Here is a 55870-nt window from a genome sequence, read left to right as displayed (position 1 = left end):
TCATCGCCGAGGGCGAGAAGGTCATCAGACGGGCCAAGGCGGCGGGCTACGAGATGCGCTCCATGCTGCTGTCCGCGAAGTGGGTCGACGTCATGCGGGACGTCATCGACGAACTCCCGGCCCCGGTGTACGCGGTCACCCCCGAGCTGGCCGAGCAGGTCACCGGGTATCACGTGCACCGCGGCGCCCTCGCCTCCATGCAGCGCAAAGCGCTGCCGACGGCGGACGAGCTGCTGGCCACCGCGCGCCGGGTGGTGGTCATGGAGTCGGTCAACGACCACACCAACATCGGCGCGATCTTCCGCTCGGCCGCCGCTCTCGGCATGGACGCGGTCCTGCTGTCGCCCGACTGCGCCGACCCGCTCTACCGCCGCAGCGTCAAGGTCTCCATGGGCGCGGTCTTCTCCGTGCCGTACGCCCGCCTCGAGAGCTGGCCGAGGGACCTGGACACGGTGCGCGGTGCGGGCTTCAACCTGCTCGCGCTCACCCCCGACGAGAAGGCGAAGACGCTCGACGAGGTGACACCGCACAGGATGGACCGGGTCGCGCTGATGCTCGGCGCTGAGGGCGACGGCCTGTCCACCCAGGCGCTGGTCGCGGCCGACGAATGGGTCCGCATCCCCATGGCCCACGGAGTGGACTCCCTCAACGTGGGCGCGGCGGCCGCGGTGGCCTTCTACGCGGTGGCCACCGGCCGACCTCAGCTCTAGCCGGCAGCGAGCAGCCGCTCAGCCGTCCCCGTTCAGCTCGCTCCGGTACTGCTCGGCCATCGACGGCCCGGGCAGGGGAGCGTATGACCGCTCGGTGCGGACGTCCTCGCGTACGCGCCCGTCGTCCAGTCCGCGCGCCGGGCCCTGGCAGCCCTGGGCGGCCGCGATGCCCAGCGCCACCAGCAGCGTCACGACCACGAACACGAACAGCCGCTGCCGCAGCAGCCGGGGGTTGGCCGGGCGGCGGCCGGTCCCGGTGGTGCGGGGCGCCGGCCGTCCGGTCCCGCTGCGCGGTGCGGGCCGGCTGCCGGAGCGGGTCGTGTTGCGCTGCGCGGGCGTCGGGCGGACCCCGGGGCGGGAGCCGTTGCTGCGGGGCGGGGGAGTGCCGGGCCCCTGCGGACGCCGCACGGTGCGCTGCTCGGCGTACTGCTCGGCAAGGCGCCCGGTCGGGCGGTCCGGCTCGCCGCGCTGGGCGGCCGGCCGCACGTCCGTCAGACCCTGGGCCTCCCGGGCCGCGATCTCCTTGAGCCGCAGGGAGAGTTGAAGCGTACTGGGCCGCTCCTCGGGGTCCTTCGCCAGACAGGCGCGGACGAGCGGGGCGAGCGAGTCCGGCACCCCGTGCAGCTGGGGCTCCTCGTGCACCACGCGGTAGAGCATCACCTCGGAACTGCCGTGTCCGAAGGGGGAGTCGCCCGTCGCCGCGTACGCCAGCGTGGCACCCAGCGCGAACACGTCCGTGGCCGGGGTCACCGCGGCCCCGCGCACCTGCTCGGGAGCGAGGAAGCCGGGCGATCCGACGGCCGTGCCGACATGGGTGAGCGTCGAGGCGCCCGTCGCCCACGCGATGCCGAAGTCGATGATCCGCGGGCCCTTGGGGGACAGCAGGATGTTGGACGGCTTGAGATCGCGGTGGACCACCCCGGCCTCGTGCACCGCCACCAGGCCCTCGGACAGGGCGGCTCCCACGGCGGCCGCGTCGGCGGCCGTCAGCGGCCCCTCCTCGGCGACCTTGTCGTGCAGGGACGGGCCGGGCACGTACTGCGTGGCGAACCACGGACGGTCCGCCTCCAGGTCCGCGGCCACCAGGCGCGCCGTGCACCCACCACGAATCCGCCGCGCCGCCGAGACCTCACGCGCGAACCGCGACCGGAACTCCTGATCCTCCGCCAGATCCGGCCGGATCACCTTCAGCGCGACCCGCTGGCCCCGCTTGTCGGAGCCCAGATAGACGACGCCCATCCCGCCCGCGCCGAGCCGCCGGTGAAGTCTGTACGAGCCGACGACACGCGGGTCCTCACGCCTCAGGCGCATCATCGCCATGTCCATCCCCGCTGCCCGGTCCGTCTGACGAGCCACAGCTTACGTTTCCACGGCCATGTCCGCGCAGAGGCCGCGCCCTCTCGCGCCGATCGATTGTCCAAGCGGGGCACGAAAATTGAAGGTCGGTCAGGAAGAATGTGAACGGAGCCGCCGGGCACCACTCATGATCCCAACCGGCTCTCCCCGTACGGGGATTGGACCCGTGAGGGGTGACCGTGCCGGGACGGCGGTGGACGCCGGGGGACCGACGCGCAGCTACGCGCTGGTGACAAGCGGTGTGAATCACCGGGAGGCGGTCACGGTGCGCGGGGGAGGCGCGGAAGTGAGCGAAGTCACCCGGTGAGCGCCGCGAGGGCGTGCAAGCGCAGGGGTGCGCCGGGCTTCCCCTCCGGGATGACCCTGAGAGCTGGGACCGGGTCTCCACCCAGGGGAGTACGCCGCAGTTCATCGCTCATCCTTCGGGAGGCCCGGCAATCGATACGAGGGCATGACGTCCGCGGCGCGCCCGGAGCCTAGATTTGAGGTCAAGCGGCGGGTGGCGCACTCGTCCCCCGAGGTCAGACATCCGCCGCTGCCAACGACAACAGAACCACGGTCAGGGAGAGGGACCATGGCCCACACGGCACCGCGGACGCTGGTCCGCACGCGGGGACGCAGGACATACGCAGCGTTCACCACCCGCCGCACGGGCCGTCGCCACCCACTGGTGGCGACCGCGATGGTCCTCCCCCTGGCGGCCCTGCTCGTGTACGCCTTCGGCGGCTGGGAGGCAGTGGTCACACAAGCGTCGTCCGTGGGCGTGATGCTGGGGCGCTGAGCGGCGCCCCAGGCCCGGAAGAGCGGTCCGGGCGGGGACATCAACCCATGAAACCCCGTGGGGACGGGGGTGCGGCGGACGGCACAGACGCCCGCGCAGCTGGGGAGCTGCGCGGGCGTTGCTTTTTGCGGGGCCCCCGCGCCGGGGGCAGGCCGGGTGAGCGTGGCGGGAGCGGGGCGCCCACCGGAGCACCGGGCCCCCTTCGCCCCGGCCGCCCCCCCGGCCCGTACGCTCCCGGCACAGCACTCCGCACACCCCTGGGGACCCGTGAACGTACTCCTGCCCGCGCTGACCGCGACAGCGCACGCCGCGGCGCATCCCGACGGCGGGACCTGCCGCTGTGCGATCGCGGGCGCGGTCCTGGCCGAGCGTGACGACGACGCGGCCGTCGTCCGCCATGGCGACACCGTCGCCAAGGCCCACACCCCGGGCACCGGGCCCGGTGAGCTCGCCCTCCGGCTCGCCACCGCCGTCCGGCTCCCCGGGGTCCTCCTGGCGCCGCTGCGCCCGGACCCCGTCACCCTCCACGGGCGTCTCGTCACCTTCTGGCCGTACGGCACCCCGGTGGATCCCGGCGCCCCCGAGGCCGCTCCCTGGAAGGCCGCCGCCGCGCTCCTCGCCCGGCTGCACCGGGCCCCCGCGCCCGCCGGACTGCCACCCATGCGCGGCCCCGCCAAGGCCGCGCGCGCCGTCGAGCGTCTGCGCGCGGCCGGCCCCCATCCCGCCACCGAGCCCGTACTGCGGGCCTGGGCCGCGCTTCCGGCCTGGGCCCGGGCGGAGGCTCCCGCGCCGTCCGCGCGGACCCTGTGCCATGGCGATCTCCACCTCGGCCAGCTCGTCCGCCACCCCGCGGACACCGGCGGGTGGCTGCTCATCGACGTGGACGACCTCGGCGCGGGCGACCCCGCCTGGGATCTGGCCCGCCCGGCCGCCTGGTACGCCTGCGGTCTGCTCCCGCCCGACGAGTGGTCCCGTTTCCTCTCCGCGTACCGGGAGGAGGGCGGCCCGGCCGTCCCCTCCACCGGCGATCCCTGGCCGGTGCTCGACGTCCCCGCACGTGCCCTCACCGTGCAGACCGCGGCCCTGGCCGTCGCCAAGTCCGTCGCGGCGGAGCGCCCCTTGGACGAGGTGGAGCAGGCGGTCGTCGACGCCTGTGTCCGAATGGGGGCGATTCCGCCGGAATTTGCGCACGAAGGTGCCCAGTAGGCTGCAACCGACCGGCTTCGATCGGAGTCCCTATCTGGCGAAGCGGTACCGAAGTACGAGGAGTTGAGCAGAGCATGCAGTGTCCGAAGTGTCATGCGCCGATGCACACCTACAACCGCAACGGCGTCCAGATCGAGCAGTGCAGCGGCTGCCGGGGCATCTTCCTCGACTACGGTGAGCTGGAGGCGCTGACCCGTCTGGAGTCCCAGTGGACGCAGCCGGCTCCGCCGCCGCCCGCCCCGGGCGGCTACCCCGCGGCCCCCGCTCCGGGCGGCTACCCGGCGGCCCCCGCCTGGGGTGCCCCGCACGGCGGCCACGGCGGCCATGGCGGGCACGGTCACTACGGCCACCACCGCCACAAGAGCTTCGGCCACATGCTGTTCTCCAGCTGAGACCACGAAGAAGCCCCCGGCCGCGGGGCCGGGGGCTTCGGTGTGTGGACGATACTGGGATTGAACCAGTGACCTCTTCCGTGTCAGGGAAGCGCTCTCCCGCTGAGCTAATCGTCCTCGGGACCGCGACCGCTCCGGGGAGACGATCGGGGGTGCTGCGTGCGCGATACTGGGATTGAACCAGTGACCTCTTCCGTGTCAGGGAAGCGCTCTCCCGCTGAGCTAATCGCGCTGGTCGGACGCCTGTTGCCAGGGTCCAGTGGACGATACTGGGATTGAACCAGTGACCTCTTCCGTGTCAGGGAAGCGCTCTCCCGCTGAGCTAATCGTCCTTGGAGGTGGAGACGGGATTTGAACCCGTGTAGACGGCTTTGCAGGCCGTTGCCTCGCCTCTCGGCCACTCCACCAGGAGTGCAGGGGGCCGGGAAGATCCCCTGGTTCCTTCGAGCGGACGACGAGGCTCGAACTCGCGACCTCAACCTTGGCAAGGTTGCGCTCTACCAACTGAGCTACGTCCGCTTGTCTTTTCGGTCCGCTTGCGCGGCCCGGCGACGTGTTGAACTCTAGCGGATTCCCGGGCCAGTACAAAAACGCGTTTGCGCAGCGTGCTGCGGTACACCTGGGCGCGGACATGGTCAGGGCCCCGCGAGGACATCCGCGAGCCACCTTCGGGACACCCGCCATAGACTCTGCTGTGTGTCCGACCTTGCTCCTCTCGCGCGTTTCGGTGACCGCGTCGCCACCGGTCTCCGCGATGTCACCAGTGATCCCGCGGCCCTGGACTCCACCGGATTCTGGGCCGTCTGCGCGGACTACGAGGGGCGGCTGACCTGCGCCCGCTTCACGGACGTACGGCACGAGCCGGTGCCCGCTCCCAGGCCGGGGGGATGGCGGGGTCCGGCGGTCGGTGACTGGACGTCCTCGCTCGACCGCGCCTCGTACACGACCGGGGTGCGCCGGATCCGCGAGCACATCGCGACCGGAGAGGTGTATCAGGTGAATCTCTGCCGTGTGCTCTCCGCGCCGATCGCGCCCGACGCCGATGTGGACGCGCTGACCTCCGTGCTGTCCCGGGGCAACCCGGCACCGTATGCAGGAACGATTCGCCTGCCGCGTCACGGAGTGGAGACGGCCACGGCCTCGCCCGAGCTGTTTCTGCGCCGCGAGGGCCGCTCCGTGTCCTCCGGCCCGATCAAGGGCACCGCGCGGACGGAGGCGGAACTCCTGGACAAGGACTACGCCGAGAACGTGATGATCGTGGACCTGGTGCGCAACGACCTCGGGCGCGTCTGCACCACGGGCAGCGTCACCGTCCCCGATCTGTGCGCCGTCGAGAAGCATCCCGGCCTGGTCCATCTCGTCTCCACCGTCCGCGGTGAGCTGCGCGCGGACGCGGGCTGGCCGGAACTGCTCGCCGCCACGTTCCCGGCCGGGTCGATCACCGGCGCCCCCAAGTCCAGTGCCCTGCGGATCATCGACGCCCTGGAGACCGCCCCCCGCGGCCCCTACTGCGGCGGCATCGGCTGGGTCGACGCGGACCGGGGCGTGGGCGAGCTCGCCGTCGGCATCCGTACCTTCTGGATCGACCGGACCGCCGGGGACGCCCCCGTGCTGCGCTTCGGCGCGGGCGCGGGCATCACCTGGGGCTCCGACCCCGAGGGGGAGTGGCACGAGACCGAACTGAAGGCCGCCAGGCTGCTCGCGGTAGCGTCGGGGCACTACGAGGACACGGGACCGGCATGAGCCGGCTCCAGTGCCGTGCCCATCCGGGGGACGGCACTTCCGTGCGCGGCGTGGTCGTGGGCCGGACACCCGGCCGCCCCCGAGCGTCACAGGACGCTTCCGTCACCATCTTGCGAGGTAAAGACCAGTGAAGCTCTGGCTCGACGGCGGGCTGCAGGACATCGACGCCGCCCGCGTCTCCGTCTTCGACCACGGACTGACCGTCGGCGACGGCATCTTCGAGACCGTCAAGGCCGCCGACGGCCGGCCGTTCGCCCTGACCCGCCACCTCGACCGGCTCACCCGGTCGGCCCGCGGGCTCGGCCTTCCCGACCCCGACGTCGACGAGGTCCGCCGCGCCTGCGCCGCCGTCCTCGAGGCCAACCCGATGCCGCTCGGGCGTCTGCGCATCACCTACACCGGCGGTCACGGCCCGCTCGGCTCCGACCGCGGCGACCGGGGTCCGACCCTCGTCGTCGCCCTCGGCGAGAGCACCCGGCGTCCCGACTCCACCGCCGTGATCACCGTGCCGTGGACCCGCAACGAACGCGGCGCGGTGGCCGGTCTCAAGACCACCTCGTACGCCGAGAACGTCGTCGCCCTCGCCCGGGCCTCCGAACAGGGCGCCTCCGAGGCGCTGTTCGCCAACACCGTCGGACAGCTCTGCGAGGGCACCGGGTCGAACGTCTTCGTCGTCCTCGACGGCGAGATCCACACCCCGCCGCTCGCCTCGGGCTGCCTCGCGGGCATCACCCGCGCGCTCACCGTCGAGTGGGTCGGCGCCAAGGAGACCGAACTGCCGCTGGACGTGCTGGAGCGCGCGGACGAGATCTTCCTGACCTCCACGCTGCGGGACATCCAGGCCGTGCACCGGGTGGACGGCCGCGCACTGCCGGGCGCGCCGGGACCGGTGACCGCCAAGGCCATGCGGATCTTCACCGAGCGGTCCGGGGACGACCTGGATCCGTGAGTCCCGGGAAACCGGGCTGACAGGGGTCGCCGTCGCGGGTAGAACAGCCGTGATGACGACGACCCTGCGGCCGGTCGAGCCGCTTCAGCACCGTGCCGACGGGACGCGTTCGCGTCGCTACCAGGTGTGCGTGAACGGCCGCCCCGTCGGCGCGATACACCTCGGCACCTCCCCCTCCCTCGGCGGCTGGCTGGCCCGCATCATCCAGCTGCGGATCGAGGAGCCCGACCGCCGGCGGGGCCGGGGCACCGTGGCCGCGCTCGCCGCGGAGGAGGTGGCGCGCGCCTGGGGCTGCCGGCAGATCGAGACCGTCGTCCCGGCCGGGGCCGAGGCGGCGCTGCGGCTCGCCGGGGTGCTCGGCTACGTCCCGCGCAACCGCGGCATGGAGAAGCGGCTCGGCGCCGCCCCGCCCCCGCTCCCGGCCGGCAGCCGCGCACGCCCCATGACCGAGGCGGAGTTCGCGGCCTGGAACGCGCATGAGTGGGAGCACTACGCCCGCACCTGGATCGAACGGGGCGTGCCCGAGGCCGAGGCGTACGCCAAGGCCCGGCGGGACCACGATCAGCTGCTGCCGCAGGGCATGGGCACCGAGAACATGACGTTCAGCGTGCTGGAGCACGAGGGCACACGCGTGGGCGTCCTGTGGCTGGCGGTGCGGGAGGACAAGGCGTTCGTCTACGACGTCGAGGCCGACGAGGCCCATCGCGGGCGGGGACACGGCCGGACGCTGATGCTCCTGGCGGAGGCTCAGGCGCTCACCGCCGGCCGGCGGGTCCTCGGACTGAACGTGTTCGCGGGCAACACCCCGGCCGAACGCCTCTATGAGTCGCTCGGCTACGAGACGACGCAGTACGCGCTGTACAAGCCCTTGTTGTAGGGCCCGCGCCGCCGGATCAGGCCCCCTGCTCGGCCAGCAGCCGGTCCACGATCTCCTCGATACGCAGGCGCAGCCCCTCCTGGCTCTTGCCGCCGTCCAAGCGCTCGCCGCCGACGACGTAGGTCGGGGTGCCGGTCACACCGATCGCCTTGCCCTCGGCCTGGTCGGCGTCGACGATCAGGATGTGCCGCCCGTCGATCAGAGCGGTGTCGAACTCCTCGGCGTCCAGCCCGAGTTCGCGGGCCACCTCGACGAGGAACTCCTCCCCCTTCCGGTCCAGCTCCTCGACCCGGCCGAGCACGGCCTCGACGTAGGGCCAGCCCTGCCCCTGCTCCAGCGCCTCCTCGGCGGCCTGCGCGGCGGCGAAGGCGTGCCGGTGCTTCTCCAGCGGGAAGTGCCGCAGCCGCAGCTCCAGCCGGTCGCCGTAGCGGGCGCGCAGCGCGCGGAGGTCGTCGAGGGCGCTGCGGCAGTCGGGGCACTGGAGTTCGCACCAGACATCGAGGACGGGTGCGGCGGCGGATTCGGGGAAGGAGTCGCTCATGGTCACCAGTTTCCCAGCCCCGGGGACGGTCCCCAAACGGGACGGCCGGGCCCGGGCCCCGGGCCGGGGTGGAGACGGTGGTGGGGCGCGTGCGGTCAGGGGTGGAGACGCGTCCGCGCCCTGAGGAGGAGCCGACCCGGAGATCTCCCTGAGGTCCGCTCCGACCGTGGCCACGTGGGCACCGGGCGGTGCAGGATGGAAGGGAGGAACCCCACCGAGCTCTGCCTGGAGGACCGGATGATCGCCGAGACAGTCTGTTCCGCCGTCTCTGCGGCCGGCCTGGGCGTCGCAGCCGTCACGGCCTACCGCAAGCGCTTCCTCTCCGCCGCGCGCATCGCCGCCTACTCGCTGGTGCCCGTCGGCCTGGTCATGACGGGACTGGTCGGCTGGCTGGCCCACACCGCGTTCAGCCCCGTGGCCTGGGCCGGATTCGTCGTCCTCGGCGTCGCCTGGCTCCTCTTCCTGACGACCCGCGCCGTGGAGCGACGCGGCGGTGGGCACAAGGAGCGCAGGGCGGCCCGGGGCGCGCGGCGCGAGGCGGTCGCCCCCTCCTCCTCCGAGCCCGCCCTCGGCCCCGGGACCCGCCCGGCGGCCCGGCCCGCGAACGGCCCCCGGAGGAGCGACTCCGCCGACGACTTCAGCGACATCGAGGACATCCTCAAGAAGCACGGCATCTGAGGGATTGAAACGACACAGTGGTCGGACGGTGAGCCCTCGACGATCACGAGGGACCATGTGGAGATCAACTTCGGTCCCGTGTCGCAGAAATTGGCGAACTCACTGACATTGCGAGCGTGTTGATCGCGAAGCGCGCGTGGGCTGCGTCATCATCGCCGCGAGATGCTGGACAGAACCCAGAGCGACACCGGCGTGCCTTCCGAGGAACGCCGGGGTTGTCTCTTCGCGCTTTCCCAGCCACCGCTGATGATCTTCCTAGCGGTGATCGGCTGCCTGCTGCTCATGGCATCGCTGCACGACCTGCTGCTGCTCTGAGCCGTATGCGGAGCCCCTGGCGCCACCCGCCGAGGGCTCCGTCAGCCCGCCGCGGGGACGCGCCGAAGGGGTCCGGGTTCAGCCATGTCCGCGCTCACGGAACGTAGCGGAGTGGGCCGGGCCTCGACTCAGCCCGCAGCCTCCTTGCGGCGCGCCCGGTAGGCCGCCACGTGGAGGCGGTTTCCGCAGGTGCGGCTGTCGCAGTAGCGGCGGGAGCGGTTGCGGGAGAGGTCGACGAAGGCGCGCCGGCAGTCGGGCGCCTCGCAGTGGCGCAGCCGCTCCTGCTCCCCGGCCACCACGAAGAACGCCAGCGCCATCCCGCAGTCCGCGGCGATGTGGTCGGCGACGGAGGCACCGGGCGCGAAGTAGTGCACATGCCAGTCGTAGTGGTCGTGATCGGTGAGCTGGGGCGTGGTGCCGGCGGACGCCACCAGTTCGTTGATCAGTCCGGCCGCGGTCCGGGCGTCGGGCGCGGCGAAGATCGTGGCGAGCCGCCCGCGGATCCGGCGCACCGCCGCGAGGTCGAAGTCCGACAGCACCCCGACATCGCTCAGATCGTGCTCGCGCGCGAAGCGGTCGAGGGTGGCGACATCCGGAAGCCCCTCCGGCTCGTCGCCCTCGGGTGTGGTGTTCACCAGATCCACCACAAGGTCGAGCGCGCACCGGGTGTCGTGGGTGATCAGCACGAGTCGCTCCCTGGCCTGAAGGTCGGGCGGACGCCCGCCGATGCTGGCCGAGCCTAGCGGCTCAGAGCCGCCGTGGGGCTGTCACGCACCAAGCCATGACGCCGGTCGAACACCTTGACGCTCCGCGGGGCGGGTGCGCCACGGTGCAGAGCCGGATGCTCACTTTGTGTGCACACGCCTGGGCGCCGCCTCCGCGAGGGCTCGCGGTGACGGCGCCCAGGTGTGCCGTATGCGGTTGTCCCGGCCCGAGCCGTCTCCCCGAGTGGACGGCGCCGGGCGACTACGGGTGGTGCGCTAGCTCTCCGCCAGGATGTGGGAGAGCTCGGTGTCGAGATCGAAGTGGCGGTGCTCCGTGCCCGGCGGCACGGCTGCGTCCGTCCGCTTCAGGAACGACTCCAGGGCCCGCGCCGGGGCCTCGAGCAGAGCCTCACCCTCCGGGGAGCTCAGGGCGATGCATACGACGCCCTGACCGTGGCTACGGGACGGCCAGACGCGGACGTCGCCGGTCCCGGTGGGCCGGTGCAGGCCCTCAGCGAGGAGGTCGCGGGCGAACACCCACTCGACGGTCTCCTCGGCTCCGGTATGGAAGGTGGCGTGCACGGCATAGGGATCGGCCGTGTCATACCGCAGTCCTGCGGGAACAGGCAGTGAGGACTCGCTCGACACAACGAGGCGCAGGTGCAGCTCGCAGCTGACCGTGGTGTTCATAAGCGCCAGGGCCTTTCGCTCAGTGTGCGCTCGGGGATTCGCACGTCGGCGAAATCGACATGCCACCTACGGTGCCGTTGTAAACCCCTCTGAGTGTTTTGCTTCTCTTTACGTACCTCGTCCGGCCGAGACACTCTTCGACCGTTACGTCCATTCCGGTGACCGGTTTCTCTCCGGTAGGGTTTGGTCGTATGAATACGGGGAGTGACGAGCCGGGGAAGAGTGTCGTGTCCGAGGAGCGACCGAAGCCCCGGCGGGCCCTGGGATCCCGGGCGCCGGAATTCATCCGTGAGCGACGGGTCCTGCATCTGAGCTGGCAGGTGGGCGTTTTCGTGGCCGGCCTGGCGGTGGTCGCCGCGGGCGTGATCATGCTGCCGCTGCCCGGGCCGGGCTGGCTGGTGATCTTCGCGGGCCTGGCGCTCTGGGCGACGGAGTTCGTCTGGGCCCAGCTGGTGCTGCGCTGGACCAGGTGGAAGGTCACCGAGGCGGCCCAGCGGGCACTCGACCCCAGGGTGCGTCGGCGGAACATCGCTCTGACGACGACGGGCGTGGTGATCGCCGCGGCCCTCGCCGGGGTCTACGTATGGAAGTTCGGCATCGTGGCGCCGTGGGGCATCCCGGAGGAGTGATCCGGTCCTTGGTCGGAGGCACCCTCTGACATGGGGTAATGTTCTTCCTGCGCCCGGGCGATTAGCTCAGCGGGAGAGCGCTTCGTTCACACCGAAGAGGTCACTGGTTCGATCCCAGTATCGCCCACATCACCGAGGGTGGTGGGTGCTCGCGGAAACGCGAGCACCCACCACCCTCGTCGTAATGTGCCCCTCCGGGCATGTGTCGGCAAGCGCTTTCCCGAATCGATTCACACCTGCCGGAGCGCATCCGCGCCGGAAACGGTCAGGATCCGCCGCGTCCTGTCGGCGTCGACGTACGCGAAGAGGATTCAGTCAGTCCGGTTCAACCCCTTCCGATCGACTGCCTGCGATCGACCGGTCCGAATCAATCGGTCCGGATCGTTCGTTAGCCAGAGCTCTTCGAAAAGAAGTCCCCGGAGATCGAGAGGAACGCGGACTTCCGGTATTGCGCGGACTTTTGGGAGAAGCCCTGGACCGGGCGGCCGGCGGAAATGTGCGGACGTATTCCACAACGCCCTCGGATTTACCGGGAGTACGACGGAAGAGGCGTGCCATCCGGCCTCAAGTCCCAGGTGCGCGCCGGGAATTCGACGAAGGTCCGTGCCGTGGAGCGCCGCCGCACGGGCGACGGCGCTCGCACCCGCCAGTGTGGTCCGCCGCACCGCGTACGGCATGAGTACGCCTACTCAGATACCGGGGGAACTCCCGGGCAGACTCTGCGCATGGACCCGAACCACTACCGCTTCCGCAGCCTGTGGCCGCTGCCTGCGCCCCCCGCCGCCGTGTACGCGGTCCTGGAGCGGGCCGAGGAGTACCCGACATGGTGGCGTCAGGTGCGAGAGGTGATCCGGCTCGACGACACCACCGACATCGTCCGGGTCCGCTCGCTGCTGCCGTACGACATCACCTTCACCGCGCGCGAGGCGCGGCGCGATCCGGCGGCCGGGGTCCTCGAGGCCGCGCTCTCCGGCGATCTCGAGGGCTGGGCGCGCTGGACGATCACCGCGACCGCCTCCGGCACCCTCGTCCGCTACGACCAGGAGGTCGAGGTCACCAAGCCGTTGCTCAGGCGCTGGGCCGTGCCCGGGCGGCCCGTCTTCCGCGTGAACCACCGGCTCATGATGCGGGCGGGGCGCAGGGGACTGCTCGCGCACCTCCGAACGGTTTGAACGAACCGGCCCCGGACCTGTATTGTTCACTGCGTTCCCGGGCGATTAGCTCAGTGGGAGAGCGCTTCGTTCACACCGAAGAGGTCACTGGTTCGAACCCAGTATCGCCCACCCGGAGGAGACCGGTCCGTCACAGACGGACCGGTTTTTTCGTGTGCCGAGGTGCTGGGACGCCGGGGAGCCGGGACGGACCCCACCCCGTGGGCCCGGGTCAGGCGGCCGCCGGCAGCTCCGGGCGCAGCGGCCAGGCCGTGTCCACCACCTCGTCCGAGCCGCTGCGCGCGAACCAGGCCTGCAGTCCCCGTGCCTGCGCCGCATGCCACCCCGTCTGGAGGGTGTGCAGCTCGACCGGTGTCAGCCGCTCCAGACGGGTCGCGTAACGTCGCCCCACCGCCCGTACGACCTCCAGCGCGGCCAGCGCGTCCGCCGCCGCGTCGTGCGCTCCCTCCAGGACGACGCCGTAGTGCGCGCACAGATCGGTGAGGGTGCGGCGGCCCTTGCGGTAGCGGTCCAGATGCTTGTCGAGGACCCGCGGGTCGAGCACGCAGAGCGGCTGCGACGCGAACCAGCGGTCCAGCGAGGAGGCGCGGTGGCGGCGCAACTCCCGGTCCAGAAGCGTCAGATCGAACGGCGCGTTCATCACCACCAGCGGCCGTCCCAGCGCGGCCTGTTCGCCCAGCTCCCTGGCTATCTCCTCCATCACCGGCGACGGCCAGCGGCCGTTGCGCTGCAGATGTTCCTCCGTCAGCCCGTGCACCGCCGTCGCCTCCGCGGGCACCGGCACACCCGGGTTCACCAGCCACCGGCACACCCTCGGTCGGGTGCCCGGTGCGTCCTGGACGGCGACGGCGGCCGACACGATTCGGTCGGTCTCGACGTCCACGCCCGTGGTCTCCGTGTCGAACGCGGCCAAGGGGCCCTCGTACCAGCACGCCATACGAACTCAACTCCTTGTTCACCTTCGGCAGTTGACGTACCGTCTTCTGCCCGTTTGGTGATACCCGGGCTGTTTGCGTCGTACGCCGGAAGGACACAACAGGAGTACGGGTCTTTGCAGTTCAGCGGGCCCGTCACGGGGATCGATCCGACGGGGAAGGCTGTTGGTCATGGCGATAGCGCAGCCCGAGCGGGGCGGGCTGCTGCCCGAACGCACGGGCCCCCTTCGCGGCACACTCGCCACCACCGCCTGCATGGAGACATTGCAGGTGGGATATCTGCACGCGGTCGCCGCCGCGGCCGGCTGCTCGCTGTCCCAGCCCTTTCCGGACAACGGCATCGACTGGCACGTCAGCCACAGCGCCCCCGGTCACACCGTCGACGACGAGGTCACCATCAAGGTGCAGCTCAAGGCCACCTACCAGATCCCGCCGAACCCGCCCGGCCGTTTCTTCTCCTTCACGCTCGACAACGAGCACCTGGCGAAGCTGGCCCGCACCCCCGTCTCCGTGCACAAGATCCTCGTCGTGATGATCGTGCCCCGGTCCCAGGAGCAGTGGCTGCGGGCCGGCCACGACCGCCTCGACCTGCGGCACTGCTGCTACTGGATCAATCTGGCCGGACACCCGATCACAGGCCGGCACCGCACCACCGTGCGCATCCCCACCGCGCGCATCTTCGACGACCGTGCCCTGTGCGAGATCATGACCCGGGTCGGAACGGGAGGCAGACCGTGACCCACCGTCCCCTCGACGAGCCACTCCGCGCCGTGCGACCACACCCGGCGGAGCAGCCGTGGAACCAGCCGCCCGCCCCGGACCAGGTCGATCCCGCCGTGCTCGGCGCCCTCCTGCACCGGCACGGCTGGCAGCGCCGCGGCGGCGCCCCCGGACGCTACGGCCGGTGGACCCCGCCCGGGCCGGGCAGCGGAGGAACCAGCCTGCTGGTGCCGGAGAGCCGGGCCTTCCCCGACAGCGACGACCTGCTCGGCGAGGCCCTTGTCGCCCTCTCCCGCAGCGGCTCGCCCTCCGCCCGTGACGTGCTGGTCGGACTCTCCGTGCCCAGCGACGAGATCCACTGGTGGCGCGACGTGCCCACGGGGCCCGTGGGCGCCGCGTCCTGGGCCGTGGAGGACGAGCTGCGGTCCGCCGCCCGGGGGATGCTGCTGGCCGGCGCGCTCGCCACCCGCGCGCGTGCGGGCTACTACGGCGCCCGGCACCGCAGGCCCGCCGTCGCCTCCCTGGACGACGTGCTGGTCGGCGCCGCCCCCGGCGGTCGCAGGCTCACCGCCTTCGTGCCCGTCGCCACCGGCCGGCCGCTCGCCGTACGTCTGCACCAGGCGCTCTACGCGGCCCGGGAGGCCGTCGACTACCAGCGCGCCACCGGCGGCATGGACGCCTTCGACGCCGCCGTCGAGGCGGGCGTGAGCCGTGAGCTGACCGAGGCTCTGGTGGCCCTCGTGCGCGGCTCCGAGGGTGCCCGTATCGCCGTCGAGTGGGCACCTGCCGTCGGCGTGCCCGAGGGCGGTGCGACGCCCGTCGAGCCGGTCGAGTTCTCGCCGGGCGACCTGCCCGTGCTGCGCGAGGCCGGGGCCCGCTATCTGCGCGAGGAGCCGTCCGTCCCGGTGCGGATCACCGGTACCGTCGTCCGGCTGCGCCGGTCGGCGCCGGGCGGCGAGGGCACGGTCCGGCTGCGCGTCATCGCCGGGGCCGAGGTGCCGCACGTACGGATGACCCTGGACGAGGAGGCGTACCGGACGGCGGGCCACGCCCATCTCGCCGGGCTGCCGGTGCGGGTGCACGGGCGGCTGGAGAGCCGCGGCGGCTTCCGGCGTCTGGCGGACGCGTCCGGAGTGGCCCCGGTGCGGGTGGACGAGGCCGAGCGGGACCGGCTGATGAAGTCGCTCCAGGAGAACGCGAAGGACACGGACTTCTTCGAGGAGGCGTGCGAGGAGGACTGACCGCGACCGTTTCGCGGTGGGCGGCCGTGGGTCGGTACGATCCCAGTCATGCGCGCGCTCCAGGTATGGCGCCGCATCCGCCAGCAGTCAGGAGAGACCGGTGTCAGACGTCCGTGTGATCATCCAACGCGATTCCGAGCGGGAAGAGCGCGTGGTGACGACGGGCACTACGGCCGCCGACCTCTTCGCCGGCGAGCGCTCGATCATCGCCGCGCGCGTGGCCGGCGAGCTGAAGGACCTCAGCTACGCGGTCCAGGACGGCGAGACAGTCGAGGGCGTCGAGATCTCCTCCGAGGACGGCCTCAACATCCTGCGGCACTCCACCGCGCATGTGATGGCACAGGCCGTGCAGGAGATCTTCCCCGAGGCCAAGCTGGGCATCGGCCCGCCGGTCAAGGACGGCTTCTACTACGACTTCGACGTGGCGCGGCCGTTCACGCCCGAGGATCTCAAGGCCGTCGAGAAGAAGATGCAGGAGATCCAGAAGCGCGGCCAGCGCTTCTCCCGCCGTGTCGTCACCGACGAGGCCGCCCGCGAGGAGCTGGCGGACGAGCCCTACAAGCTGGAGCTGATCGGCCTCAAGGGCTCGGCGTCCAGCGAGGACGGCGCGGACGTCGAGGTCGGCGCCGGCGAGCTGACGATCTACGACAACCTGGACGCCAAGACCGGCGAGCTGTGCTGGAAGGACCTCTGCCGCGGTCCCCACCTGCCCTCGACCCGGCTGATCCCGGCGTTCAAGTTGATGCGCAACGCGGCCGCCTACTGGCGCGGCAGCGAGAAGAACCCGATGCTCCAGCGCATCTACGGCACGGCCTGGCCGTCAAAGGACGAGCTGAAGGCGTACCTGGACTTCCTCGTCGAGGCCGAGAAGCGCGACCACCGCAAGCTGGGCAGCGAGCTGGACCTGTTCTCCGTCCCGGAGCAGATCGGCTCCGGCCTCGCCGTCTTCCACCCCAAGGGCGGCATCGTCCGCCGTGTGATGGAGGACTACTCCCGGCGCCGCCACGAGGAAGAGGGCTACGAGTTCGTCTACACCCCGCACGCGACGAAGGGGAAGCTCTTCGAGACCTCGGGCCACCTGGACTGGTACGCCGACGGCATGTACCCGCCCATGCAGCTCGACGAGGGCGTGGACTACTACCTCAAGCCCATGAACTGCCCGATGCACAACCTGATCTTCGACGCGCGCGGCCGCTCCTACCGTGAACTGCCGCTGCGCCTGTTCGAGTTCGGCACCGTGTACCGGTACGAGAAGTCGGGTGTCGTGCACGGTCTGACCCGTGCCCGCGGCTTCACCCAGGACGACGCGCACATCTACTGCACGCGCGAGCAGATGGGCGACGAGCTCGACAAGACGCTCACCTTCGTGCTGAACCTGCTGCGCGACTACGGTCTGACCGACTTCTACCTGGAGCTGTCCACCAAGGACCCGGAGAAGTACGTCGGCTCCGACGAGGCCTGGGAGGAGGCCACCGAGACCCTCCGCCAGGTCGCCGAGAAGCAGGGCCTGCCGCTGGTCCCGGACCCGGGCGGCGCCGCCTTCTACGGTCCGAAGATCTCCGTCCAGGCCAAGGACGCGATCGGCCGCACCTGGCAGATGTCGACGGTCCAGCTGGACTTCAACCTGCCGGAGCGCTTCGACCTGGAGTACACGGCCGCGGACGGCTCCAAGCAGCGCCCGGTCATGATCCACCGCGCCCTCTTCGGCTCCATCGAGCGGTTCTTCGCGGTGCTGCTGGAGCACTACGCGGGCGCCTTCCCGGCGTGGCTGGCACCGGTCCAGGCCATCGGTATCCCGATCGGTGACGCGCACGTCGAGTATCTGCAGAGGTTCACCGAGGCCGCCCGCAAGAAGGGCCTGCGCGTCGAGGTCGACTCCTCCTCGGACCGTATGCAGAAGAAGATCCGCAACGCCCAGAAGCAGAAGGTGCCCTTCATGGTCATCGCGGGCGACGAGGACATGTCCAACGGATCGGTGTCCTTCCGCTACCGGGACGGCTCGCAGGAGAACGCCATCCCGTTCGACGAGGCCATCGCGAAGATCATGAAGGTCGTCGAGGAGCGGGCACAGGTCTGATCCGCACCTGTGTGAGATGTGCCTCCGCCCCGCAGGCGACGGACGCCAGGGCCCCTGGGGAGTTCAGTGCCCCGGGGCCCTGCCTCGTTCCTGGTCGGACCGGGGCTTCCGAGGACCGCCCCGACGCCGCACACGGGTGAAGCCATATGCTGCACTGCATGACGAGTGAGCCGGAGCAGCAGATCGGAGTGGGGACGCAGGACGCGTTCCAGCGCCTGTGGACGCCCCACCGGATGGCCTACATCCAGGGCGAGAACAAGCCGACCGGTCCGGGGGCCGACGACGGCTGCCCGTTCTGCACCATACCGGCCAAGTCCGACGAGGACGGGCTGATCGTCAGGCGCGGCGAGCAGGTGTACGCGGTCCTCAACCTGTACCCCTACAACGGCGGCCATCTGATGGTCGTGCCGTACCGCCACGTCGCCGACTACACCGACCTGACGGAGCCGGAGACCGCGGAGCTGGCCGAGCTGACCAAGCAGGCCATGACCGCCCTGCGCACCGCCTCCGGGGCCCACGGCTTCAACATCGGCATGAACCAGGGCACGGTCGCCGGCGCGGGCATCGCGGCCCATCTGCACCAGCACCTCGTCCCGCGCTGGGGCGGCGACACGAACTTCATGCCGGTGGTCGGCCACACCAAGGTGCTGCCGCAGCTGCTGGCCGACACCCGCACGATGCTGGCGGAGGCCTGGCCCGCGGCGTGAGCGTGGAGCTCTCACAGCTCCGGTCCTGCCGGGCCGCCCGACCGACCGGGTGGCCCGGCAGGAACCGGTCCGGGTGCGCTACGCGTCGTAGAGGTCGGCCTTGCGCGGCATCGGGTCCTGCACCTGCGAGCTGAGGAACGACGACCGCGTGCCGAACTTCTCCGTGTCCACGCCGTTCTCCTCCAGCACCCGGATCGCCGCCGCGTGCACCACGCGCAGCACCGGTGTGGCCGCCCGCAGCGCGTCGTCCGCCATGAAGCGGTGGCGCCACGGCTGGTCCGCCCAGGCGTGACGCAGACCGAAGGGCTCCGGCAGGGTCAGCGAGCCGCCCAGCCAGTTCAGCACCGGCGGATACCAGGTGAGCGGGGCGCGGACCGCCAGGCGCACCACCTCGTCCGCGTCGACCAGCGGGAGCTTCACCTCGCGAGTCTCCCAGAACCTGATCTGCTTCTGCACCTTCTTGGTCGGCGCCGAGGGCTTGGTCGTGAACAGCGCGTTCACCGGCCCCAGGGCGTGCCCGGTGACCTCGATGCGCAGCGTCTCGTGCAGCACCGTCACCGTGATCAGCATGGTGAGGACCAGCTGGCCGTCCCACAGCGTCCACTGGACGCCGAGGTAGTGCCGCTCACCGCCGCCGAACTGCTGCTTGTTGCAGATCTCCTGTATCGCGTGCGGCTTGAACTGGTACGCGTCCACGTCCGTGCCCTCGGGGCGGGACACCTCCCCGGCCTTCTCGCCGATCGGGCTGACGATCCAGTGCTTGATCGACGGCTTCGGGAAGCCCCCGGTGTTCAGCGGGCCGCGTTCCAGCATGCTCAGCTGGTCGTGGATGGCCCTGACCACGTCCCAGCTGCGGAACGGGTGGATCTCCTTGTCCGCGTCACGCGGCACCAGGTCCTCGGCGAGCTGCCAGCTGCCCCAGCGCGTGCCCATGCCCAGGATGCCCTTGGGCCCCGCGTAGAAGACGGAGTTGGACCGCTGCTCGGCGCTCAGCCGGACCAGTGCCTGGCGCAGCAGCTCGGCGGAGTTCTCCCCGGGGCTGCCCGGCACCGCCTCGGGGATCTTCGCGCCCAGGCCGCCGCCGGCGAGCAGGCTCTCCCAGCGCTCGCGCAGGTCCCGCGCGGTCCGCTCGCAGATCTGCTTCGCCCAGTACCAGCCGATCACGGGCAGCACCGCCGCCGCACGCCCGTACCACGCCCAGAAACCCGTGAACGGCATCTTGATCAGGAAGATCACGGCGAGGGCGCCCACCGCGACCAGCAGCGTGGTGCCGAGGGCGGACCCGCGCTTGGCGTCCCGCTTGGCGATGGTGGCGCGGATCTGGAAGACCAGCAGCCACACCAGCAGCCCGGGCAGGAACAGCACCCCGCACAGCACCGTCACCGCGGCGAGCCAGTTGTCGCGCTCCCGGCGGATGCGGTGGGCGGCCAGACAGTGCTCCACGACCACCTGCGGCTCGGTGCCGAAGGACTGGATGAGCGGCTTGCGGCCGGCCCCGAGCATGCGGTCCCGCACCGCGAGCGAGAAGGCCTCGCCAAGGTTGGGGCGGAAGAGTTTCGCCCAGGGACGGGGAGGGCTGACCTTCGACTCGTGCCATTCGTTGTTCGCGTCGAGGATCTGCTCGACCTTCGCGTCCCGGTAGGCCGCCGAGGCCAGGGCGTAGGTCGCCGCCGTCTGGCCCGCGGAGCCCGAGAGGGGCACCTGTGCCCCGGGGCTGAAATCGAATCCGTCCGTCACTGCCGCCCGCCCCCTCGCCGCCGAACCCGCTTCTGCGGCCTTCCCGACTTCCTTGCCCCGCACACCTGTTGAACAGGTCATCGTGGTGATCGCGTGTCAACTTGATCAGGTCATCAGCGTATCCGCCGCGACGGACATCCGTCGGCGGACGGCCAAGAAGCCGCCCGCCGGGGGGAGTCGGACGCACAGCCCCGACTACATGGTGCGCTGCGCCTCTTCGCGGATCTTCTGAGCGAGCTGCGTCGGCATCGGCTCGTGCCGCGCGTAGGAGCGGCTGAAGCGGGCCGTGCCGTGCGAGAGGGAGCGGAGATCGACCGCGTACCGGCCGATCTCGATCTCCGGCACCTCGGCTCGCACCAGCGTCCGGCCGCCGCTCGTCTGTTCGGTCCCCAGGACCCGGCCGCGCCGCGTGGACAGGTCGCTCATCACGGCACCGACGTAGTCGTCACCGACGAGTACCGAGACCTCGGCGACCGGCTCCAGCAGATGGATCGTCGCGTCGGCCGCCGCCTCGCGCAGGGCGAGCGCGCCCGCCGTCTGGAAGGCTGCGTCCGAGGAGTCCACGGAGTGCGCCTTGCCGTCGAGAAGCGTGATCCGGACGTCCACGAGGGGATGCCCGGTGGCCACGCCCTTGGCGGCCTGGGCGCGTACGCCCTTCTCCACGGACGGGATGAACTGCCGGGGCACGGCCCCGCCGACCACCTTGTCGACGAACTCGATGCCGGAGCCGCCGGGCAGCGGTTCCACCTCGATCTCGCAGATCGCGTACTGCCCGTGCCCGCCGGACTGCTTGACATGCCGCCCGCGCCCGCCGGAGGTGCCCGCGAACGTCTCCCGGAGGGAGACCCTGTGCGGCACCACGTCGACCTGGACGCCGTAGCGGCTGCGCAGCCGCTCCAGGGCGACGTCCGCGTGCGCCTCGCCCAGGCACCACAGCACCACCTGGTGGGTGTCCTGGTTCTGTTCGAGCCGCATGGTCGGATCCTCGGCGACCAGCCGGGAGAGCCCCTGGCTGAGCTTGTCCTCGTCCGGCTTGCTGTGCGCCTGGATGGCGAGCGGCAACAGCGGGTCCGGCATCTCCCAGGGCGCCATGAGCAGCGGTTCGTCCTTGGCCGAGAGCGTGTCGCCGGTCTCGGCCCGGTTCAGTTTCGCCACGCACGCCAGATCGCCCGCGATGCACTGCGAGAGCGGGCGCTGCTGCTTCCCGAACGGGACGGACAGGGCGCCGATGCGCTCGTCGACGTCATGGTCCTCGTGGCCGCGGTCGGCCAGACCGTGCCCGGAGACATGGACCGTGTCGTCGGGATGCAGGGTGCCGGAGAAGACGCGGACCAGTGAGATACGGCCCACGTACGGGTCGGAGGACGTCTTGACGACCTCCGCCACCAGAGGCCCCGAAGGATCGCAGAGCGCGAGGTCACGGGGCTTGCCGTCCGGGGTGGTCACCGCGGCCGCCTCATGCTCCAGCGGGGTGGGGAAACCGCCCGTGATCAGTTCCAGCAGCTCGACGGTGCCGAGTCCCTGGCGGGCGCCCTCGGCCGCGGGCGCGGCGGCGAGCACCGGGAAGAAGACCCCGCGCGCGACCGCCCGCTCCAGGTCCTGCGTCAGCGTGTCGAGTTCGATCGCCTCGCCGCCCAGATAGCGGTCCATGAGGGTCTCGTCCTCGCTCTCGGAGATGATCCCCTCGATGAGGCGGTTGCGGGCGTCCTCGATCAGCGGCAGCTGTTCCGGCCCCGGCTCGGACTCCTTGCGCTCGCCGGAGGCGTAGTCGAACAGCTTCTGCGACAGCAGTCCCACGAGCCCGGTCACGGGGGCGTGCCCGTCGGAGCCCTCGGTGCCGTGCAAGGGCAGGTACAGGGGCAGTACGGCGTCGGGGTCCTCCCCGCCGAACTCCTGCGCGCAGACCCGGGTCATCTCCTCGAAGTCGGCCCGGGCGGCCTCCAGGTGCGTGATCACGAGCGCGCGCGGCATACCGACGGCCGCGCACTCGTCCCAGACCATCCGGGTGGAGCCGTCCACCCCGTCCGCGGCCGAGACCACGAAGAGGGCCGCGTCGGCCGCGCGCAGACCGGCCCGCAGTTCCCCGACGAAGTCGGCGTATCCGGGAGTGTCCAGCAGATTGATCTTGATCCCGTCCCGTTCGACGGGGACCAGGGAGAGCTGCACCGAACGCTGCTGCCGGTGCTCGATCTCGTCGTAGTCGGATACGGTGCCGCCGTCCTCCACACGGCCCGCCCGATTCACCGCTCCCGCGGTCAGCGCGAGAGCTTCCACCAGAGTCGTCTTGCCGGATCCGCTGTGGCCGACCAGCACCACATTCCGTACGGACGCGGGGTGGTCGGCCGCCGTAGCCCTGCCGGCGGCTCCAGGGTGTGCGTTCGCCTTGTCGCCCATGGCCTTGCCTCCCGTGCACGGTGAGGTCTCTGTGGGCGCGGACGTGCGGACCCGCGTGCGGTAGGCGGCTCCGGTGACGCCCGCGGTGTCTTCGAGCTTTGCACTCCCGTCACGGTGCGTCCATACGGAGGACGGGATCCCGCCATACGTGCGGGTCGGCGGCCCCTGCGATCACCCCGAGACCCCGGTGCCACCAGGACGTGACACCGGGCCCGCGGGTGCCCGGCCGTCGCGCACACGCGCGCGTGGCTACGATGGGCCAGCCGGCGGCCAGCAGAGGCCGCGCGGCTCACCGACCGTCGGGAAGGCCATGCTGAACAAGTACGCGCGTGCATTCTTCACGCGTGTCCTCACACCGTTCGCCGCGTTTCTGATCCGCAGGGGCGTGAGCCCCGACACGGTCACGCTCATCGGCACCGCCGGGGTGATCGCGGGCGCGCTGGTCTTCTACCCCCGGGGCGAGTTCTTCTGGGGCACGGTCGTCATCACCCTGTTCGTGTTCTCGGACCTCGTCGACGGCAACATGGCCCGCCAGCTCGGCCGCTCCAGTCGCTGGGGAGCCTTCCTGGACTCCACGCTCGACCGGGTCGCCGACGGCGCGATCTTCGGCGGCTTCGCCCTCTGGTACGCGGGCAACGGCAACGACAACGTCCTGTGCGCGGTCTCGATCTTCTGTCTGGCCAGCGGCCAGGTGGTGTCGTACACCAAGGCCCGCGGCGAGTCGATCGGACTGCCGGTCGCCGTGAACGGGCTCGTCGAGCGCGCCGAGCGTCTGGTCATCTCGCTGGTCGCGGCCGGGTTCGCGGGGCTGCACAAGTTCGGCGTGCCGGGCATCCAGGTGCTGCTGCCGATCGCGCTGTGGATCGTCGCCGTCGGCAGCCTGATCACGCTGGTCCAGCGGGTCGTCACGGTTCGCCGGGAGTCCGCCGAGGCGGACGCGGCCGCGGAGCGCGACCGGGACCAGAGCGCCTCGCACGGAAGCGGGACGGGGCAGTGAACGACGTGCACAGGAGCGGGGCGGCTACGTGACCAGCCTGCAGGAGCGGCTCACCGACGGGCTCTACGGACTGGGCTGGGGCACGGTCAAGGCCCTGCCCGAGCCCGTCGCCACCCGGCTGGGCCGGACCATCGCCGACGCCGCCTGGCGGCAGCGCGGCAAGGGCGTGCAGCGGCTCGAGAGCAACTACGCGCGTGTGCTGCCCGACGCGAGCCCCGAACGGCTCGCCGAGCTGTCCCGGGCGGGCATGCGCTCCTATCTGCGCTACTGGATGGAGTCCTTCCGGCTCCCGGCCTGGAGCCCGGAACGCGTCAGGGACGGCTTCGACGCCAAGGACCTGCACTTCCTCACCGACGGACTGGCCGCCGGCAAGGGCGTCGTCCTCGCGCTGCCGCACCTGGCCAACTGGGACCTGGCGGGCGCCTGGGTCACCACCGCGCTGAAGACGCCGTTCACGACGGTGGCCGAACGGCTCAAGCCCGAGACGCTCTACGACCGCTTCGTCGCCTACCGCGAGGGCCTCGGCATGGAGGTGCTGCCGCACAGCGGCGGCTCCGCGTTCGGCACCCTGGCCCGGCGGCTGCGCGACGGCGGACTCGTCTGCCTCGTCGCCGACCGCGATCTGTCGGCCTCCGGCGTCGAGGTCACCTTCTTCGGGGAGACGGCGCGGATGCCCGCCGGACCTGCGCTGCTCGCCCAGCAGACCGGCGCGCTGCTGCTGCCGGTGACGCTCTGGTACGACGACTCGCCCGTCATGCGCGGCCGTGTGCATCCCCCGATCGAGGTACCGGAGACAGGTACCCGGGCCGAGAAGGCGTCTGTCATGACACAGGCGCTGGCAGACGCCTTCGCCACGGGGATCGCCGAGCATCCGGAGGACTGGCACATGCTGCAGCGCTTGTGGCTCGCCGACCTGGATCCCGGCAGGGCTCCCCGGAACGAGGACCCCCGGGAGGGTGCGGAGTGAGGATCGGCATCGTCTGCCCGTACTCCTGGGACGTGCCGGGCGGCGTCCAGTTCCACATCCGCGATCTGGCCGAGTACTTCATCCGCCTGGGGCACGAGGTCTCCGTTCTCGCCCCCGCGGACGACGACACCCCGCTGCCCCCCTACGTCGTCTCGGCTGGCCGAGCGGTCCCGGTGCCGTACAACGGCTCGGTGGCCCGGCTGAACTTCGGCTTCCTGAGCGCGGCCCGCGTGCGGCGCTGGCTGCACGACGGCGAGTTCGACGTGATCCACATCCACGAGCCGACCTCGCCGTCGCTGGGCCTGCTGGCCTGCTGGGCGGCGCAGGGCCCGATCGTGGCGACCTTCCACACCTCCAACCCGCGCTCGCGGGCCATGGTCGCCGCCTACTCGATCCTGCAGGCGGCCCTGGAGAAGATCAGCGCGCGCATCGCGGTGAGCGAGTACGCGCGCCGCACGCTCGTCGAACACCTCGGTGGCGACGCCGTGGTGATCCCGAACGGCGTGGACGTCGACTTCTTCGCGAAGGCCCAACCCAAGGCCGAATGGCAGTCGGAGGAGGCGCGAGGCTCCGTCGAGGCCGGCGGCGGGCCAGGCGCGGGCAGCACCATCGGCTTCATAGGCCGTATCGACGAGCCCCGCAAGGGTCTGCCGGTCCTCATGAAGGCCCTGCCGAAGATCCTGGCCGCGCGCCCGGACACCCGGCTCCTGGTCGCCGGACGCGGTGACGAGGAGGAGGCGGTGGCGGCGCTTCCGGCTGACCTGCGCCCGCGCGTCGAGTTCCTCGGCATGATCAGCGACGAGGACAAGGCGCGCTTCCTGCGCAGCGTAGACCTGTACGTGGCGCCCAACACCGGGGGGGAGAGCTTCGGGATCGTCCTGGTCGAGGCGATGTCGGCGGGCGCGCCCGTGCTCGCCTCGGATCTGGACGCCTTCGCCCAGGTCCTGGACCAGGGGGCGGCGGGTGAGCTGTTCGCCAACGAGGACGCCGACGCGCTCGCCGACGCGGCCCTGCGGCTGCTCGCGGACCCGGAGCGCCGCGCGGAGCTGCGGGCGCGCGGCAGCGCCCATGTACGGCGCTTCGACTGGGCGACGGTCGGCGCGGACATCCTGTCGGTCTACGAGACGGTGACGGACGGCGCGGCCGCGGTGGCCGCGGACGAGCGGACGGGCCTGCGCGCCCGCCTGGGCCTGGTCCGGGACTGAGTCCGGCGAACGGCACCGGTGAGCGGACCGCCCGGTAGCCTTGCCGCCCGTGACCGCAACCCTCATCTGGATCCTCGTCGCCCTCGTCGCGATCGGCCTTTATCTGAGCTGGACCGCGGGCCGCCTCGACCGGTTGCACTCCCGCATCGACGCGACGCGCGCCGCGCTCGACGCCCAGCTGCTGCGCCGGGCCTCCGTCGCCCAGGAGCTGGCGACCTCGGGGGTGCTCGATCCGGCCGCGTCGATCGTGCTGTACGAGGCCGCCCACGCGGCCCGGCAGGCGGAGGAGGAGCAGCGGGAGGTCGCCGAGAGCGAGCTCAGCCAGGCGCTGCGGGCCGTGTTCGGCGAGGCCCAGCAGGTGGAGGCGGTGCGGGAGGCGCCCGGCGGCGAGGCGGCCGCCCATGAGCTGACCGAGGCCGTGCGCCGGGTGCCGATGGCCCGGAGGTTCCACAACGACGCCGTGCGCGCGGCCCGGGCGCTGCGCCGCCATCGCAAGGTGCGCTGGTTCCGGCTGGCCGGTCACGCCCCGTTCCCGATGGCCTTCGAGATGGACGACGAGCCCCCTGCGGCGCTGACGGACCGTACGACGGTGTGAGGGCCGGGGGCGCGCCCCGCGTGCCGTAGGAGGCCGTCTGGACCGTCCTGCACGGGGCTGTGCGGGTGCGCCGTACAGGGTGGTGCGGGCCGGTGAGGCGTGGTGCGGGCCACTCGGGCACCCAAAACGATCCACCGCCTCCCCATTGGCCCTTGCCGTGGCCTGTTCACCCGGCGTTTCCTCGGTCCAGCAGAAATCAGCCTTTTTCCCGAGTGAGGTCGAACCCGTGTCCAGCACGCTCTCCACCCCCCAGACCCCCGAGACCGGCACGGCCCGCGTCAAGCGCGGCATGGCCGAGCAGCTCAAGGGCGGCGTGATCATGGACGTCGTCACGCCGGAGCAGGCGAAGATCGCCGAGGACGCGGGCGCCGTCGCCGTCATGGCCCTGGAGCGGGTCCCGGCCGACATCCGCAAGGACGGCGGCGTGGCCCGTATGTCCGACCCGGACATGATCGAGGGCATCATCAACGCCGTGTCCATCCCGGTGATGGCCAAGTCCCGCATCGGCCACTTCGTCGAAGCCCAGGTGCTGCAGGCGCTCGGCGTCGACTACATCGACGAGTCCGAGGTCCTCACCCCGGCCGACGAGGTCAACCACTCCGACAAGTGGGCCTTCACCACGCCGTTCGTCTGCGGTGCCACCAACCTGGGTGAGGCCCTGCGCCGTATCGCCGAGGGCGCCGCGATGATCCGCTCCAAGGGCGAGGCCGGCACCGGCAACGTCGTCGAGGCCGTCCGCCACCTGCGCCAGATCAAGAACGAGATCGCCAAGCTGCGCGGCTTCGACAACCACGAGCTGTACGCCGCCGCGAAGGAGCTGCGCGCCCCGTACGAGCTGGTCAAGGAGGTCGCCGAGCTGGGCAAGCTCCCGGTCGTGCTGTTCTCCGCCGGCGGTGTCGCCACCCCGGCCGACGCCGCGCTGATGCGTCAGCTCGGCGCCGAGGGCGTGTTCGTCGGCTCCGGCATCTTCAAGTCCGGTGACCCGGCCAAGCGCGCCGCCGCCATCGTGAAGGCGACCACCTTCTACGACGACCCGAAGATCATCGCGGACGCGTCCCGCAACCTCGGCGAGGCCATGGTCGGCATCAACTGCGACGTCCTCCCCGAGAGCGAGCGCTACGCCAACCGCGGCTGGTAAGACGCACCCCGGCACGACACAGCCCGACCTCACTTAGGACAGCACGTACATGACCGACGCACCCGTCATAGGCGTCCTGGCTCTCCAGGGCGACGTACGGGAGCACCTCATCGCCCTGGCCGCGGCCGACGCCGTGGCCAGGCCGGTGCGGCGCCCCGAAGAGCTCGCCGAGGTCGACGGCCTCGTCCTCCCCGGCGGCGAGTCCACCACCATCTCCAAGCTGGCCGTCCTCTTCGGGGTGATGGAACCCCTTCGCGCGCGCGTGCGCGAGGGCATGCCGGTCTACGGCACCTGCGCGGGCATGATCATGCTCGCCGACAAGATCCTCGACCCGCGCTCCGGCCAGGAGACCATCGGCGGCATCGACATGATCGTGCGCCGCAACGCCTTCGGCCGGCAGAACGAGTCCTTCGAGGCGGCGGTCGACGTCGAGGGTGTGGAGGGCGATCCTGTAGAGGGCGTCTTCATCCGGGCCCCCTGGGTCGAGTCCGTGGGCGCCCAGGCCGAGGTGCTCGCCGTGTACGACGGTCACATCGTGGCCGTACGCCAGGGAAACGCGCTCGCAACGTCGTTCCATCCGGAGCTGACCGGCGATCACCGCGTTCACTCACTGTTCGTCGACATGGTGCGCGCCAACCGCACACCGGAGTCCTTGTAGGATCTCCGGGGGTCCCCTCAGTCGCTTGAGGTCTGGGGGAGTTCGTACGGGATGGGTTACGCGAAGGAGACAGGCAGATGTCCGGCCACTCTAAATGGGCCACGACGAAGCACAAGAAGGCCGTCATCGATGCCAAGCGCGGCAAGCTCTTCGCGAAGCTGATCAAGAACATCGAGGTCGCGGCCCGGACGGGAGGCGCGGACCCCGAGGGCAACCCGACTCTCTACGACGCCATCCAGAAGGCCAAGAAGCAGTCGGTCCCGAACAAGAACATCGACTCGGCGGTCAAGCGCGGCGCGGGCCTGGAGGCCGGCGGCGCCGACTACGAGACGATCATGTACGAGGGCTACGGTCCCAACGGTGTCGCGGTGCTCATCGAGTGCCTCACCGACAACCGCAACCGTGCCGCCTCGGACGTGCGTGTCGCCATGACCCGCAACGGCGGCTCCATGGCCGACCCGGGTTCCGTGTCGTACCTGTTCAACCGCAAGGGCGTCGTGATCGTCCCCAAGGGCGAGCTGACCGAGGACGACGTCCTGGGTGCCGTGCTCGACGCGGGCGCCGAGGAGGTCAACGACCTCGGTGAGTCCTTCGAGGTGATCAGCGAGGCCACCGACCTGGTGGCGGTCCGCAGCGCCCTCCAGGACGCCGGGGTCGACTACGACTCCGCCGAGGCCAACTTCGTGCCGACCATGCAGGTCCAGCTTGACGAAGAGGGCGCCACGAAGATCTTCAAGCTGATCGACGCGCTCGAGGACAGCGACGACGTGCAGAACGTCTTCGCCAACTTCGACGTCAGCGACGAGGTCATGGAGAAGGTCGACGCCTAGAGCCGCCGCGAACCGACCGGGCCGACGGGACACCACCCGTCGGCCCGTCGCTTTGCCGGGCGTTGTCAGTGGCACCCGATAGCCTGCACGAACTGGGGGCAGTGTCCGGCGGCGACCGGGGAGAGCGAAGGGAGGCACGGGGGTGCGCGTACTGGGGGTGGACCCCGGACTGACGCGGTGCGGCATCGGCGTCGTCGAGGGCGTGGCCGGCCGGCCGCTCACGATGCTCGGCGTCGGAGTCGTCCGTACGTCGGCGGACGCCGACCTCGGTCACCGCCTCGTCGCCGTCGAGCAGGGCATCGAGCAGTGGCTGGACGAGCACCGGCCGGAATTCGTCGCCGTGGAGCGCGTCTTCAGCCAGCACAACGTGCGGACGGTCATGGGCACCGCCCAGGCCAGCGCCGTCGCGATCCTCTGCGCCACCCGCCGCGGCATCCCCGTCGCCCTGCACACCCCCAGCGAGGTCAAGGCCGCCATCACCGGCAGCGGACGCGCCGACAAGGCCCAGGTCGGCGCCATGGTCACCCGGCTGCTGCGGCTGGCCGCGCCGCCGAAGCCCGCCGACGCCGCGGACGCCCTCGCGCTCGCCATCTGCCACATCTGGCGCGCCCCCGCCCAGAACCGACTCCAGCAGGCCGTCGCCCTGCACACCTCGAAAGGCCGTACCGCATGATCGCCTTCGTCAGCGGCCCGGTCGCCGCCCTCGCCCCGGACTCCGCCGTGGTCGAGGTGGGCGGCATCGGTCTCGCCGTCCAGTGCACGCCGAACACCCTCTCCGGGCTGCGCAAGGGCCGGGAGGCCAGGCTCGCCACCTCACTGGTCGTCAGGGAGGACTCGCTGACGCTGTACGGCTTCGCGGACGACGACGAGCGCCAGGTCTTCGAGCTGCTCCAGACCGCGAGCGGCGTCGGCCCCCGGCTGGCCCAGGCGATGCTGGCCGTCCACACCCCGGACGCCCTGCGCCGCGCCGTGGCCACCGGCGACGAGAAGGCCCTCACGGCCGTGCCCGGCATCGGCAAGAAGGGCGCCCAGAAGCTGCTGCTGGAGCTGAAGGACCGGCTGGGCGAGCCCACTGGCGCCCCCGTGGTCGGCGCGCCGGTCACCGCCGGCTGGCGCGACCAGCTGCACGCCGCCCTGATCGGCCTCGGGTACGCGACCCGCGAGGCGGACGAGGCCGTGGCCGCCGTCGCCCCGCATGCCGAGGCCGGCCCGGGCACACCCCAGGTGGGCGCGCTCCTGAAGGCGGCCCTGCAGACCCTGAACCGCGCCCGCTGACCCATCGGCGCCCCCACGAGACCGCGAGGCACACTCCATGAACTGGGACGACACGACCGACACCCCCGCCGCCGAGGCGCCCGCCGGCCCCGCCGCGGAGCGGCTGGTGGGCTCTGTCGCCGACCGTGACGACCAGGCCGTCGAGGCCGCCCTGCGCCCCAAGGACCTGGACGAGTTCATCGGCCAAGAGAAGGTCCGTGAGCAGCTCGACCTCGTGCTGCGCGCGGCACGCGCGCGGGGAGCGACCGCCGACCACGTCCTGCTGTCCGGAGCCCCCGGCCTGGGCAAGACCACGCTCTCGATGATCATCGCGGCCGAGATGGGCGCCCCCATCCGCATCACCAGCGGCCCCGCGATCCAGCACGCCGGCGACCTCGCCGCGATCCTCTCCTCCCTCCAGGAGGGCGAGGTCCTCTTCCTCGACGAGATCCACCGCATGTCCCGGCCCGCCGAGGAGATGCTCTACATGGCGATGGAGGACTTCCGGGTCGACGTGATCGTCGGGAAGGGCCCCGGCGCCACCGCCATCCCCCTGGAGCTGCCGCCGTTCACCCTGGTCGGCGCCACCACGCGCGCGGGACTGCTGCCGCCCCCGCTGCGCGACCGCTTCGGTTTCACCGCGCACATGGAGTACTACGAGCCCGCCGAGCTGCAGCGCGTGATCCACCGCTCGGCGAGCCTTCTGGACGTCGAGATCGACACCGACGGGGCGGCGGAGATCGCCGGACGTTCCCGCGGCACCCCCCGTATCGCCAACCGGCTGCTGCGCCGTGTGCGGGACTATGCGCAGGTCAAGGCCGACGGAGTGATCACCCGCGAGATCTCCGCGGCGGCCCTCAGCGTGTACGAGGTGGACGGGCGGGGCCTGGACCGCCTGGACCGGGCCGTCCTGGAGGCCCTGCTCAAACTGTTCGGCGGCGGTCCTGTGGGACTCTCCACACTCGCGGTCGCAGTGGGGGAGGAACGTGAGACCGTGGAGGAGGTCGCCGAGCCCTTCCTGGTCAGGGAGGGCCTGCTCGCCCGGACCCCGCGGGGGCGAGTGGCCACGCCGGCCGCCTGGGTCCACCTCGGCCTCACCGCCCCGACGGGCGGCGGATCCGGGGCGAGGACCGGGGCAAACGGACAACAGGACCTGTTCGGTACGTGACGGCGCGGGACTCGCACCGGCAGGAACCCGGGTGCCATGCTGGGCGTTGTTCCATGCATGCGGACTCGCTTAGACTCCGCCGATGCCGCCCTTGTGGGCGGTGCCGACCACCCCCAATCCATCAGGCCGCCGCCACAGCGGTCGTGCGAAGGAATTTCCGTCCCGTGAATACCTTGACCCTTCTCCCGTTCATCGTGCTCATCGCGGCCATGTTCCTGATGACGCGCTCGGCCAAGAAGAAGCAGCAACAGGCCGCGACCATGCGGAACGAGATGCAGCCCGGCTCCGGCATCCGCACCATCGGGGGCATGTACGCCACGGTCAAGGAGGTCAACGAGGACACGGTCCTCGTCGACGCAGGCCCGGGGGTGGAGCTGCTGTTCGCGAAGAACGCGATCGGCGCCGTCCTGACCGACGATGAGTACAACCGCATCGTCCACGGCATCGAGCACGACCTCAAGGCCGACGGCGCCGTCGTGCCGGACGACGTCTCCTCCCTCACCGAGACGGACGAGTCCGCCGCCGACGCCCCCGCCGACAAGCCCGTCGACCTCGGCAAGAAGGACGCGGACGACGACGCCGCCGACGAGACGCCCGGCGCGAAGGCCGACGAAGCAGAGCCGAAGAAGACCGACGGCGAGTCCGACGCGAAGTAGTCACGCCCCGGGAGCACGGCGCGCCGTCCGCGCGCCGTCTGCCTCCCGGGACGTGTCGTTCCCGCACGGAGTCCCGACACCATGTCATGGCCGACCGCGCGCCCGACCGGCGCCGGCCGGCCCGAGAGGGAGTACGAGAAGGTGGCAGCACCGAAGAAGGGCCGGAGCGCGAGCGCCCAGAGCAGGCCGGGGCGCTCGCTGGCCCTCATCCTGATCGCCATCGCGGCGCTCACCGGGGGAATGTTCGCCTCCGGGCACACCACTCCGCGTCTCGGCATCGACCTCGCCGGCGGTACCAGCATCACGCTGACGGCGGTCAACGAACCCGGGCAGCCCAACGCGATCAACAAGACCAACATGGACACCGCGGTCGAGATCATGAACCGCCGTGTCAACGGTCTGGGCGTGTCCGAGGCGGAGGTGCAGACCCAGGGCGATCGCAACATCATCGTCAACATCCCTCGGGGCATGAACTCCGAGGAGGCCCGTCAGCAGGTCGGCACCACGGCGAAGCTCTACTTCCGCCCGGTCCTGCAGCGTGCGGCCTCCGGCACCCCCACCCCGGCGAGCCCGAGCGCCAGCCCGAGCACGGGCGGCAGCGCCAAGCCGAGCGCGTCGAGCAGCGCCAAGGCGGGCAGCACCAGCACGGGCAAGGCCGCCACCCCGACGGCGGGCTCCACCGCCTCTCCGACGGCCTCCGCCACCACACAGGGCCGCCCCGTCACCGACGCGCTGAAGGCCGGCACGGCCACGCCGTCGGCGACCGGCTCCGCCACCCCGTCCGCGACGGGTTCCGCGCCCGCCAAGGCCGCCGGCAGCCCCTCGCCGTCCGCGAGCGGCGCTGCCGCTGACGCGAGCAAGCTCGAGGCCCAGTACGCCGCCCTCGACTGCAGCAAGCCCGCGCAGCGCGCCACCGCCGGCAAGGGCGCCAAGCCCGGCGACGCCACCGTCGCCTGCGGCAAGGACGGCAACACCTGGAACAAGTTCATCCTCGGCCCGGTCGCGGTCGACGGCACGGAGGTCACGAAGGCCCAGGCCGCCTTCGACACCCAGGGTGCCGCCGGCTGGCAGGTCGTGATGAACTTCAACTCCAGCGGCTCGAAGAAGTTCGCCGACATCACCGGCCAGCTGTCCAAGAACAGCTCCCCGCAGAACGAGTTCGCGATCGTCCTCGACGACGAGGTCGTCTCCCACCCGTACGTCCAGACGGCGATCACCGGGGGCAACGCTCAGATCTCCGGCAGCTTCACCCAGACCGAGGCCCAGAGCCTGTCCAACATGCTGTCCTACGGCGCGCTCCCGCTCTCCTTCAAGGAGTCGAGCGTGACCACGGTGACCGCGGCGCTCGGCGGCGAGCAGCTCCAGGCGGGTCTCATCGCCGGTGCGATCGGCCTGGCCCTGGTCATCATCTACCTGGTCATGTACTACCGCGGTCTGTCGCTGGTGGCCGTCGCCTCCCTGCTGGTGTCCGCGACCATGACGTACGTGATCATGGCGCTGCTCGGCCCCACGATCCACTTCGCGCTGAACCTGCCCGCAGTGTGCGGTGCCATCGTCGCGATCGGTATCACCGCGGACTCCTTCATCGTGTTCTTCGAACGCATCCGGGACGAGATCCGCGAGGGACGTTCGCTGCGGCCCGCCGTCGAGCGTGCCTGGCCGCGTGCCCGGCGCACGATCCTGGTCTCCGACTTCGTGTCGTTCCTGGCCGCCGCGGTGCTGTTCATCGTCACCGTCGGCAAGGTCCAGGGCTTCGCGTTCACGCTGGGTCTGACCACGGTCCTCGACGTGGTCGTCGTCTTCTTCTTCACCAAGCCGCTGATGACGATCCTCGCCCGCCGTACGTTCTTCGCGAGCGGACACAGCTGGTCCGGCCTCGACCCGAAGCGTCTCGGCGCCAAGCCGCCGTTGCGGCGCACCCGTCGTCCCTCCGCCCCCGTCGACCCGAAGGAGGCGTGAGAGATGTCGAAGCTCGGCAACCTCGGCGCCCGGCTCCACCGAGGCGAGGTCGGTTACGACTTCGTCGCCAACCGCAAGATCTGGTACGGCATCTCGATCCTGATCACCATCACGGCCATCCTGGGCCTGACGGTGCGCGGCCTGAACATGGGCATCGAGTTCCAGGGTGGAGCGATCTTCACCACCCCGAAGACGAGCGTCTCGGTGACCCAGGCCGAGACCTACGCCCAGGACGCCTCCGGCCACCCCGCCGTCGTGCAGAAGCTCGGCACGGGCGGCCTGCGCATCCAGGTCGCGGGGGTCGACACAGACAAGGCCGACCAGATCAAGGACACGCTGGCCAAGGACCTGAACGTCGGCTCCGAGCAGATCAACGCCGACCTGGTCGGCCCCAGCTGGGGTGAGCAGATCGCCAGCAAGGCCTGGCAGGGCCTGGCGATCTTCATGGTGCTCGTGGTGATCTACCTGGCGATCGCCTTCGAGTGGCGGATGGCGCTGGCCGCCCTGGTGGCGCTGATCCACGACATCACCATCACGACCGGTATCTACGCCCTCGTCGGCTTCGAGGTGACGCCCGGTACGGTGATCGGTCTGCTGACGATCCTCGGTTACTCGCTCTACGACACGGTCGTCGTCTTCGACAGCCTCAAGGAGCAGACGAAGGACCTCACCAAGCAGACCCGCTGGACCTACAGCGACGTCGCCAACCGCTCGATCAACAGCACCCTGGTCCGCTCCATCAACACCACGGTGGTGGCGCTGCTGCCGGTGGCCGGCCTGCTGTTCATCGGTGGCGGCTTCCTCGGCGCCGGCACGCTGAACGACATCTCGCTGTCGCTGTTCGTCGGCCTCGCGGCCGGTGCCTACTCGTCGATCTTCATCGCCACGCCGCTCGTCGCCGACCTCAAGGAGCGCGAGCCGCAGATGAAGGCCCTCAGGAAGCGGGTCATGGCCAAGCGCGCCCAGGCCGCCGCCGAGGACGAGACCTACGAGCCGCAGATCGCCGACGAGCCGCAGGACGCCACGCCCGCCGTCGTCGGCCAGCGCCACCAGCCCGCGTCCCGTGGCCGCGGTCGCGGCCGACCCTCAGGAAAGCGTCGATGACCGACACCACTGACATAAGGCACCTTCTGCTCAGCCGCATCCGCGACGTACCCGACCACCCGGAGCCGGGCGTGATGTTCAAGGACATCACCCCGCTCCTGTCGGACCCGGCGGCCTTCAGCGCGCTGACCGACGCACTGGCGGAGCTCGTCGTGCGGCACGGCGCGACGAAGATCGTCGGCCTGGAGGCCCGCGGGTTCATCCTGGGCGCCCCGGTCGCCGTCCGCGCCGGCGTCGGCTTCATCCCCGTCCGCAAGGCGGGCAAGCTCCCCGGAGCCACCCTGCGCCAGGCCTACGACCTGGAGTACGGCTCCGCGGAGATCGAGGTGCACGCCGAGGACCTGACCGCGGGCGACCGCGTGATGGTCGTCGACGACGTTCTCGCCACCGGCGGTACCGCCGAGGCCTCGCTCCAGCTCATCCGCCGGGCGGGCGCCGAGGTCGCCGGGGTGTCCGTGCTCATGGAGCTGGGCTTCCTGGGCGGCCGTGCCCGGCTGGAGCCGGCCCTCGCCGGTGCGCCCCTGGAGGCGCTCCTTCAGATCTGAGACACGTCGAAGACAGGTCTCGGTCAGGTCCGGCATCCGTGCGGGACACCCCCGCGCAAGGCCGTGGAAGGCCGCCGTACACCGTGAGGCGGGCCCGGAGGAATCCGACGCCCGCCTCATGCGTTTCCCCCGTAGCAGACCGTCCCTTCGGCCTGAGGGCGAGCCCGGAGCCCGGGATCGCTACCATGGGGTTTCCGGAGCCTGACCGGGGGACCCGGATCGCGCACGAGGAGCCCTCTTGCCAGACGAGGCCCAGCACCTGACCGCCGCCAAGCCCGACCCGTCGTCGAAGGCCGCGGCCCAGCCCGCGCGCAGCGCGCAGGACGTCCCGCACGGGCCGGTCGAGCACGCCCAGTCGGCGCCCGTCGAGCCGGCCGCCGAGCGGCCCCGGCCCAAGCCGGCCGCCGCCGAGCGCACCCCCGCGGTCCGTCCCGCTCCGGCCCCGCCCGCCCGCTCCGGCTCCTCCAACCGTGTCCGCGCCCGCCTCGCCCGCCTCGGCGTCCAGCGCGCCAACCCGTACAACCCGGTCCTGGAGCCGCTGCTGCGGATAGTGCGCAGCAACGACCCGAAGATCGAGAACTCGACGCTCCGCCAGATCGAGCGCGCCTACCAGGTCGCCGAGCGCTGGCACCGCGGCCAGAAGCGCAAGAGCGGCGACCCGTACATCACCCACCCGCTCGCGGTGACCACGATCCTCGCCGAGCTGGGCATGGACCCGGCCACCCTGATGGCGGGCCTGCTGCACGACACCGTCGAGGACACCGAGTACGGCCTGGACCAGCTGCGCCGCGACTTCGGCGACACCGTGGCCCTCCTCGTGGACGGCGTCACCAAGCTGGACAAGGTCAAGTTCGGCGAGGCCGCGCAGGCCGAGACCGTACGCAAGATGGTCGTCGCGATGGCCAAGGACCCCCGCGTCCTGGTCATCAAGCTGGCCGACCGTCTGCACAACATGCGCACCATGCGCTATCTCAAGCGCGAGAAGCAGGAGAAGAAGGCGCGCGAGACCCTGGAGATCTACGCGCCGCTCGCCCACCGCCTGGGCATGAACACCATCAAGTGGGAGCTGGAGGACCTCGCCTTCGCGATCCTCTACCCCAAGATGTACGACGAGATCGTCCGGCTGGTCGCCGAGCGCGCGCCCAAGCGCGACGAGTATCTGGCGATAGTGACCGACGAGGTCCAGGGCGATCTGCGCGCGGCCCGGATCAAGGCGACGGTCACCGGCCGGCCCAAGCACTACTACAGCGTCTACCAGAAGATGATCGTCCGCGGCCGTGACTTCGCGGAGATCTACGACCTGGTCGGCATCCGCGTCCTCGTCGACACCGTCCGCGACTGCTATGCGGCACTGGGCACGGTCCACGCCCGCTGGAACCCGGTTCCGGGGCGGTTCAAGGACTACATCGCGATGCCCAAGTTCAACATGTACCAGTCGCTGCACACGACGGTGATCGGCCCCAACGGCAAGCCCGTCGAACTGCAGATCCGCACCTTCGACATGCACCGCCGCGCGGAGTACGGCATCGCCGCGCACTGGAAGTACAAGCAGGAGGCCGTGGCTGGCGCCTCCAAGATCCGTACGGACGCGCCCCGTTCGAGCACCAAGAACGCCAAGGACCACGACGCCGTCAACGACATGGCGTGGCTGCGGCAGTTGCTCGACTGGCAGAAGGAGACCGAGGACCCGAGCGAGTTCCTCGAGTCCCTGCGCTTCGACCTGTCGCGCAACGAGGTCTTCGTCTTCACCCCGAAGGGCGATGTCATAGCGCTGCCGGCCGGGGCCACCCCGGTGGACTTCGCGTACGCGGTCCACACCGAGGTCGGCCACCGGACGATAGGCGCGCGGGTCAACGGCCGTCTGGTACCGCTCGAATCCACCCTGGACAACGGCGACTTGGTGGAGGTCTTCACCTCCAAGGCACCCGGCGCGAGCCCGTCCCGCGACTGGCTCGGCTTCGTGAAGTCGCCGCGCGCCCGCAACAAGATCCGGGCGTGGTTCTCCAAGGAACGGCGCGACGAGGCGATCGAGCAGGGCAAGGACGCCATCGCGCGGGCCATGCGCAAGCAGAACCTGCCGATCCAGCGCATCCTGACCGGCGACTCGCTCGTGACCCTCGCCCACGAGATGCGCTACCCCGACATCTCCTCGCTGTACGCGGCGATCGGCGAGGGCCATGTCGCGGCCCAGAACGTCGTGCAGAAGCTGGTGCAGGCGCTCGGCGGCGAGGAGGCCGCCACCGAGGAGATCGACGAGGCCGTCCCGCCGACCCGCAGCCGCGGTCGCAAGCGGCGCCGCAGCCAGGACCCCGGCGTGGTGGTCAAGGGCGTCGAGGACGTCTGGGTCAAACTGGCCCGCTGCTGTACGCCCGTCCCCGGCGACCCCATCATCGGCTTCGTCACCCGCGGCAGCGGCGTATCGGTTCACCGCACCGACTGTGTGAACGTCGAGTCACTGTCGCGCGAGCCCGAACGCATCCTCGACGTGGAATGGGCCCCGACCCAGTCGTCCGTCTTCCTGGTGGCGATCCAGGTGGAGGCACTGGACCGCTCGCGGCTGCTCTCGGATGTCACCCGGGTCCTGTCCGACCAGCACGTCAACATCCTCTCGGCCGCGGTGCAGACGTCCCGCGACCGGGTCGCCACCTCCCGCTTCACCTTCGAGATGGGCGACCCGAAACACCTGGGCCATGTCCTGAAGGCCGTACGGGGCGTCGAGGGCGTGTACGACGTCTACCGCGTGACGTCGGCCCGCCGGCCGTCGGACTGACCGGCCCGCACACGGAAAGGGGGGCTCCCGTACGCACCGTACGGGAGCCCCCTCTGTGTGGCAGGTGTCAGCCGCCGAACTCCTGGAGACCCTTCAGGGCCTGCTCCAGGAGCGCCTGGCGGCCCTCCAGCTCCCGCTCCAGCTTCTCGGCCTTGGCGTTGTTGCCCTGGGACCGAGCCTGCTCGATCTGGCCCCGGAGCTTGTCCACGGCGGCCTGCAGCTGACCGGTCAGGCCCTCGGCGCGCGCCCGGGCCTCCGGGTTCGTGCGCCGCCACTCGGCCTCCTCGGCCTCCTGGATGGCCCGCTCGACCGAGTGCATCCGGCCCTCGACCCGCGACCGGGCGTCGCGCGGCACATGCCCGATGGCCTCCCACCGCTCGTTGATCGAGCGGAAGGCGGCACGGGAGGACTTGAGGTCCGTGATCGGCAGCAGTTTCTCCGCCTCCTCGGCCAGTTCCTCCTTGAGCTTGAGGTTCTCGGACTGCTCGGCGTCGCGCTCCGCGAAGACCGAGCTACGGGCGGCGAAGAACACGTCCTGGGCGCCGCGGAAGCGGTTCCACAGGTCGTCCTCATGCTCGCGCTGGGCGCGGCCCGCCGCCTTCCAGTCGGCCATCAGCTCACGGTAGCGCGCCGCCGTCGGACCCCAGTCCGTCGAGGCCGACAGCGCCTCGGCCTCGGCGACCAGCTTCTCCTTGGTCTTGCGGGCGTCCTCGCGCTGCGCGTCGAGCTGCGCGAAGTGCGCCTTGCGACGCTTGGAGAACGCCGACCGCGCGTGCGAGAAGCGGTGCCACAGTTCGTCGTCCGACTTGCGGTCGAGCCGCGGCAGCCCCTTCCAGGTGTCCACCAGCGCCCGCAGCCGCTCACCGGCGGCCCGCCACTGGTCGGACTGCGCCAGCTCCTCGGCCTCGACGACCAGCGACTCCTTCGAGTGGCGTGCCTCGTCGGACTGCTTGGCCCGCTGCGCCTTGCGCTCCTCACGGCGCGCCTCGACGGTCTCCACGAGCTTGTCCAGACGGCTCCGCAGCGATTCCAGGTCGCCGACCGCGTGGTGCGCGTCCACCTGTTCCCGCAGATGGCCGATCGCGGCCTGGGCGTCCTTCGCCGACAGATCGGTCGTCTGCACTCGCTTCTCGAGGAGGCCGATCTCGACCACCAGGCCCTCGTACTTGCGCTCGAAGTAGGCCAGCGCCTCCTCGGGGGAGCCGGCCTGCCAGGAACCGACGACCTGCTCACCGTCGGCCGTTCGCACGTACACGGTCCCCGTCTCGTCGACGCGGCCCCACGGGTCGCTGCTCACAGCGCCTCCTCCACATGATGCCTGCGAAGGGCTTCAGCGCCCCCGGGCATCGTCCACAGTTTCGTCACCGCCAACATAGGCGACCGGCGGGGCGGCTGTCCGCATCCCGCGCGACCGAAATTCCGCAGTTGACGGTCAGGATTTCGTCACCGTCGCCTTGTTGATCACGACAGTTGCGTTCGGTGCGGTGTTGCCCGTCGTGGGATCCGCGGGCTGGGCACCGGCGGCGGCGATCTTCTTCAGTACCTTCATGCCCGCGTCGGAGATGGTGCCGAACGGTGTGTAGTCGGCCGGCAGCGGACTGTCCTGGTAGACCAGGAAGAACTGGCTGCCGCCGCTGTTGCGGCCCTGCTGGGTCTGCGCGTTGTACTGGTTGGCCATCGCCACCGTGCCCGCCGGGTACACGTTCCCCTTGAGGCTCTTGTCCTTGAGATTCTCGTCCGGGATGGTGTAGCCGGGGCCGCCGGTGCCGGTGCCCTTGGGGTCGCCGCACTGCAGGACGTAAATCCCGCTCGTGACCAGACGGTGGCACTTGGTGTGGTCGAAGAAGCCCTGACCCGCCAGGAAGTTGAACGAGTTCACCGTGTGCGGGGCCGCCGTGTTCAGCGTGATGCCGATGTCGCCGCAGGTGGTGGCCAGGTTCATCGTGTACTTCGCCGACGTGTCGATCGTCATCGCCGGCTCCTTCTTCCAGCTCAGCTTCTTCACCGAGCCGGCCGCCGGCTTCGCGCACGGGTCCGGCGCCTTGCTGGTCGCCGAGGCGCTCGGGGAGACCTGCGCGCTCGTGTCGGCCTTCTTGTCGTCACTGGTGAAGGCCCCGGCCGTGTAGGACACCAGGCTGCCGACCACCACCACCCCGAGGACGGCGCCGACCACCGAGTTGCGCACGCGCGTCTTGCGCCGTGCGTCCGTACGTCGCTGCTGCTGCCGCAAGAACTTCTCCCGGGCGAGCTGCCGCCGCCGCTGTTCCTGGCTGACCACGGGGTTGTCTCCTCATGCGTCTCGTACACCGACCGGTACGCGTGCGTCAGGTGTGTCCTCCGCGTGCGTGTGCCCCGTACCGTATATGGGTTCGCTGAGGAATCGGCAGCGCCGGTAGGCTCTGACCGCGAAACAGTCACTCTCCGTACGACATACCTAAGGACGATCGTGCTGATTGCCGGGTTCCCCGCCGGGGCCTGGGGGACCAACTGTTACCTGGTCGCCCCCGCCGCTGGTGAGGAGTGCGTGATCATCGACCCGGGCCACCAGGCCGCCGAGGGAGTCGAGGAGCTGCTCCGGAAACATCGGCTGAAGCCTGTCGCCGTCGTCCTCACCCACGGTCACATCGACCATGTGGCCTCGGTCGTCCCGGTCTGCGGCGCGCACGACGTGCCGGCCTGGATCCACCCCGAGGACCGGTACATGATGAGCGACCCCGAGAAAGCGCTGGGACGGTCCATCGGGATGCCGCTGATGGGTGAGCTCACCGTGGGCGAGCCCGGCGACGTCAAGGAGCTCACCGACGGGGCGAAGCTGGAGCTGGCCGGTCTGGAGCTGTCCGTCGCGCACGCGCCCGGCCATACCAAGGGGTCGGTGACCTTCGGCATGCCCGAGGCGGCGGACATCCCGCCGATCTTCTTCTCGGGCGATCTGCTGTTCGCCGGCTCCATCGGACGCACCGACCTGCCCGGCGGTGACATGGCCGAGATGCTCGACTCGCTGGCCCGCGTGTGCCTGCCGCTCGACGACTCGACCGTGGTGCTGTCCGGCCACGGCCCCCAGACGACCATCGGCCAGGAGCGCGCCACCAACCCTTATCTGCGGCAGGTGGCCGCCGGCCCGGGAGTGGATGTGGACGCTCCCCGACGAGGAATGTGACGAGACCTTCGTGAGCACCTTCAAGGCCCCCAAGGGCACGTACGACCTGATCCCGCCGGATTCCGCCAAGTACCTCGCGGTGCGCGAGGCGATCGCCGCTCCGCTGCGCAACTCCGGCTACGGTTATATCGAGACTCCCGGCTTCGAGAGCGTGGAGCTGTTCGCGCGCGGCGTCGGCGAGTCCACCGACATCGTGACGAAGGAGATGTACGCATTCGAGACCAAGGGCGGCGACAGGCTCGCCCTGCGTCCTGAGGGCACGGCCTCCGTGCTGCGCGCCGCCCTGGAGGCCAACCTGCACAAGACGGGCAACCTCCCGGTCAAGCTCTGGTACTCGGGCTCGTACTACCGCTACGAGCGTCCGCAGAAGGGCCGCTACCGCCACTTCTCGCAGGTGGGCGCCGAAGCGATCGGCGCCGAGGACCCGGCCCTGGACGCCGAGCTGATCATCCTGGCTGACCAGGCCTACCGCTCGCTCGGTCTGCGCGACTTCCGCATCCTGCTCAACAGCCTGGGCGACAAGGAGTGCCGCCCGGTCTACCGCGCCGCGCTCCAGGACTTCCTGCGCGGCCTGGACCTGGACGAGGACACGCGCCGCCGCGTCGACATCAACCCGCTGCGGGTCCTCGACGACAAGCGCGAGTCGGTCCAGAAGCAGCTGACCGGTGCCCCGCTGCTGCGCGACTACCTGTGCGACGCGTGCAAGGCGTACCACGAGGAGGTCCGTGAGCTGATCACCGCGGCGGGGGTGTCCTTCGAGGACGACCCGAAGCTGGTGCGCGGCCTGGACTACTACACGCGGACCACCTTCGAGTTCGTCCACGACGGTCTGGGCTCCCAGTCCGCGGTGGGCGGCGGCGGACGCTACGACGGCCTCTCGGAGATGATCGGCGGCCCCGCGCTGCCGTCCGTGGGCTGGGCCCTCGGCGTCGACCGTACGGTGCTCGCGCTGGAGGCCGAGGGCATCGAGCTCCAACTGCCCGCGTCCACCAGCGTGTTCGCGGTCCCGCTGGGCGAAGAGGCCCGCCGGATCCTGTTCGGCAAGATCACCGAGCTGCGCAAGCTCGGTGTCGCGGCGGACTTCGCGTACGGCGGCAAGGGCCTCAAGGGCGCGATGAAGAACGCCAACCGCAGCGGCGCCCGCTACACGATCGTGGCCGGCGAACGCGATCTGGCCGAGGGCGTCGTCCAGCTCAAGGACATGGAGTCCGGCGAGCAGACGGCGGTCGGGGTCAACGAGATCGTGGCGGAGCTGGAGTCCCGGCTGGGCTGACCGGGTACGACACCGGCACGCAAGGGCCCTGGGCACACGCTGCCCAGGACCCTTCCCGTACCGCCGCGTCCCGCGTGGCATCGCGCCGGCCAGTGCCCCGGCGGGGTCAGGGGGCGAGGAGCCCGTGCCGCATCGCGCTGGTGACCGCCGCCGTTCTGTCGGCCACCCCGAGCTTGCCGAAGATCCGCAGCAGATGGGTCTTCACCGTCGACTCCCCGATGAACAGCCGTCGCCCGATCCCGGCGTTGGTGCAGCCCTCGGCCACCAGCCGCAGAACCGCCGTCTCCCGGTCCGACAGCCTGGGGGGCTCCGGCCTGGCGCGGAGCTGGTCGACCAGGCGGGCCGCCACCGAGGGCGCCAGCACACTCTCGCCCTGCGCCGCCGCCCGTACCGCGTCGGCCAGTTCGGCGCGCGGCAGATCCTTGAGCAGATACCCCGCCGCCCTGGCCTCCACGGCCCGCAGGATGTCCCGGTCCGTCTCGTACGTCGTCAGGACGATCACCCGGCACGGCAATCCGGCCTCCGTCATCCGGGCGATGGAGTCCACGCCCCCGCCGCCCGGCATCCGCAGATCCATGAGCACGATGTCCGGCCGGAGCCCGGCCGCCAGGGCCTCGGCCGGCGGTCCGCCGGCCGCGTCGGCGACGACCTCCAGATCGGGCTCCGCGTTCAGCATCGCGCGCAGCCCCTCTCGTACGACGGGGTGGTCGTCGGCGAGGACGCGCGCTGCGCCGGGATCGGTGCTCTCTCGCGCCGTGCCGGGCTCGGTCATCCTCCGCGCCGGTCCTTCCAGCGGAACGTCAGCAGACACAGGGCCAATCCTCCGACGCACCAGGCCGCGAGCACCAGGGCGATGCGCCCGAACTCCCAGCTGCCCGCCTGCTCCAGCACCTTCGCCGAGTCGGGCAGGAACACACCCCGCAGTCCCTGGCACAGCCACTTCAACGGGAACAGGGCGCCGATGTTCAGCATCCAGCCGGGGATGTTGTCGACGGAGATGTACACCCCGGAGATGAACTGCACCACCAGGAAGGGCAGGACGACCACCGAGCTGGCGCTCTTTGCGGACCTGGGTACGGAGCTGATCGCGATGCCGAGCAGCGCGCACGCGGTCAGCCCGAGCACGAAGATCCAGCCGAAGTCGAACCACTTCCCGGCCTCCGACGGCAGATGGACGCCGTACACGGTGGTCCCGACGAGCAGCAGGATCGCCGTCTCCAGCACACCGGTGAACAGGACCAGCCAGATCTTCCCCAGGAAGTAGGCGGTCGGGGGCATGGGGGTGCCGCGCAGCCTGCGCAGGACCTTCTCGTCGCGTTCCACCGCGATCGAGATCCCCAGGGACTGGAAACTCGTCGACATGATGCCCGAGGCCATCATCGCGGGCACATACAGCTGGGAGGCCGTGACGCCGGAGCCGCGCACGGCGTCGTGGAAGATCGACGCGAACAGGAACAGGAACACGACCGGGAAGGCGAAGGTGAACACCACCTGCTCGCGCTGCCGGAAGAACTGTTTGATCTCCAGGACGCCCCGGTGCAGTCCGAGCGCCCAGGCCCCGGGCAGCCGCCCGGCGGCGTCCGCCGTGCAGGTCCGTACGGCCGTAGTGGTCATCGCGCGTTCTCCTGTCCGGTCAGCCGCAGATACACGTCCTCCAAGGTGGGGCGGCTGATCCGCAGCCCCGGGATCTCGCCGCCGAAGCGTCCGGCCAGCTCGGTGACCGTCCGCGTCGGCGTCCCGGTGGACTCCCGGCGGGGCCTGCCGTCCGCCTCCGTCCACTCGACGACCGCGTCGCTGCCGAAGCGGTCCCGCAGCGCCGCCGCGGTGCCCTCGGCCACCACCCGGCCGCCGGCCACCACCGCCAGCCGGTCGGCCAGCTCCTCGGCCTCCTCCAGATAGTGGGTGGTGAGCAGGATGGTGGTGCCCTCGTCGGCGAGCGAGCGGATCAGCTCCCAGAACCGGCGCCGGGCCGCCGGGTCGAATCCGGTCGTCGGCTCGTCCAGGAGCAGCAGCTCCGGGTCGCCGATCACGCCGAGCGCCACGTCGAGCCGGCGGCGCTGCCCGCCCGACAGCCCCTTGATCCGGCTGTCCGCCTTCGCCTGGAGGCCCACCTGCCCGATGACCCTCTCGGGGTCACGCGGCCGGGGGTAGTAGCGGGCGAAATGCCGTACGGTCTCGCGGACCGTCAACTCCGCGGGCGCCGATTCGTCCTGCCAGACGATGCCTATTTTCGAGCGCCACGCGCGCGAGGCGCTCGCCGGATCCCTCCCGAGGACGGACACCTCGCCCCCGTCCCGGTCACGGTTGCCCTGGAGGATCTCCACGGTGGTGGTCTTGCCCGCCCCGTTGGGCCCGAGCAGGCCGAACACCTCGCCCCGGCGGATCTCGAGATCGAGCCCGTCGACCGCGGTGACGTCCCCGTAGCGCTTGCGCAGCCCGCGTACGTCCACCGCGAGCCCGTTCGTGTTTCGCGTCATGGCCAAGAGCCTCGGCCTGAACCGAACGTTCCGCGACGACCGTGCGTACTTCCTTACGTCCAACGAACGGTGGACACAGGGCCGTGTGCGGCACAATGACCTGAGCCCGCAGATCCAACCCCGAGCATCGGAATCGGCGTGATGACCAAGACGACAGTGCAGGCCGTCCCCACCGGACACATCGAACCGGAACGCACGGACGCTCCCCGGACGGTCGGCGGCAGCCGCGCGTTCGCCCTGCTGCTCGTGATCACCGGCGCGGCCGGCCTGCTCGCCGCGTGGGTCATCACGCTCGACAAGTTCAAGATCCTCGAGGGCAAGGTGAGCGGTAAGACGTTCACCCCCAGCTGCAGCATCAACCCGATCATCTCCTGCGGCAGCGTCATGGAGAGCAAGCAGGCCGGCGTGTTCGGCTTCCCCAACCCGATGCTCGGCCTCGTCTGCTACGGCATCGTCATCTGCGTCGGCGTGAGCCTGCTCACCCGGGTCCGCTTCCCCCGCTGGTACTGGCTGACCTTCAACGCCGGCACGCTCTTCGGTGTGGCTTTCTGCACCTGGCTGCAGTTCCAGTCGCTGTACCGGATCAACGCGCTGTGCCTGTGGTGCTCGCTGGCCTGGGTCGCCACGATCACCATGTTCTGGTACGTGACCTCGTTCAACGTCCGCAACGACTTCCTGCCCGCGCCGCGCCCCGTGAAGAACTTCCTCGGCGAGTTCACCTGGATCCTCCCGGTCACCCACGTCGGCATCATCGCGATGCTCATCCTGACCCGGTGGGGCAGCCAGCTCTGGGCCTGATCCGCGGGCGCTGACCGGGGGCCGCACGGCCCCCGCCCCGGGCCCGGCGGCGTTGTCAGTGGCGTGACATAGGGTTTCAGCGTGGAACCCGACCTGTTCACCGCCGCCGCAGAAGAACGCCAGGAGAAGGACCCGGCCGCGAGTCCCCTGGCGGTCCGTATGCGCCCGCGCACCCTCGACGAGGTGGTGGGCCAGCAGCATCTGCTCAAGCCGGGATCACCGCTGCGCAGACTGGTCGGCGAGGGCAGCGGCGGACCCGCCGGGCCCTCCTCGGTGATCCTCTGGGGGCCGCCCGGGACCGGCAAGACCACCCTGGCGTACGTCGTCTCCAAGGCCACCAACAAGCGCTTCGTGGAGCTGTCGGCGATCACCGCGGGCGTGAAGGAGGTCCGCGCGGTCATCGACGGCGCCCGGCGGGCCAGCGGCGGCTTCGGCAAGGAGACCGTCCTCTTCCTGGACGAGATCCATCGCTTCAGCAAGGCCCAGCAGGACTCCCTGCTCCCAGCCGTCGAGAACCGCTGGGTGACGCTCATCGCGGCGACCACGGAGAACCCGTACTTCTCGGTGATCTCCCCGCTGCTGTCCCGCTCCCTGCTGCTCACCCTGGAACCGCTCACCGACGACGACGTGCGCGGTCTGCTGCGCCGGGCCCTGACCGACGAGCGGGGCCTCGCCGGCGCCGTCACCCTGCCCGAGGACACCGAGTCCCATCTGCTGCGGATCGCCGGCGGTGACGCCCGCCGCGCACTGACGGCCCTGGAGGCCGCCGCTGGCGCCGCCCTCGACAAGGGCGAGGCGGAGATCGGCCTGACCACGCTGGAGGAGACGGTCGACCGCGCCGCGGTGAAGTACGACCGGGACGGCGACCAGCACTACGACGTGGCGAGCGCCCTCATCAAGTCGATCCGCGGCTCCGACGTGGACGCGGCCCTGCACTATCTGGCCCGGATGATCGAGGCCGGTGAGGACCCCCGCTTCATCGCCCGCCGCCTCATGATCTCCGCCAGCGAGGACATCGGCCTCGCCGATCCGAACGCGCTGCCGATCGCCGTCGCCGCCGCCCAGGCCGTCGCCATGATCGGCTTTCCGGAGGCCGCCCTCACCCTGAGCCACGCCACCATCGCCCTCGCGCTCGCCCCCAAGTCCAACTCGGCGACCACCGCGATCGGGGCCGCGATGGCGGACGTCCGGGCGGGCCTCGCCGGATCCGTCCCCCCGCATCTGCGCGACGGGCACTACAAGGGCGCAGCCAAGCTCGGCCACGCCCAGGGATATGTGTATCCGCACGACCTGCCGGAGGGCATCGCCGCCCAGCAGTACGCCCCCGACGCGATCAAGGACCGCGAGTACTACAGCCCGACCCGGCACGGCGCGGAGACGCGGTACGCGGACGCGGTGGAGTGGACCCGCAAGCACCTCGGCCGACGACGCTCCTGACGCCCGCGCCGGACGGCAGGCGGGGGTCAACGGCGGCCCCCGCACCCTGTAGACTTACCCGAAGCGCTGCGTCCCGTGTCCGGTACCTCAGAAATGAGGGGCCGGCACCACCAGAGCGGGACATCCAGCCGGAACCCCATCGCCGTACGGCACGGGGATCCAGGAGCGTCGCGCACCGTCGAACGGTGTCGCGGGCAGCCCACCACCTCCCGGTAGCCCGGAGACAGGTCGGTGGGCCACTCGCGTGCTGCACGTATGTGCCCAGACCAGGGGAGCGGCTACCCGGCAGGTCCCACGTGGACCCGCAGGGATTCCCCGGCTGCGGATGCGACCTCCCCTAACCCTGGTGAAGCCGATTCCATACAGAAACACGAGGTGTTTGGTTCATGGCGAACCAGTCCCGCCCCAAGGTCAAGAAGTCGCGTGCCCTCGGCATCGCGCTGACACCGAAGGCCGTCAAGTACTTCGAGGCCCGCCCCTACCCGCCGGGCGAGCACGGCCGTGGCCGCAAGCAGAACTCGGACTACAAGGTCCGTCTGCTGGAGAAGCAGCGTCTGCGCGCGCAGTACGACATCTCCGAGCGCCAGCTGGTCCGCGCCTACGAGCGTGCGTCCAAGGTCCAGGGCAAGACCGGTGAGGCCCTGATCGTCGAGCTGGAGCGCCGTCTCGACGCTCTGGTCCTGCGCTCGGGCATCGCCCGCACGATCTACCAGGCCCGCCAGATGGTCGTCCACGGCCACATCGAGGTCAACGGCCAGAAGGTCGACAAGCCGTCGTTCCGCGTCCGTCCCGACGACGTCGTGATGGTCCGCGAGCGCAGCCGTGAGAAGGCGCTCTTCCAGGTCGCCCGCGAGGGTGGCTTCGCCCCCGACGGTGAGACCCCGCGCTACCTCCAGGTGAACCTCAAGGCCCTGGCGTTCCGCCTGGACCGTGAGCCGAACCGCAAGGAGATCCCGGTGATCTGCGACGAGCAGCTCGTCGTCGAGTACTACGCCCGTTGATCCTCATTCGGCGGACGTAGCACCCCAGCGCATCGGCCCGTCGTCCCCCGCCCCTTCGGGCGGCCGGGACGGCGGGCCGTCGCATGTCCGGGCCGGATTCCGCGACGGGGACCGGGAGTTGACGCGACGCGCACGCGCGCGTACACGGTGCGTACGGAGCCCGTGCACCCGCGGTGTGCACGCCTCGTGCAACTCCGGTGCGCTCGGCCCGTAATCCGGTACGGACCGGCCGCCCCGGCGCGATAGGCTCGGGAGACGACTTTTCGATGTTCAGGCACGTTCTAGGGAGCGGGTGCACACGGTGTCCGGTGGAGAGGTGGCCGGGATTCTCGTGGCCGTCTTCTGGGCGATCCTGGTCTCCTTCCTCGCCGTCGCACTGGCGAGGCTGGCCCAGACGCTCAAGGCGACCACCAAGCTGGTGGCGGACGTGACCGACCAGGCCGTCCCCCTGCTGGCCGACGCCTCCGCGGCGGTGCGCTCCGCACAGACCCAGATCGACCGGGTCGACGCGATCGCGTCCGACGTCCAGGAGGTCACGTCGAACGCCTCGGCGCTGTCGACGACCGTCGCCTCCACCTTCGGCGGCCCTTTGGTGAAGGTCGCGGCGTTCGGCTACGGCGTACGCCGGGCGATCGCCGGCCGCCGTGAGAACGTGCCTGCCAAGGCGCCCCGGCGTACCGTGATCGTGGGCCGCACCGTCCCGTCCCAGCGACGGGGGAAGCGGAACAACCGGGGAAACAACCGGGAAGAGGGGCTCTGACGGAGCGATGTTCCGCCGTACGTTCTGGTTCACCACAGGCGTCGCAGCCGGTGTGTGGGCCACCACCAAGGTCAACCGCAAGCTGAGGCAACTGACCCCCGAGAGCCTGGCCGCGCAGGCGGCGAACAAGGCACTCGAGGCCGGTCACCGGCTCAAGGACCGCGCGCTGGACTTCGCGCTCGACGTCCGTGCCGGCATGGCCCAGCGTGAGGCGGAACTCGGCGACGCGCTCGGCCTGGACGCCCCCGTCGACCAGCTCCCGGGTCCGCGGCGGTACGCCGCCATCGAGAACAGCAACAACCCGAAGTACATCGAGACCACGATGTACTCGCACAATCGGAATGAGGACCACTGATGGAGTCGGCTGAAATCCGCCGCCGCTGGTTGAGCTTCTTCGAGGAGCGCGGTCACACCGTCGTCCCTTCGGCGTCGCTCATCGCGGACGACCCGACTCTGCTGCTCGTCCCGGCCGGCATGGTGCCCTTCAAGCCCTACTTCCTGGGTGAGGTCAAGCCGCCGTTCCCGCGCGCCACCAGCGTGCAGAAGTGCGTGCGCACGCCCGACATCGAAGAGGTCGGCAAGACCACGCGCCACGGCACCTTCTTCCAGATGTGCGGCAACTTCTCGTTCGGCGACTACTTCAAGGAAGGCGCCATCAAGCTCGCCTGGGAGCTGCTCACCTCGCCCCAGGACAAGGGCGGTTACGGCCTCGACCCCGAGCGTCTGTGGATCACCGTCTACAAGGACGACGACGAGGCCGAGCAGATCTGGCGCGACGTCGTCGGCGTCCCCGCCGAGCGCATCCAGCGCCTGGGCATGAAGGACAACTTCTGGTCCATGGGCGTCCCCGGCCCCTGCGGCCCGTGCTCCGAGATCAACTACGACCGCGGCCCCGAGTTCGGCGTCGAGGGCGGCCCCGCCGTCAACGACGAGCGGTACGTGGAGATCTGGAACCTCGTCTTCATGCAGTACGAGCGAGGCGAGGGCACCGGCAAGGACAACTTCGAGATCCTCGGCGACCTGCCGAGCAAGAACATCGACACCGGCCTCGGTCTTGAGCGCCTCGCCATGATTCTGCAGGGCGTGCAGAACATGTACGAGATCGACACCTCCATGGCCGTGATCAACAAGGCCACCGAGCTGACCGGTGTGGCCTACGGCGATGCCCACGGCTCGGACGTCTCGCTGCGTGTGGTCACCGACCATATGCGCACCGCCACCATGCTCATCGGTGACGGTGTGACCCCCGGCAACGAGGGCCGCGGCTACGTCCTGCGCCGCATCATGCGGCGTGCCATCCGCAACATGCGTCTGCTCGGCGCCACCGGTCCGGTCGTCAAGGACCTGATCGACGTCGTCATCCGCATGATGGGCCGGCAGTACCCCGAACTGGTCACCGACCGCGAGCGCATCGAGAAGGTCGCCCTCGCCGAGGAGAACGCCTTCCTCAAGACACTGAAGGCCGGCACCAACATCCTGGACACCGCCGTGACCGAGACCAAGGCCGCCGGCGGTACGGTCCTGTCCGGCGACAAGGCCTTCCTGCTCCACGACACCTGGGGCTTCCCGATCGACCTCACCCTCGAGATGGCCGCCGAGCAGGGCCTGGCGGTGGACGAGGACGGCTTCCGCCGCCTGATGAAGGAGCAGCGGGAGCGCGCCAAGGCCGACGCCCAGGCCAAGAAGACCGGCCACGCCGACCTCGGCGCCTACCGCGAGATCGCCGACTCCTCCGGCGAGACCGACTTCATCGGCTACTCCGACACCGAGGGCGAGTCCACGGTCGTCGGCATCCTCGTCGACGGTGCCTCCTCCCCGGCCGCCACCGAGGGCGACGAGGTCGAGATCGTGCTCGACCGCACCCCCTTCTACGCCGAGGGCGGCGGCCAGATCGGCGACACCGGCCGTATCCGCACGGACTCCGGTGCCGTGATCGAGGTCCGCGACACCCAGAAGCCGGTCCCGGGCGTCTATGTCCACAAGGGCGTCGTCCAGGTCGGCGAGGTCACCGTCGGCGCCAAGGTCCATGCCTCGATCGACCTCCGCCGTCGCAAGGCCATCGCCCGCGCCCACTCGGCCACCCACCTCACCCACCAGGCCCTGCGGGACGCCCTCGGCCCGACGGCCGCCCAGGCCGGTTCCGAGAACCAGCCGGGCCGCTTCCGCTTCGACTTCGGCTCCCCGTCGGCCGTCCCGACGGCCGTGATGTCCGACGTCGAGCAGAAGATCAACGAGGTGCTCGCCCGCGATCTCGACGTGCACGCCGAGATCATGGGCATCGACGAGGCCAAGAAGCAGGGCGCCATCGCCGAGTTCGGCGAGAAGTACGGCGAGCGGGTCCGCGTCGTGACCATCGGCGACTTCTCCAAGGAGCTGTGCGGCGGCACGCATGTGCACAACACCGCCCAGCTGGGCTTGGTGAAGCTGCTCGGCGAGTCCTCGATCGGCTCCGGAGTCCGTCGTATCGAGGCCCTGGTCGGCGTCGACGCCTACCACTTCCTCGCCCGGGAGCACACGGTCGTCAACCAGCTCACCGAGCTGCTCAAGGGCCGCCCGGAGGAACTGCCGGAGAAGGTCGCCGGAATGCTCGGCAAGCTGAAGGACGCCGAGAAGGAGATCGAGAAGTTCCGCGCGGAGAAGGTGCTGCAGGCCGCCGCCGGTCTTGTCGAGTCCGCCAGGGACATCCGCGGGATCGCCGTCGTCACCGGGCAGGTCCCGGACGGCACCACCCCGGACGACCTGCGCAAGCTGGTCCTCGACGTGCGGGGCCGCATCCAGGGCGGACGCGCCGCCGTGGTCGCCCTGTTCACCGTGAACAACGGCAAGCCGCTCACGGTCATCGCCACCAACGAGGCCGCCCGTGAGCGTGGTCTGAAGGCCGGCGACCTGGTCCGTACGGCCGCCAAGACCCTCGGCGGCGGCGGTGGCGGCAAGCCGGACGTCGCCCAGGGCGGCGGCCAGAACCCGGCCGCCGTCGGCGAGGCCGTCGAGGCCGTCGAGCGCCTGGTCGCCGAGACCGCCAAGTAGGACGGTCACACAGATGAGAAGAGGACGCCGACTCGCGATCGACGTCGGTGACGCCCGGATCGGGGTCGCCTCGTGCGACCCCGACGGGATCCTCGCCACCCCGGTGGAGACGGTTCCAGGACGGGACGTTCCGGCGGCCCAGCGCCGGCTGAAGCAGCTCGTCGAGGAGTACGAACCGATCGAGGTCGTCGTCGGCCTGCCTCGCTCCCTCAAGGGAGGCGAGGGTCCGGCCGCGGTAAAGGTTCGCGGCTTCACACAGGAGCTGGCCCGTTCGATCGCACCTGTGCCGGTGCGACTCGTGGACGAGCGGATGACGACGGTGACGGCAGGTCAAGGACTGCGCGCCTCCGGCGTGAAGTCCAAGAAGGGCCGGTCCGTGATCGACCAGGCAGCGGCCGTCATCATCCTCCAGCAGGCCCTCGAATCCGAACGGGTGTCAGGTAAAGCACCCGGCGAGGGCGTCGAAGTGGTCATCTGATCGCGATACGGTAACGTTCCGCGCGATGCGATGGTGTTCGAACAGCCACCGCACAGCAAAGAGGCGGAACGGAAGCCGGGGCACCGGAGCCCGCGACCGCCGCCTCGCGGCTCTAGGGGATCGATGACTGAGTATGGCCGGGGCCAAGGCTCCGCACCGTGGCATCCGGAGGACCCGTTGTACGGGGACGGCGGATGGGGAGGACAGCAGGCCCATGCCGGCCAGTCCCCTCACGGCGGCCGGCCGCAGCAGCACCCGGAGCAGGCACAGCAGCACTACGGCGGCTGGAACGGCGCGCAGGGCGACCCGTACGGCCAGGGGCAGCAGGGACACCAGCAGTACCCCGGCCACGGCGGGCAGCAGTACCCGGGCCAGTACCAGCAGCAGAACGGGCAGCAGTACCCGCAGCAGGTGCCGGACGGACAGCAGTACCAGCAGGGGCCGCAGCAGAACGCGGGGCCCTATCCCGGCGGGCACCAGCAGGATTACGGCGACGGGAACTGGGGCGGCGGTCAGGGGCAGGGTCAAGGTCAGGGCCCCTACGCCGCCGGCCCCGGGGACCCGTACGGCGCCCAGAGCGGTGCCTACGGCGCTGAGCAGCCCGACCACTACCAGACGCCGGACGCCTATCCGCCGCCCGAGCCGCCGCACCGCAGGAAGGCCGAACCCGAGCCGGAGACCGACTGGGACCCGGGCCCGGACCAGGGCGAACACGCCTTCTTCGCGGGAGACGACGCCGACGACGACGATGACGACGAGAGCCGTGGCCGCGGCGACCGCCGGGGACGCGGCGGCAAGGGCAAGAAGCGCCGCAACGGCTGCGCCTGCCTGGTCGTCGTCCTGGTCCTCGGCGGCGGCATCGGCGGAGTCGGCTACTTCGGGTGGCAGTACTACCAAAATCGTTTCGGCGCTGCGCCCGACTATGTCGGCGAGGGCAGCGGCGAGCCGGTCACGGTCACCATCCCCAAGGGGTCCGGCGGTTACGCCATCGGCCAGGTGCTCAAGCAGGCCGGTGTCGTCAAGAGCGTCGACGCGTTCGTCGCGGCCCAGGAGCAGAACCCGAACGGCAAGTCGCTCCAGGCGGGCACGTACACGCTGAAGAAGCACATGTCCGCGGCGGCGGCCGTGCAGATGATGCTCAGCCCGGCGAGCAAGAACAACCTGATCATCGCCGAGGGCTGGCGCAACACGAAGATCTACGCGGCGATCGACGGCCGTCTGCAGCTCAAGGCGGGCACCACCCAGGCCCTCGCCAAGAAGGAGTGGAAGAGCTTCGGCCTGCCCGACTGGGCCGACACCAACAGCAGCATCCAGGACCCGCTGGAAGGGTTCCTCTACCCGTCCAGCTATCCGGTCGCCAAGGGCATGAAGCCCGAGGACGTCCTCAAACAGATGGTCGACATGGCCAAGGAGAAGTACGCCGAGTACGGCCTCCAGGCCAAGGCGAAGAACCTCAACCTGGACAACCCGCTCCAGGTCCTGACGGTCGCGAGCCTCGTCCAGGCCGAGGGCAAGTCCAAGCGCGACTTCGAGAAGGTCGCCACGGTCGTCTACAACCGGCTCAAGCCGAACAACACCGAGACCGCGGGCCGGCTCGAGTTCGACTCGACGGTGAACTACCTGCGCGGCGAGTCCAAGCTCGCCACCGGTTCCGTCGACGGCCTCCGGAAGATAGACAACCCGTACAACACCTACCGGGTCCGGGGCCTGCCCCCCGGTCCGATCGACAACCCCGGCGAAGTGGCGATCAAGGCCGCGCTCAACCCGGCCAAGGGCGACTGGTACTACTTCGTCTCGATCAGCGACAACGAGACGCTGTTCGCCGTGACCAACGCGGAGCAGGAACGCAACCGCGAGAAGTACCTCGAAGAGCAGAAGAAGGGACAATGACGAGCACTGCCGGCAAGCGCCGGGCCGCCGTCCTCGGCTCCCCGATCGCCCACTCCCTCTCCCCGGTGCTGCACCGCGCCGCGTACGACGAGCTGGGACTGACGAACTGGTCCTACGACCGGTTCGAGATCGATGAGGCGGCGCTGCCGGGGTTCTTCGCGGACCTCGGACCCGAATGGGCCGGACTCTCGCTGACCATGCCGCTCAAGCGGGCCGTCATCCCCCTGCTCGACACGATCAGCGACACCGCGGCCGGCGTCGAGGCGGTGAACACGGTGGTGTTCACCGAGGACGGGCGCCGCGTCGGTGACAACACCGACATCCCCGGGATGGTCGCCGCGCTGCGCGAACGGGGCGTGGAGCAGGTCGACTCCGCCGCGATCCTCGGCGCGGGCGCGACCGCGTCCTCCGCGCTGGCCGCCCTCGCCCGCATCTGCACCGGCGAGGTCGTCGCCTATGTCCGCAGCGAGGCGCGGGCCGTCGAGATGCGGCAGTGGGGCGAGCGGATCGGCATCGACGTCCGGACAGCCGACTGGTCGCAGGCCGCCCGGGCGCTGCACGCCCCGCTGGTCGTCGCCACCACCCCGGCCGGGACCACGGACGCACTCGTCGCCGACGTCCCGGAGCGCCCCGCGACCCTCTTCGACGTGCTCTACGACCCCTGGCCCACCGCCCTCGCGGCACGCTGGTCCGCGCACGGCGGCGCCGTCGTCAGCGGCCTCGACCTGCTGGTGCACCAGGCGGTGCTCCAGGTCGAACAGATGACGGGCCGCTCCCCGGTACCGGTGGACGCCATGCGCAAGGCGGGGGAGCACGCCCTGGCGGCTCGCTAGGCGACAGCCCTCGGAACGGCCCGCTCACGACCGCCCAGGAGCGAGGGAACCCCGTGCGCGGGCGTCCGTCTGATGGACCTGGGACCGGTTCACACCGCTGGACGTGGGAGGATCGGTGGTGGCGGGCCGGGGCCGCGCACCCGGTCGCGCTGTCGCCGTACGCGAGGACGCGCGTACGCAGGGCAGTACCAGGCGCGAGCACTGAGGAGCACCGTTGAGCAGGTTGCGCTGGCTGACCGCGGGCGAGTCCCACGGTCCCGCACTTGTCGCGACGCTGGAGGGCCTTCCCGCCGGCGTGCCGATCACCACGGACATGGTGGCGGATCACCTCGCGCGGCG

Annotated in this window: 54 protein-coding genes and 7 tRNA genes (1 of these 61 cut by a window edge); 44 read left to right on the top strand and 17 right to left on the bottom strand. The window is 70.7% G+C overall.

The genetic code is table 11. The features are described 5' to 3' along the window. Positions 1-710, top strand: the 3' portion of a protein-coding gene (locus tag ACFYX0_RS19575) for a TrmH family RNA methyltransferase (protein ID WP_388971720.1). 109 nt of this gene lie to the left of the window's left edge; 710 of the gene's 819 nt are visible here — the last part of the coding sequence; its start codon lies off the left edge, out of view; its stop codon occupies positions 708-710. 18 nt (positions 711-728) lie between these two features. On the opposite strand, the gene ACFYX0_RS19570 is transcribed toward ACFYX0_RS19575, so the two are convergent. Then, positions 729-2036 carry a serine/threonine-protein kinase gene (locus ACFYX0_RS19570; protein WP_355910184.1) on the bottom strand — a complete coding sequence of 436 codons (1308 nt, stop codon included), beginning with the start codon at positions 2034-2036 and terminating at the stop codon, positions 729-731. 604 nt (positions 2037-2640) lie between these two features. Between ACFYX0_RS19570 and ACFYX0_RS19565 the strand changes: the two genes are divergently transcribed. From ACFYX0_RS19565 to ACFYX0_RS19555, 3 genes are all read left to right on the top strand, one after another. Then, positions 2641-2847, top strand: coding sequence for a hypothetical protein (locus ACFYX0_RS19565; RefSeq protein ID WP_311699478.1), 207 nt, complete (start codon positions 2641-2643; stop codon positions 2845-2847). A gap of 267 nt (positions 2848-3114) precedes the next feature. Further along, positions 3115-4053 carry a phosphotransferase family protein gene (locus ACFYX0_RS19560; protein WP_388971718.1) on the top strand — a complete coding sequence of 313 codons (939 nt, stop codon included), beginning with the start codon at positions 3115-3117 and terminating at the stop codon, positions 4051-4053. Positions 4054-4127: 74 nt separating this feature from the next. Then, positions 4128-4445 (top strand): zf-TFIIB domain-containing protein, encoded by a 318-nt coding sequence (locus ACFYX0_RS19555; protein WP_388971716.1) that lies wholly within the window; start codon positions 4128-4130, stop codon positions 4443-4445. 45 nt (positions 4446-4490) lie between these two features. Here the strand turns inward: ACFYX0_RS19555 and ACFYX0_RS19550 are convergent. The 5 genes from ACFYX0_RS19550 to ACFYX0_RS19530 all read right to left on the bottom strand — a co-directional run bounded on the left by ACFYX0_RS19550 (position 4491) and on the right by ACFYX0_RS19530 (position 4964). Next, positions 4491-4562: transfer RNA gene (locus ACFYX0_RS19550), tRNA-Val, on the bottom strand. A gap of 43 nt (positions 4563-4605) precedes the next feature. Next, positions 4606-4677 (bottom strand) — tRNA-Val (locus tag ACFYX0_RS19545). A 28-nt stretch (positions 4678-4705) separates the two neighbouring features. Further along, positions 4706-4777: transfer RNA gene (locus tag ACFYX0_RS19540), tRNA-Val, on the bottom strand. A gap of 1 nt (position 4778) precedes the next feature. Beyond that, a tRNA-Cys gene (locus ACFYX0_RS19535) sits at positions 4779-4852 on the bottom strand. Positions 4853-4891: 39 nt separating this feature from the next. Beyond that, positions 4892-4964, bottom strand: a tRNA-Gly gene (locus ACFYX0_RS19530). 177 nt (positions 4965-5141) lie between these two features. Between ACFYX0_RS19530 and ACFYX0_RS19525 the strand changes: the two genes are divergently transcribed. The 3 genes from ACFYX0_RS19525 (at position 5142) to ACFYX0_RS19515 (ending at position 8014) form a co-directional block, all read left to right on the top strand. Beyond that, a complete protein-coding gene (locus tag ACFYX0_RS19525) occupies positions 5142-6188 on the top strand; it encodes a chorismate-binding protein (protein WP_388971714.1) in 1047 nt (348 codons plus the stop codon). Between the two features lie 127 nt (positions 6189-6315). Continuing rightward, positions 6316-7137, top strand: a complete 822-nt coding sequence (locus ACFYX0_RS19520; protein WP_388971712.1) for an aminotransferase class IV — start codon at positions 6316-6318, stop codon at positions 7135-7137. A gap of 52 nt (positions 7138-7189) precedes the next feature. Beyond that, the gene (locus ACFYX0_RS19515; protein ID WP_388971710.1) at positions 7190-8014 is read left to right on the top strand and encodes a GNAT family N-acetyltransferase; all 825 of its coding nucleotides are present in this window, start codon (positions 7190-7192) and stop codon (positions 8012-8014) included. A 16-nt stretch (positions 8015-8030) separates the two neighbouring features. Here the strand turns inward: ACFYX0_RS19515 and ACFYX0_RS19510 are convergent, their stop codons facing one another. After that, positions 8031-8555, bottom strand: a complete 525-nt coding sequence (locus ACFYX0_RS19510; protein ID WP_388971708.1) for a DsbA family protein — start codon at positions 8553-8555, stop codon at positions 8031-8033. Positions 8556-8792: 237 nt separating this feature from the next. Here ACFYX0_RS19510 and ACFYX0_RS19505 point away from each other — a divergent pair, with 237 nt between their 5' ends. Further along, the gene (locus ACFYX0_RS19505) at positions 8793-9233 is read left to right on the top strand and encodes a hypothetical protein (protein WP_388971706.1); all 441 of its coding nucleotides are present in this window, start codon (positions 8793-8795) and stop codon (positions 9231-9233) included. A gap of 162 nt (positions 9234-9395) precedes the next feature. Next, positions 9396-9548 carry a hypothetical protein gene (locus tag ACFYX0_RS19500; RefSeq protein ID WP_311699471.1) on the top strand — a complete coding sequence of 51 codons (153 nt, stop codon included), beginning with the start codon at positions 9396-9398 and terminating at the stop codon, positions 9546-9548. A gap of 128 nt (positions 9549-9676) precedes the next feature. Here the strand turns inward: ACFYX0_RS19500 and ACFYX0_RS19495 are convergent, their stop codons facing one another. Continuing rightward, positions 9677-10234, bottom strand: coding sequence for a CGNR zinc finger domain-containing protein (locus tag ACFYX0_RS19495; RefSeq protein WP_388971704.1), 558 nt, complete (start codon positions 10232-10234; stop codon positions 9677-9679). 294 nt (positions 10235-10528) lie between these two features. After that, complete coding sequence (locus ACFYX0_RS19490; protein ID WP_003959770.1) at positions 10529-10942, bottom strand: SsgA family sporulation/cell division regulator; 414 nt, start codon at positions 10940-10942, stop codon at positions 10529-10531. Positions 10943-11133: 191 nt separating this feature from the next. Between ACFYX0_RS19490 and ACFYX0_RS19485 the strand changes: the two genes are divergently transcribed. The 4 genes from ACFYX0_RS19485 (at position 11134) to ACFYX0_RS19470 (ending at position 12854) form a co-directional block, all read left to right on the top strand. After that, the gene (locus ACFYX0_RS19485) at positions 11134-11571 is read left to right on the top strand and encodes a TIGR02611 family protein (RefSeq protein ID WP_388971702.1); all 438 of its coding nucleotides are present in this window, start codon (positions 11134-11136) and stop codon (positions 11569-11571) included. Positions 11572-11626: 55 nt separating this feature from the next. Further along, positions 11627-11698 (top strand) — tRNA-Val (locus ACFYX0_RS19480). Between the two features lie 598 nt (positions 11699-12296). Beyond that, positions 12297-12743, top strand: coding sequence for an SRPBCC family protein (locus ACFYX0_RS19475; protein WP_355910075.1), 447 nt, complete (start codon positions 12297-12299; stop codon positions 12741-12743). 39 nt (positions 12744-12782) lie between these two features. Further along, a tRNA-Val gene (locus ACFYX0_RS19470) sits at positions 12783-12854 on the top strand. Positions 12855-12954: 100 nt separating this feature from the next. Here ACFYX0_RS19470 and ACFYX0_RS19465 read toward each other — a convergent pair. Beyond that, positions 12955-13680 (bottom strand): 3'-5' exonuclease, encoded by a 726-nt coding sequence (locus ACFYX0_RS19465; RefSeq protein WP_355910078.1) that lies wholly within the window; start codon positions 13678-13680, stop codon positions 12955-12957. Between the two features lie 169 nt (positions 13681-13849). Between ACFYX0_RS19465 and ACFYX0_RS19460 the strand changes: the two genes are divergently transcribed. The 4 genes from ACFYX0_RS19460 (at position 13850) to ACFYX0_RS19445 (ending at position 18423) form a co-directional block, all read left to right on the top strand. Next, on the top strand, positions 13850-14416 hold the full coding sequence (locus tag ACFYX0_RS19460; protein WP_311696071.1) for a DUF4365 domain-containing protein: 567 nt from the start codon (positions 13850-13852) through the stop codon (positions 14414-14416). Next, the gene (locus tag ACFYX0_RS19455) at positions 14413-15639 is read left to right on the top strand and encodes a hypothetical protein (RefSeq protein WP_388971700.1); all 1227 of its coding nucleotides are present in this window, start codon (positions 14413-14415) and stop codon (positions 15637-15639) included. Before ACFYX0_RS19460 ends, ACFYX0_RS19455 begins: the two co-directional genes overlap by 4 nt. A gap of 100 nt (positions 15640-15739) precedes the next feature. Beyond that, complete coding sequence (gene thrS / locus ACFYX0_RS19450; RefSeq protein ID WP_388971698.1) at positions 15740-17716, top strand: threonine--tRNA ligase; 1977 nt, start codon at positions 15740-15742, stop codon at positions 17714-17716. 146 nt (positions 17717-17862) lie between these two features. Next, on the top strand, positions 17863-18423 hold the full coding sequence (locus ACFYX0_RS19445) for an HIT family protein (protein ID WP_388971696.1): 561 nt from the start codon (positions 17863-17865) through the stop codon (positions 18421-18423). A gap of 78 nt (positions 18424-18501) precedes the next feature. Here the strand turns inward: ACFYX0_RS19445 and ACFYX0_RS19440 are convergent, their stop codons facing one another. Together ACFYX0_RS19440 and ACFYX0_RS19435 are read right to left on the bottom strand one after the other, a co-directional pair. Then, positions 18502-20160, bottom strand: a complete 1659-nt coding sequence (locus ACFYX0_RS19440; RefSeq protein WP_388971694.1) for a hypothetical protein — start codon at positions 20158-20160, stop codon at positions 18502-18504. A gap of 195 nt (positions 20161-20355) precedes the next feature. Then, a complete protein-coding gene (locus tag ACFYX0_RS19435) occupies positions 20356-22554 on the bottom strand; it encodes an elongation factor G-like protein EF-G2 (RefSeq protein WP_388971692.1) in 2199 nt (732 codons plus the stop codon). Positions 22555-22864: 310 nt separating this feature from the next. On the opposite strand from ACFYX0_RS19435, the gene pgsA reads away from it, so the two are divergent. From pgsA to ACFYX0_RS19360, 15 genes are all read left to right on the top strand, one after another. Further along, positions 22865-23551 (top strand): phosphatidylinositol phosphate synthase, encoded by a 687-nt coding sequence (gene pgsA / locus ACFYX0_RS19430; RefSeq protein WP_388971690.1) that lies wholly within the window; start codon positions 22865-22867, stop codon positions 23549-23551. A 28-nt stretch (positions 23552-23579) separates the two neighbouring features. After that, entirely contained in the window at positions 23580-24518 is a 939-nt protein-coding gene (locus tag ACFYX0_RS19425) for a phosphatidylinositol mannoside acyltransferase (protein ID WP_388971688.1), read from the top strand. Further along, positions 24515-25723 (top strand): glycosyltransferase family 4 protein, encoded by a 1209-nt coding sequence (locus tag ACFYX0_RS19420; protein ID WP_388971686.1) that lies wholly within the window; start codon positions 24515-24517, stop codon positions 25721-25723. The genes ACFYX0_RS19425 and ACFYX0_RS19420 overlap by 4 nt, the downstream gene beginning before the upstream one ends. A 49-nt stretch (positions 25724-25772) precedes the next feature. After that, a complete protein-coding gene (locus ACFYX0_RS19415; protein ID WP_311696061.1) occupies positions 25773-26318 on the top strand; it encodes a hypothetical protein in 546 nt (181 codons plus the stop codon). Positions 26319-26544: 226 nt separating this feature from the next. Continuing rightward, on the top strand, positions 26545-27456 hold the full coding sequence (gene pdxS / locus ACFYX0_RS19410) for a pyridoxal 5'-phosphate synthase lyase subunit PdxS (protein WP_311696060.1): 912 nt from the start codon (positions 26545-26547) through the stop codon (positions 27454-27456). 49 nt (positions 27457-27505) lie between these two features. Continuing rightward, positions 27506-28114 carry a pyridoxal 5'-phosphate synthase glutaminase subunit PdxT gene (gene pdxT, locus ACFYX0_RS19405; RefSeq protein ID WP_355910103.1) on the top strand — a complete coding sequence of 203 codons (609 nt, stop codon included), beginning with the start codon at positions 27506-27508 and terminating at the stop codon, positions 28112-28114. A 77-nt stretch (positions 28115-28191) separates the two neighbouring features. Further along, a complete protein-coding gene (locus ACFYX0_RS19400; protein WP_355910106.1) occupies positions 28192-28944 on the top strand; it encodes a YebC/PmpR family DNA-binding transcriptional regulator in 753 nt (250 codons plus the stop codon). Positions 28945-29086: 142 nt separating this feature from the next. Continuing rightward, positions 29087-29617: a crossover junction endodeoxyribonuclease RuvC gene (gene ruvC / locus ACFYX0_RS19395; RefSeq protein ID WP_388971684.1), complete on the top strand. Its 531-nt coding sequence runs from the start codon at positions 29087-29089 to the stop codon at positions 29615-29617. Further along, positions 29614-30219 carry a Holliday junction branch migration protein RuvA gene (ruvA, locus tag ACFYX0_RS19390; protein WP_355910112.1) on the top strand — a complete coding sequence of 202 codons (606 nt, stop codon included), beginning with the start codon at positions 29614-29616 and terminating at the stop codon, positions 30217-30219. Before ruvC ends, ruvA begins: the two co-directional genes overlap by 4 nt. A gap of 37 nt (positions 30220-30256) precedes the next feature. After that, positions 30257-31366 carry a Holliday junction branch migration DNA helicase RuvB gene (gene ruvB, locus ACFYX0_RS19385; RefSeq protein WP_388971682.1) on the top strand — a complete coding sequence of 370 codons (1110 nt, stop codon included), beginning with the start codon at positions 30257-30259 and terminating at the stop codon, positions 31364-31366. A 164-nt stretch (positions 31367-31530) separates the two neighbouring features. Then, on the top strand, positions 31531-32022 hold the full coding sequence (gene yajC, locus ACFYX0_RS19380) for a preprotein translocase subunit YajC (RefSeq protein WP_388971680.1): 492 nt from the start codon (positions 31531-31533) through the stop codon (positions 32020-32022). Between the two features lie 141 nt (positions 32023-32163). Continuing rightward, positions 32164-33981: a protein translocase subunit SecD gene (gene secD, locus ACFYX0_RS19375; protein WP_355910189.1), complete on the top strand. Its 1818-nt coding sequence runs from the start codon at positions 32164-32166 to the stop codon at positions 33979-33981. A 3-nt stretch (positions 33982-33984) separates the two neighbouring features. Further along, positions 33985-35085, top strand: coding sequence for a protein translocase subunit SecF (gene secF / locus ACFYX0_RS19370; RefSeq protein WP_388971678.1), 1101 nt, complete (start codon positions 33985-33987; stop codon positions 35083-35085). Then, a complete protein-coding gene (locus ACFYX0_RS19365; RefSeq protein ID WP_355910124.1) occupies positions 35082-35630 on the top strand; it encodes an adenine phosphoribosyltransferase in 549 nt (182 codons plus the stop codon). The genes secF and ACFYX0_RS19365 overlap by 4 nt, the downstream gene beginning before the upstream one ends. A 238-nt stretch (positions 35631-35868) precedes the next feature. Then, positions 35869-38400: a RelA/SpoT family protein gene (locus tag ACFYX0_RS19360; RefSeq protein ID WP_388971676.1), complete on the top strand. Its 2532-nt coding sequence runs from the start codon at positions 35869-35871 to the stop codon at positions 38398-38400. A 67-nt stretch (positions 38401-38467) separates the two neighbouring features. Here ACFYX0_RS19360 and ACFYX0_RS19355 read toward each other — a convergent pair whose 3' ends face one another. Continuing rightward, positions 38468-39697 carry a DUF349 domain-containing protein gene (locus ACFYX0_RS19355; protein WP_388971674.1) on the bottom strand — a complete coding sequence of 410 codons (1230 nt, stop codon included), beginning with the start codon at positions 39695-39697 and terminating at the stop codon, positions 38468-38470. 135 nt (positions 39698-39832) lie between these two features. After that, the gene (locus tag ACFYX0_RS19350; RefSeq protein ID WP_388971672.1) at positions 39833-40678 is read right to left on the bottom strand and encodes a peptidylprolyl isomerase; all 846 of its coding nucleotides are present in this window, start codon (positions 40676-40678) and stop codon (positions 39833-39835) included. Positions 40679-40846: 168 nt separating this feature from the next. On the opposite strand from ACFYX0_RS19350, the gene ACFYX0_RS19345 reads away from it, so the two are divergent. Together ACFYX0_RS19345 and hisS are read left to right on the top strand one after the other, a co-directional pair. Continuing rightward, positions 40847-41557 (top strand): MBL fold metallo-hydrolase, encoded by a 711-nt coding sequence (locus ACFYX0_RS19345; protein WP_355910135.1) that lies wholly within the window; start codon positions 40847-40849, stop codon positions 41555-41557. Between the two features lie 10 nt (positions 41558-41567). Then, positions 41568-42830 (top strand): histidine--tRNA ligase, encoded by a 1263-nt coding sequence (hisS, locus tag ACFYX0_RS19340; protein ID WP_388971670.1) that lies wholly within the window; start codon positions 41568-41570, stop codon positions 42828-42830. 106 nt (positions 42831-42936) lie between these two features. Here hisS and ACFYX0_RS19335 read toward each other — a convergent pair whose 3' ends face one another. The 3 genes from ACFYX0_RS19335 to ACFYX0_RS19325 are packed head-to-tail and all read right to left on the bottom strand — an operon-like array spanning position 42937 to position 45307. Continuing rightward, the gene (locus ACFYX0_RS19335) at positions 42937-43602 is read right to left on the bottom strand and encodes a response regulator (protein WP_388971668.1); all 666 of its coding nucleotides are present in this window, start codon (positions 43600-43602) and stop codon (positions 42937-42939) included. Further along, positions 43599-44444 carry an ABC transporter permease gene (locus tag ACFYX0_RS19330; protein ID WP_388971666.1) on the bottom strand — a complete coding sequence of 282 codons (846 nt, stop codon included), beginning with the start codon at positions 44442-44444 and terminating at the stop codon, positions 43599-43601. Before ACFYX0_RS19330 ends, ACFYX0_RS19335 begins: the two co-directional genes overlap by 4 nt. Next, a complete protein-coding gene (locus tag ACFYX0_RS19325; protein ID WP_388971664.1) occupies positions 44441-45307 on the bottom strand; it encodes an ABC transporter ATP-binding protein in 867 nt (288 codons plus the stop codon). The genes ACFYX0_RS19330 and ACFYX0_RS19325 overlap by 4 nt, the downstream gene beginning before the upstream one ends. A gap of 141 nt (positions 45308-45448) precedes the next feature. Here ACFYX0_RS19325 and ACFYX0_RS19320 point away from each other — a divergent pair, with 141 nt between their 5' ends. From ACFYX0_RS19320 to ACFYX0_RS19275, 10 genes are all read left to right on the top strand, one after another. Next, positions 45449-46105, top strand: coding sequence for a vitamin K epoxide reductase family protein (locus ACFYX0_RS19320; protein WP_355910144.1), 657 nt, complete (start codon positions 45449-45451; stop codon positions 46103-46105). 81 nt (positions 46106-46186) lie between these two features. Then, positions 46187-47542: a replication-associated recombination protein A gene (locus ACFYX0_RS19315; RefSeq protein ID WP_388971662.1), complete on the top strand. Its 1356-nt coding sequence runs from the start codon at positions 46187-46189 to the stop codon at positions 47540-47542. Positions 47543-47928: 386 nt separating this feature from the next. Next, a complete protein-coding gene (gene rpsD / locus ACFYX0_RS19310; protein ID WP_311696037.1) occupies positions 47929-48543 on the top strand; it encodes a 30S ribosomal protein S4 in 615 nt (204 codons plus the stop codon). A 292-nt stretch (positions 48544-48835) separates the two neighbouring features. Further along, entirely contained in the window at positions 48836-49303 is a 468-nt protein-coding gene (locus ACFYX0_RS19305; protein ID WP_311696035.1) for a DUF948 domain-containing protein, read from the top strand. Between the two features lie 7 nt (positions 49304-49310). Then, positions 49311-49658 (top strand): hypothetical protein, encoded by a 348-nt coding sequence (locus ACFYX0_RS19300; protein WP_388971660.1) that lies wholly within the window; start codon positions 49311-49313, stop codon positions 49656-49658. Continuing rightward, positions 49658-52330, top strand: coding sequence for an alanine--tRNA ligase (gene alaS / locus ACFYX0_RS19295; protein WP_388971658.1), 2673 nt, complete (start codon positions 49658-49660; stop codon positions 52328-52330). The genes ACFYX0_RS19300 and alaS overlap by 1 nt, the downstream gene beginning before the upstream one ends. A gap of 13 nt (positions 52331-52343) precedes the next feature. After that, on the top strand, positions 52344-52808 hold the full coding sequence (gene ruvX / locus ACFYX0_RS19290) for a Holliday junction resolvase RuvX (protein WP_388971656.1): 465 nt from the start codon (positions 52344-52346) through the stop codon (positions 52806-52808). Between the two features lie 123 nt (positions 52809-52931). After that, positions 52932-54698, top strand: coding sequence for an endolytic transglycosylase MltG (gene mltG / locus ACFYX0_RS19285; RefSeq protein ID WP_388971653.1), 1767 nt, complete (start codon positions 52932-52934; stop codon positions 54696-54698). Then, a complete protein-coding gene (locus ACFYX0_RS19280; protein WP_388971651.1) occupies positions 54695-55531 on the top strand; it encodes a shikimate dehydrogenase in 837 nt (278 codons plus the stop codon). Before mltG ends, ACFYX0_RS19280 begins: the two co-directional genes overlap by 4 nt. A 214-nt stretch (positions 55532-55745) precedes the next feature. Next, on the top strand, positions 55746-55870 hold a 125-nt coding region (locus ACFYX0_RS19275; RefSeq protein ID WP_388971824.1), incomplete at its 3' end, for a chorismate synthase.

It is taken from the genome of Streptomyces sp. NPDC002573 (assembly GCF_042889625.1).
Classification (GTDB): domain Bacteria; phylum Actinomycetota; class Actinomycetes; order Streptomycetales; family Streptomycetaceae; genus Streptomyces; species Streptomyces gibsoniae.
This window is presented reverse-complemented; position numbering and strand designations above follow the sequence as displayed.

Coding starts and splice junctions, on each gene's coding strand:
- ACFYX0_RS19570 (WP_355910184.1), bottom strand. CDS start 2,036: ATGGACATGGCGATGATGCGCCTGAGGCGTGAGGACCCGCGTGTCGTC.
- ACFYX0_RS19565 (WP_311699478.1), top strand. CDS start 2,641: ATGGCCCACACGGCACCGCGGACGCTGGTCCGCACGCGGGGACGCAGG.
- ACFYX0_RS19555 (WP_388971716.1), top strand. CDS start 4,128: ATGCAGTGTCCGAAGTGTCATGCGCCGATGCACACCTACAACCGCAAC.
- ACFYX0_RS19515 (WP_388971710.1), top strand. CDS start 7,190: ATGACGACGACCCTGCGGCCGGTCGAGCCGCTTCAGCACCGTGCCGAC.
- ACFYX0_RS19510 (WP_388971708.1), bottom strand. CDS start 8,555: ATGAGCGACTCCTTCCCCGAATCCGCCGCCGCACCCGTCCTCGATGTC.
- ACFYX0_RS19505 (WP_388971706.1), top strand. CDS start 8,793: ATGATCGCCGAGACAGTCTGTTCCGCCGTCTCTGCGGCCGGCCTGGGC.
- ACFYX0_RS19500 (WP_311699471.1), top strand. CDS start 9,396: ATGCTGGACAGAACCCAGAGCGACACCGGCGTGCCTTCCGAGGAACGC.
- ACFYX0_RS19490 (WP_003959770.1), bottom strand. CDS start 10,942: ATGAACACCACGGTCAGCTGCGAGCTGCACCTGCGCCTCGTTGTGTCG.
- ACFYX0_RS19485 (WP_388971702.1), top strand. CDS start 11,134: ATGAATACGGGGAGTGACGAGCCGGGGAAGAGTGTCGTGTCCGAGGAG.
- ACFYX0_RS19475 (WP_355910075.1), top strand. CDS start 12,297: ATGGACCCGAACCACTACCGCTTCCGCAGCCTGTGGCCGCTGCCTGCG.
- ACFYX0_RS19465 (WP_355910078.1), bottom strand. CDS start 13,680: ATGGCGTGCTGGTACGAGGGCCCCTTGGCCGCGTTCGACACGGAGACC.
- ACFYX0_RS19460 (WP_311696071.1), top strand. CDS start 13,850: ATGGCGATAGCGCAGCCCGAGCGGGGCGGGCTGCTGCCCGAACGCACG.
- ACFYX0_RS19445 (WP_388971696.1), top strand. CDS start 17,863: ATGCTGCACTGCATGACGAGTGAGCCGGAGCAGCAGATCGGAGTGGGG.
- ACFYX0_RS19435 (WP_388971692.1), bottom strand. CDS start 22,554: ATGGGCGACAAGGCGAACGCACACCCTGGAGCCGCCGGCAGGGCTACG.
- pgsA (WP_388971690.1), top strand. CDS start 22,865: ATGCTGAACAAGTACGCGCGTGCATTCTTCACGCGTGTCCTCACACCG.
- pdxT (WP_355910103.1), top strand. CDS start 27,506: ATGACCGACGCACCCGTCATAGGCGTCCTGGCTCTCCAGGGCGACGTA.
- ACFYX0_RS19400 (WP_355910106.1), top strand. CDS start 28,192: ATGTCCGGCCACTCTAAATGGGCCACGACGAAGCACAAGAAGGCCGTC.
- ruvA (WP_355910112.1), top strand. CDS start 29,614: ATGATCGCCTTCGTCAGCGGCCCGGTCGCCGCCCTCGCCCCGGACTCC.
- ruvB (WP_388971682.1), top strand. CDS start 30,257: ATGAACTGGGACGACACGACCGACACCCCCGCCGCCGAGGCGCCCGCC.
- secF (WP_388971678.1), top strand. CDS start 33,985: ATGTCGAAGCTCGGCAACCTCGGCGCCCGGCTCCACCGAGGCGAGGTC.
- ACFYX0_RS19365 (WP_355910124.1), top strand. CDS start 35,082: ATGACCGACACCACTGACATAAGGCACCTTCTGCTCAGCCGCATCCGC.
- ACFYX0_RS19335 (WP_388971668.1), bottom strand. CDS start 43,602: ATGACCGAGCCCGGCACGGCGCGAGAGAGCACCGATCCCGGCGCAGCG.
- ACFYX0_RS19330 (WP_388971666.1), bottom strand. CDS start 44,444: ATGACCACTACGGCCGTACGGACCTGCACGGCGGACGCCGCCGGGCGG.
- ACFYX0_RS19325 (WP_388971664.1), bottom strand. CDS start 45,307: ATGACGCGAAACACGAACGGGCTCGCGGTGGACGTACGCGGGCTGCGC.
- ACFYX0_RS19320 (WP_355910144.1), top strand. CDS start 45,449: ATGACCAAGACGACAGTGCAGGCCGTCCCCACCGGACACATCGAACCG.
- rpsD (WP_311696037.1), top strand. CDS start 47,929: ATGGCGAACCAGTCCCGCCCCAAGGTCAAGAAGTCGCGTGCCCTCGGC.
- ACFYX0_RS19300 (WP_388971660.1), top strand. CDS start 49,311: ATGTTCCGCCGTACGTTCTGGTTCACCACAGGCGTCGCAGCCGGTGTG.
- alaS (WP_388971658.1), top strand. CDS start 49,658: ATGGAGTCGGCTGAAATCCGCCGCCGCTGGTTGAGCTTCTTCGAGGAG.
- ruvX (WP_388971656.1), top strand. CDS start 52,344: ATGAGAAGAGGACGCCGACTCGCGATCGACGTCGGTGACGCCCGGATC.
- mltG (WP_388971653.1), top strand. CDS start 52,932: ATGACTGAGTATGGCCGGGGCCAAGGCTCCGCACCGTGGCATCCGGAG.
- ACFYX0_RS19280 (WP_388971651.1), top strand. CDS start 54,695: ATGACGAGCACTGCCGGCAAGCGCCGGGCCGCCGTCCTCGGCTCCCCG.